Genomic DNA, 55616 nt, shown 5'->3' on the forward strand with positions numbered 1-55616 from the left:
GCGACCCGCAGCTTCTCCAGGGCCGTGCTCTGGCCTTCCGCGCGTTCCAACAGGACGTCCAGCCGCGCGGCGTCCAGGCGCCGGTCGGTGTCGGCCAGGGCGCGCAGGGTGCGCCAGCCCGCCGCCTTGCCCCGGACGCCCAGAAGCATGGCCTCCGTTTCCAGGACGTCGCTGAGCGGGGAGCGGGAGAACAGGAAGCCGTTGGTCTTCAGGCGGCCGACCTTCTCCGCGACCCAGCCCAGAGCGGCCTTGGTGTGGTCGACGGACACGCCCAGGTCGGCCATCACCTGCGCCAGCGTGTGCCGGTCCTCCTCCACCTGGTGGGCCAGGTCCGCCAGGACCGCCGTTTCTTCCTTGTCCCGCTCGGTGCCGGCGGCGCGCCGGAAGAGTTCCAGGCCACCGGTGGCTCCGGCGTAGTGGTCGTTGAGGTAGATGGCCAGTAGGTCGGGGCTGTGCGGACCACCGCCCGCGGGCCCGGCGGCGGGACCGGGGCCGGAGCGCATCTGGCCTTCCACCGTGGCCCCGAGCTCGGCCCAGCTGGCCTCGAACTTCTCCAGTCCCTCGCGCTCCAGGGTGTCGGTCACGTCCGCGAAGTCGACACCCGCGTCCTTCAGCGACGCCAGATGGGCTGCCGCGGCGGCGTAGTCCTCGGCGGTCGGGGCGTGGGTGGGCAGGGTGCCGTGGTCGGCGAAGGCCGTCAGTGTCGCGCCCGGCATGGTGTTGACCGTGCCCGCGATGACCAGGTCGCTGACGTACATCGTGTCCGGGTAGTCCGGGTTCTTCACGCCGGTGGACGCCCACAGCGGACGCTGGACGTTGGCCCCGGCCGCGGCCAGGCGCTGCCAGCGCGGCTCGGCCACCACCTGCTCGAACGCCTGGTACGCCAGCCGCGCGTTGGCGACCGCCGCCTTGCCCTTGAGCTTCCGGGCCTGCGGACTGTCCGCGGCATCGAGGCGGCGGTCGACCTCGGTGTCGACGCGTGAGACGAAGAACGAGGCCACCGAGTGGATCTCCGAGAGATCGAGCCCGGCATCCAGGGCCTGCTCCAGACCGGTCTGGTAGGCGTCCATCACCTCGCGGTACCGCTCCAGGGAGAAGATCAGCGTGACGTTGACGCTGATGCCCTCCGCGACGACGGCGGTGATCGCCTTCAGCCCCTTGCGGGTGGCCGGGATCTTGATGAACAGGTTGGGACGGTCGACCGCCGTCCACAGCTTGCGGGCCTGAGCGGCGGTGGCGTCGGCGTCCTGCGCCAGCCGCGGATCGACCTCGATGGAGACCCGCCCGTCGATGCCGCCGCTGCGCTCGTGGACCGGGCGCAGGACGTCGCAGCCGTCTCGCACGTCATCGGTGGTCAGGGCGAAGACCGCGTCGTCGACGCCGGCACCCGTGCCGCCGAGGCGGCGGAGCTGGTCGTCGTAACGGTCTCCCTTGGACAGCGCGGAGGCGAAGATCGTGGGGTTGGTGGTCACCCCCACCACGTGTTTGTCCGCGATCAGCCGCGCGAGCTCGCCGCCGGCGAGAAGCTCGCGGGAGAGGTCGTCGAGCCATACCGACACCCCCGCGGCAGACAGAGCGGCCAGTGGATCGGACACGGCGGAACCAGACATTGCTCATACCTCCAGATACGGTGCGGTGCCGCCCGCCGTCCATGACGCTCCTCGCCCGGTGACGCAGGCGTGGTGGTGGCACCGAAACCGTGCTTGTCCGGGCGGGTGCCCATCACAGCCGAGCCGAAGCGCTCACTGGTGCCGGATGGGGGAGCACCGGGGGAGCACCCCCCCGGGAGCGGCGCCCGGCCGACATCCGCCCGCGCTGCCGACAGGGCCGGCTCGCTCGGGTTACCGGACCGACCCGACCAGGGTTCTTTTTCCCATGTCTGATCGAGGCGAGCCAGGGAAGTCGGGTGCCAGAAGCATGCACATACGACGAAACCCGAGGTGAAACCATGGCGCAGGACCTGACTCCGAAGTACACGGTGCCCGGTGTAGAGCGTGAGGCGGCCGGCCGTTTGATCGGTGTGCTCCGGCTTCGCCTGCACGCGCTCAACGATCTGCACCTGACACTCAAGCACGTGCACTGGAACGTGGTGGGGCCGCACTTCATCGCCGTCCACGAGATGATCGACCCGCAGGTGGACCGAGTCCGGGACATGGCCGACGACGTCGCGGAGCGCATCGCCGCCCTCGGCGGCGTCGCACAGGGAACGCCGGGTGCCCTGGTCGCCGAGCGTACGTGGGACGACTACTCCATCGGCCGCGCCGACGCGATCGCCCACCTCGGCGCGCTGGACCTCGTGTACACCGGGGTGATCGAGGCCGTGCGCGCCGCGATCAAGGAAGCGGGGGACATCGACACCGCGACCGAAGACCTGCTGATCGAGCAGCTGCGCGACCTGGAACAGTTCCAGTGGTTCGTGCGAGCCCACCTGGAGAGCTCGGGCGGCTCCCTCGCGACGGGAGAGGCCCGTACGGAGGAAGAGGCCGCGACGAAGGGCGCCGAACTGGGCTGAGCGTTCCGCGAAGTCCCGGCAAGAGTCCATGCCGTGCGTGCCGCCTCCTGTGCCTGAACATTCAAGGAGGCGGCACCGGCCTGTGAGATCCCGCCGTCGCCCGCGGCTCGCGTACCGATACCGCGCTCCCGGCCCACCTGCTGTCCGCAGTCACGGCCACCGGCCGTGTGGTCAGCCAGCTGCGGGTGCCGGACAAGACCAACGAGATCTCCGCGTTCACCGCCCTGCTGGCCCCGTTCGACCTGACCGGCACGGTGGTGACCGCAGACGCCCTGCACCCAGCGCGAGCACGCGAAATGGCTGGTGGAAGTGGAGAAGGCGCACTACCTGCTGGTGGTCAAGGGCAACCAGCCGAACCTGCACGCAGCGGTCAGGGCCCTGCCGTGGCAGGAGGTGACCGCCCGTCGCTACGACCGTGGGCGCGGCCATGGGCGGAGCGAGACCCGCTCGGTGCGCACGCTCACCGTCATCGGCCTCGGTCTGGACTTTCCCCACGTGGTCCAGGCGGGGAAGATCCTGCGGCACCGCACCAACGTGAAGAGTGGCAAGGTCACCCGGAAGACCGTCTACGCGATCACTAATATGACGGCACGTGAGGCATCACCGCAGTTCATCGGCCGTATCGCCCGGTCGCAGTGGGATATTGAGGCCGTCCATCACGTGAGGGACACGACGTTCGCCGAGGACGCTTCCCAGATCCGGATCGGGGACGGCCCCGAGAACATGGCCACCCTGCACAACCCCACCATCAACAGGCTCCGCGAGAACGGTCACACCAGCATCGCCGCGGGCCTCCGCGAGATGTCCTACGAACCCTTCACCCGTCCCCTCGACCGCCTCGGGGTGGCCCCGTGACCGGCAACGGAATGGCCCAGGCTGCGCGTGCGGTTGAATGAGAGGGGTGAATGAGACTGCTGTTCTGCGACTTCGTCAGGCCGTTCGGCGTATTGAGGCCGCTACCCGGGAACGTGCCGCAACGGGGCGTGGCCCGGAGGAAGCCGATGACATGGTCGGTACGTTCGCCACGGACGGTGCCCTCGGCTTCGATCCGTTCCCGTTCCTTCGGGCTCTTCACGAGGCCGGTTCAGGTGCGGTGGTCGTCGGCCAGGTCGCCGGCATCATGCACGGCTCAGCAGAACTGACCGGCGACCTCGACCTGCTGTGGGACGGTACGCCCGCACAGGCGCACGCCCTGCGCGAAGCCCTGACCGCCACGTGCTGCGCGGACCTGCCCGACCTGAGGCGGCCTCAGGTGGACTACCAGGTCATGGGCGCCAGCGGCGACCTGTGCACGCCCGACCTGCCCTGGGGCGACATGGACGTCGCACCCTGCCTCGTCCGGGCGGTCAACGCCCACGATCCGGCGGGCTTCGCCATCCTCTACGCCGACCTAGACGACCTGATCCTCATGCGGCGTTCCCTCGGCCGCCCCAAGGACCACCGTCGCGCGGACGAACTTGAGGTCTTGCGCCCTTGAGTGCCACGCCGTGACCAGCACTTTCACCCACCCGGCAGGACTTTGGAACAGCCCTGGCCGCCCGGCAAGTGCTACACCCAAATCTTCCAGCCGATGACCACGGACACCTCGTACCAATGGGTCACTACCTACGTCAACGGCGGCGGCTCCATCATCGGCGCCAACCTGAACGTCGCCAAGGGTGCGGCATAGCCACCGTTGGATCGGCGTCCGACGCCTACGGCTGAACGTACTGAACCGGTGAAGTGAGGCCTGACCGCTTTGCGTCACCCCTTCGCCCTGTGGTTCCTCGCCCCATCAGGATCGGAGCCGCAGGGCGGCTGCGTCCAACCTCGAGCAGTCGGAAGGATCGGTCTTAGCCCCAGAGTCAGTCACGATCAGCTGCCTTGATCCTTTGGCCTGGTTTCGAAGCGACCTCGACCTCGTCGCGGGTGATCTCCCTGTAAAGACGCTTCCCGTGCGCGTCGGTGATGTCGATGACGATGCCGGTCCACTCGTCTGCGGGCTCCTCGGGTACAAAACCGAGTTGGTATTCGGCACCTTGGAGCAGTTCCTCCGTCACTCGAACCCCGGTCAGGTGCTCAGCAAGGGCGAAGGCGGCCGCCTTCGTGTCGACACGTTCGCTCAGTTCGCTCTCGTCGTGCGACAGTGCGAAGCCGACGTCCACCATCATTGAGTTGAGAGCATCGGGAGTGCTGCCGTCCCTAGCTGTGGGCCGCTCGAAGGTGGTCCGAAGGTCGCCGTCCTCATACCAGTGGAAAAAGTGCAAGGGCTTGCCGCCATTGCTGGAGTGCACCACAGCGCGGCCGCCGTCCGACAAGGCCTCCAGGAAGCGCGACTGCATCCCCATACCCCCGTCCGCGACGTGCAGGACAAGCGTCCAGCCACCGTCTTCGCCCGGCACGGTGAATGCTCCCGCGATGAAGGACCCGTCCAAGTAGTCCGCCGAATCACCCAGGTCGTCCTGGCACTTGATCAATGCGGCCATCCCGGCGCACACGCCATGGGGTTGGGCCCCCATCACCTGTAACACCTCCCTCGGGGCGACGCCTCGCAACAGGGTCAGGGTGTACCCGCTCTCCAGTGCGTAGGCGAACAGCGGAGAGGACCGTATCCAGGCATAGTCATGTGCGGTCACCGAAGCCATGCGGCACAGTCTGCCTGCTGCCAGTGACACGGCCGTGGAGCGAGCGGGTCTGCCGCACGGTCGGGTGGCATCTGAACTGGCTTGCCCTGAGGAGCGGGTGGGAAGAATGTCACTGTGTCGAAGCCTTGTCCGGAAGAGTTCCGCACGATGAAGAACGCCCTGGGCAGGACGATGACCACACTGCCTGAGCAACTCCGGCGGTCTCTCACCTGGGAAAGTGGCAAGGAATTGTCCGCGCACGCCGCATTCACGGCCGAGACCGGCATCTCTGTCTACTTCGCCGACACCCACAGCCCTTGGCAACGCGGGACGAACGAGAACACCAACGGCCCACTGCGCCAGTACTTCCCCAACGGCACCGACTTGCCCCGCTGGAACACCGAAGAGCTCCAGGCCGTCGCGGCGGTCTTCAACAATCGGCTCCGGAAAACCCTCTGGTGGCAAAGCCCGGCTGAGGTATTCACCAAGCAGCTACGATCGCTCCCACCAGCCAGCGTTGCGACGACCGATTGAATCCGTCCCAATTCCGCTCGCGGAAATTCGTCCGGGCACTCGACCGCCACCGGATGACCGGCGCGATAGGGAGAGTCGGGGCGGCCCGCGACAACGCGGCCATGGAGTTCCTCTTCAGCCTGCTGCAGAGGAACGTCCTCGACCGCCGGACCTGGACCACCCGCGTGGAACTGCGGATCGCGATCGTGACCAGGATCGAGAGGACCTACCACCGACACCGCAGACAAGCCGCACTCGGCCGGCTGACCCCCATCGAATTCGAAACCATAATGACCACACCGGCCCCCAGCCGCGTGACCGAACCTGTCACCCAACCCTGCATCAGACCCTATGCGCGGAACTTCGGGCGTGGAAGAACCAGGTTGCGAGGCGCTCGGAGCTGCGGTGGAATCGGGCGGCCTGTGCGGTGCGGTGCGGTCCGGGCGGGGGAGGGATTGGTTCATGGACAGCTTGACCGTGCTGGACAGCGTGCTGCAGCAAGCGCACGTGGTCCAGGTCAGCTCGGTGAGCGGGGTCGGGACGGTCAGAGGGATCCGGGTAGACCTCTCCGATTCGGCGGAGTCGGTCCAGTTCAGGACTGCCATGGCCGTGGAATCGCTGCCTGGGTTCCGCTGCATGTGCCTCGGGGACGTCCGCTTCGAGGTGTTCGACCGGGAGGGCGGACGGCTCGCAGTCGTCGTCCTCCACCACGGGGCGACACTGAGGTGGGGGCAGTGGGAGAGCGACGCCGTCCTCGTCGACGGCCGCATCGTCCGGGCCTGGCTGGACGGGCACGGCATGCCCGACCCCCTGCGGCGGTTCCAGGCCGACCGGCAGCGAGCGGAGGAAAGCGCCGAACAGGAGCGCAGTTGGTTGGCCGCGATGCCCGCCGGACTGGAGGAGACCGCCGACCGGATCCTCGATCTCTCCCGAACCGGCAGCCGTCCCTCCCCCGAATTGCTCACGGAACTCACAGACCGACTGCACCTGACGTTCCCCGACTCGGTGGAACGGGTGCTGGCCCTCCTCGACTGGTACGGATCCGGCAGCGGGCGTTACTCCGGCTACCCCGTCCACGAAAGCGTGCCTGGCGAACTGCTCGGCAGGGTGCCGGTCGCCGACATCCTCGCCGCCTTGGCCGATCCGCGGGCCGAGGAAACGCACGACGCCGGGGCCCTACGGCATCTGCTGGGCTGGAAGACCCGCCCGCGCCAGAAGCGGGACGTCGCCGGCCTGCCCGAACCACTGCGCGCCCGACTACTGGCGCTGGCCCGCCGTTCTGGAGACTCCGACAAGCAGCGCCGCGCCGAACAGCGGTTGGCACCCCCGCGGGCCTGAGAAGGCGGGTGGGGGCGGCTGCCCGACATGCGCCCCGCCACCTTCAGGATGGACTGGACTTGGGTCACAGGGACAGGGGCCCTGGGAACCGTGCTGGACTGCCGATCAGGGAAGTTTCGCGAGCTGGGCGTTGATGACGCCCATGGGCAGGTCCGCCTTCTCGCCGGGGAAGCCCTGGGCCATGAACCAGGCGATGACGGCCCCTTTGCGCACCACCAGGAAGTGGAACGGGGCGCGGAGGGTGCCTTCCGTGCCGTCGATCTTCTCGGTGATGCGGTACTCGACGGCCTGGTCACCCAGGTGCGGGTCCGGCAGAACCTTGGGGTGTTCGAACCCGTCGGTCATGTCGACGGGTCCTGCATACGCCGTGCACCGGGGCAGCGCCGCCTGCAGATCGGCGATGACCTTGGGCGCGTCGGCCGGCCGGTACGCGATCAGCGCCACCTCTACGTCGTCATGGCCGCTGAGGAGGTTGTCGGTGAGGGCGTACTGGCGGTAGGCGCTGTCACGCTCGGTGTTCTCGTAGATGTGCTGACAGCTCTCCGGCGAGATCCGCGGCAGGTTGCCCGCGGTCAGCCGGGGAGGCATCTCTTTCCCGTTCGTCGTGCGGCCCGCCATCGTTGCGATCTCGTCACCCGGGACCTCCTTCGGCCGGAACACGTAGGAGTCGAGCTCTCGTTGTGTCACCGGGTCGGAACCGCTGCCGCTCGCGGACCCGCTCCGGGCCGCGGGGGACTTCCCCGTGGCGCCGGCGTCGCTCCCGCATCCGGCCGCCGTACCCATCATCGCCACTGCGCAGACCGCAACCGCGGCACGCACCATCCAACCGTCCGGCATACCCCACCCCTGAGATCCACTCACTGCACTCGGCGCCCCACCCTGACAGCTGACCGCAGCAGCCAGCACGGCACCGAACACCCCAGCCATTCATAGATGATCCCACGTCCTACCAGGAAGAACGCCGTTGCCAGGACCGGCGCACACGCAGACTCACTGCCGCGTACGGTCACTCCGATGCCACCGCCGCGGTTGGACGCTGCCAACTGCCAAGCAGGGTCCGGGGGGACACATTCATGGGTCGGCGAAGCGTCGCCAGCGGGGGCCGAGGAAGTCGACGTTGACGGCGGTCTAGAGCCCGTTTCCCAAACCATCTATGAGACCGTCGTGCTCATGGCTGAGTCCTGGGCGATCGATGACGGAAGTGCGGTGGTCTCGCCCTAGATGGTTTTGGAGACTCTCCGGGCGAGAATCGGCGGAGCCGAGCTTGCCACCTGGCGGACCAGCTCGTCCGGCCGCAGGCTGGCCTTCGTGACCAACATCAAGCCCGTAATGCTGGTGCTGATGGATGGTGAAGGAGACCCCGGAGAGCCTGCCGTCGACCCTGGAGCTGGAGGATCGAGCGACGGCTTCCTTCTCTCCAAGGCCAGTACGATGAGTACCTGGACGAGTACACCGTGCCCCTTGGGGGAGCATTCAAGATCTTCCACCACATCGTCAGCCATGGGTCTTGGCCTCCGGATGCGCGTTGATCGCTGAGCGAGAACGGTGACGTGGTCGCGGTGCACCAGCGGTTGTACTGAGGTGCCGCCAGGCAGCGCGTGGCGGTGACGCCTGGTCAGGCTAGGAGGCGTTGCGGCAGGCGCGGCCTACAGGGCTTCCTCACTTCAATTCACCGCACGAGACGATCTCCTATCCTCTCCTCAGTCACACACCAGTTCGGTGCGGGCCGGAGGAGGGGCATCCATGGGGGAGACGACGGGCATGGAGCGTGTGTACCGGAGACGGCGCAGGCTGCCGAAGCGGTACTTTCTGGTGGCGGGCGCGGTGATGGGGGGAGCGTTCCTACGGCTCTATACGGACGACACAGGGCTGCGCGGATGGGGCACGCTCGGGTTCGGGCTGCTGTTCCTGGTGATCCTCGTCATGGTCCCGCTGAACCAGTTCCGGGCACACACCCGGATCACTGCTCAGGGTGTCACCGCGCAGTGGGCCCTGCGCGCGCGGACCTGGGCATGGCGGGAGGTGTACGGAATCCGGGTCGAGCGCGTCCCGGGCGGCGGCTCCGGGGTGACGTATCCGGACTGGGTCGTCTTCCTGTACGACTTCGACGGACGCCGGTTCCCGCTGCCGCAGCTCAACAACTGGCAGCTGGACGACCCGTACGCCGAGATCACCGACATCTGCCTGACCGCCGTCCCCTACCGCGGCGCCGACTGGGAGTTCCGCCCGGCCGTCGAGGAGCAGATCGTGCGGCGGATCGCCCGGCGCAAGACGTGGTCGGTGGTGGTGGGTGTGGCGGTGGCGGTGGCCATGGTGGCGGCCGTCATCGCCGTCGTCACCCTCTGAAAACACCGGGCGCCGCTCCTACCTGAGAATCATCGTCTCAGCCCGCGCCGGTGCCGCCGCGCCTGTCCTCGGGAGGGGTGTGCCAGGAAGGGGTAGGCCCGCCTGGGGCGAGGAGTTCGGCGTGCGTGCGGGCTTCGACCCAGCGGCCGCCGTCGCCGACCGGGATGTGGTCTCGCCGAAACGCCATCGATCACCCGCACCGACCCGCACCGAGGGCAACATTTCGTGACTGATCCGCCCCCTCCTTGCCCAGTTGCCCCAGGAGGAAGGCGTGATCGAAGCCCAAGCCGAACTCGCCGCGCGCACGTCGTACCTGTCCAGCCGTGCCACCCTGATCCGAAGCTGGCGCCGCAACCACGACGGCCCGTCTGTGAGACCGCGCTCCGCGTGGGCCGGTCCGCCCTGGGGTGTGGACGTAATCCTTGCCGTGATCGGGGGTAGGTGGTGTGGCACCTGATGGAAGGATCGTCATGACTACCTACGTGATCACTGTGCCCGGTACCTTCACCGCCGGTGTCGACGGGGCGGCACGCCAGCGGCTGGGGCGGGCGCTGCGGCCCGCGGATCCGCACGGCACCAGGATGGGCAGCGCCGAGGACCTGGACGTGCTCACCGTCAACGACGACGACACCTTCGCTCTGCGGCTCACCGTGGAAGCGGACAGCAATGCGGACGCGGAGCGTTCGGCGCGCCGGCTTGCGGATACCGCGCTGCGGGACGCCGGGATCGACGCGGAGAGGGTGCCGCTCGGCCCCGCGGTGATCACCGGCATCGACTCCGAGATCGCCTGACCTGCCAGAGGCTGTTCGGCCCGCCGCGCACCTCCCCGGTCGTCGGCGGGGCGCGCGCCCATGGCTACGGCCGCGGGCCGATCGGGGGGTGCGGAGTGTGAGTGATGCGCACAGGCGGCTTTCCGTTTCGAAGGTCGCGAAGAGGGTCGTGATCTTCGCGGCTGTGCGGGCGACGTGGTGAGCGCTGGGCGGATGCCGGTTTTCCCGTGTGACGAGCCGGGACCTGTCCGGCCGACTTCGAGTCGCTCTTCCTCTACGGCTTCGACCCTGAAAAGGCGGTATCGAGGGGGAGCATCTTTGGAGTTGGCGCTCCTCGTTAGGGTGACGGCATGTACACACGGGGACGTAGGCTCAGATTCACAGTTATGGCGGCCATGGTCGTCCTGGCCCTGACCGGCTTTTCGTCGGGCCACACCCACAGCCATAGAGGCCGCGGCGGTCACAGCAGCGACGGCGGTGGTTGCAGCAGCCCCCACCAGGACCACGACAGTTCCACGCCGGTCTCCACGTCGGACGGTGGTGGGACGCGTACCAGCGGGGCGTCCGGCGGTGGAACACGCCGTTCGCAGCCCACGCACCGCTCCACCTCGACGGCGTCCCCTTCCGCGTCCGCCGCGCCGCTGAAGAACGGCACTGCGGTGCTCGTGCGCTGTGCGAGCGTGGAGGACCCTTACGCCACCGTCGAGGTCAGGAATCCGAACGCGCGCGAAGCCGTCTTCACCGCGAAGGTCAGCTTCAAGGCCGGCAACGGCTTCACCCTCATCGACTCCACCCACCAGGTAACGGTGCCCGCGAAGAGCAGAAAGACGTTCCGGGTGGCCGTCGCCGGGGCGGGAGGAGCCCTGGACGAGGTCGACCACTGCGAGGTCGATCCGACCGCCACCGCCGACTGGTGACCGCCGGCCGGCGTACGCTCCGCGTCGGGCCCTCCACGCCGCCCACAGCCTCCCCCCTGTCAAGGATGGCCGGAGTGAAAGACGACTCGCCTCGACCGACCCCCGTCATCCTCGGCATCGACGACCTCCGCCCCCTGCCGAGAGCCACCCGGATCGCCCGCACAAGCGACGAGGGCATCCAACTCCTGCAAGAACACCACGACCGCTACATCGACGAACTGTGGCTCGACCACGACCTCGGCGGCGACGACAGCATCCTGCCCGTTGTCACTCTCATGGAGGAAGCCGCCTTCAACGGCCACCCCTTCCGCATCGGAACCGTCTTCGTCCACAGCGCCAACCCCATCGGCGCCGAGACCATCGTCCGGTCACTCACACGCTGGCAGTACCACGTCCGACGGACAACAGCCTAAGAACCCCGCACAGAGCCGGAATCCCGCTCCCGCCGCCCCGACCTCCCCCACACCCCCGGCGGCGCACACACGACCACAGACGACACCCGCGCGACGCCGTCCGCCCCAACACCGGTCTCCTGCCCACCCGTCGACTTGTAATCTTCCGCTTCGCGGGCATCCGACCTCCACACCAAGGAGGCCATCCATGACTGCCACGCCAGCCGAGAGACAAGCACCTACGCCACACAAGGCACAGCCCAAGAACGAGGAAGACGCCCACGAGAGGGTCAACCGACGCTGGGCGGAGATCCTGCAGGAGACACGCGTCGCCCAGACCGGCGTGCAGATCCTCTTCGGCTTCCTGCTCAGCGTCGCGTTCACCCCCCGCTTCGGTGACCTCGGCGCCTTCGACACCACCGTCTACGTGCTGACGGTGATCCTCGGAGCGGCCGCGACCGGCGCCCTCATCGCACCGGTCTCCCTGCACCGGCTGCTGACCGGCGAACAGATGAAGGACGACCTGGTGGCCGTCGCCGGACGTCTGATGGTGACCGGCCTCGTCCTCCTCGCACTCACCATCAGCGGCACCGTCCTGCTGATCCTCCACGTCGTACTGCCCAACCAGCTCGCCGAAATCCTCGCCGGCGGTGTCCTTCTCTGGTTCACCCTCTGCTGGTACGCACTGCCTCTCTGGCTGAAAAAGCGCACCGAGCGCCGACATCGGACATCCCTCTGACACGCACCCCCTCCCGCCCCACGACCCGCCGCCACACAGAACACGAACGCCCACCGCGCGACCGACATCCGCGTGCCCCCAACCCCTTCGAGCCAACCGCACCCGCGCGCACCGGGCGCCCCCTACGACACGGCTGCCGACCCGGCGAATCGATCAGCGCAGCAGATACACGACAACCCCGCCGAGCAGCAGGACAACGCACACAGCCGCATTCGTACGCCAGTAGGTGACACACAACGCAACGAACTCCCGGATAGCCGCACTCGGCCAGAAATAAGCGGCAGTGCGAGACCCCACAACATTGCCCCGCACACCCTCCCGACGCGCAGTCACCGCAGCGCGGAAGACGTGGTAATCGCTCGTGACGATCACACACCGGTACCCGGGGCACGCCTCCTCCATGATCTCCCTGCTGAACCGCAGGTTCTCCTCCGTGCTCGCCGAGCGGTCCTCACGCACGACAGACGCGGACGGAAACCCACGCTCGACCAGATACGCGGCCATGGCATGCGACTCAGGGAGTTCCTCGTCCGATCCCCGCCCTCCGGAAACGACAAGCACCGGACGACCACCACGCCCGCTGATCCCCTCGTACACGGCCCGCCCCCGCTCCAACCGGTGCGCCAGCAGCGGCGGCACCGTGGAACCACCCGTAAGACCCGACCCCAGCACCACCACGAAGTCAGCCTTACGGTTGAGCGGCAAACGCCCGTAGACAAAGGCGTACCCGAGGAAGCACAGGAACAAGAACCCGGCATACCCCGCGACGACGGACACCACCACGGCCGCGGACACCAGCGCGGGACCGCGCCCCACCACCGCCGCGCCGACGAGCGTGAGCACCGTCATCAGCCCCGCACCCGCGAGCAGCGACAGCAGATTCCCCAGGCCGAACCCTTCCCTGCGGACCATCCCGACACCGTTGACGAGCAGGAAGCAAGCCAGGACGACGACCCCCAGCGCCACCACGGCGGCCAGGACGACGAAGATGTTCCAGGCGAGTTCAGGACGTCGCCGCGCGAGGATCAACAGCGAACCGGCCAGAGCCAGCACAAGAGACAGGCCGAGCAAGACGGCGTTGCCGACCCTGCGCCGCTCGCGCACCACTCTTATGCAGAACAGAAGGAACACCGCAGCCGCCGGAACGTAGATCAGCATGCGTCCCATCGTATGCAGCACCCTGTACGGCACCGCAGGCCGAAAGCCCCGGCCGCCTCATGACGCCCGGCACACAGGTCGTCGGGACCGCTGACAGAGGGCTGTTCCCAGCGCCAGCGTCGGACGCGGCCCTGGCTGGACGAGCTGACGGAAGCGCAGCAGGCGCGGCTGGACGCGGCCCCCTGCGCCCAGCGGAGGAATCCGGTGGCAGCCTGGACCCGGACTGCCCACCGGCCGGCGGCACCACACGGGTGAGGCGGGTGGCCGCCGCGCACCCTGGAGGAGTTCTCTCGGTGGAAGGCACATCCCGACCGCCGTCCGGGCCGCTCGGCCCGTGCGCCGGCGCGGTCGGCCGACCGACGCGGAAGGGGTCGCAGGACGGCACCCGGCACTGGAGGCCGCCATGACCGCCACCCCGTCACCGGCCGTGTCACCGCCATGGCGGCGCAATCCGCGGCGTCGGCGCAGCAACGTCGTGAAGGCCGGATCGTGCTGGCCCGCTGGGCCCGCCTTGCCCCGGTTAGCCCTCAGCGCCGTCCGCCGCACCGCCGCACGGGCGGTGCCGAACGCATCGCGATGGTCCCGGCCGGCGCCGGCACCGGCCGAGACGGCACGTCGGTGACCGCCTCTCGCAGCCGGTCGGCGGCGGGACGGGCCTGGGCGCCGTCGTCACGGGGTCGCTGTTGCGCGGTGACGTCATCGGTCTGGTGGCGCATCGGACGATGACCTGGAGGGACGTCGCGCAGCTGCGACTCATCTCGCGCCACGCCGCCTGAACAGGGGCGGGCCAGGCCTTGAGGGGATTGTCAGGTCGAAGCTGCCAAGGTCGTTGATCGCGATCGCCTCGGCGCGGTCGCCCACATGGCACGGTGCTCGATCCCACTGCCGGGCGAGCGTCGTACCGTGCGACCGCACAAGGAGCCCCTCACCTTGCAGCAGCAGAACGATCTCACCGATCCCGACGTCGCGAGCACGACGACGTCGGTGACGAAGAAACTGCCCGAGGTCACCCTCGCCTTCTGGATCATGAAGATCGCGGCGACCACCCTGGGCGAGACGGCCGGCGACCTCTTCTCCCAGACCCTGAAGCTGGGTTACTTCCTCACCACGATCGCGCTGTTCCTGGTCTTCGTGGTGACCCTCGTCGTCCAGCTCAGGTCCCGCCGCTACAACCCCTTCTTCTATTGGACGGTCATTCTGTCGACCAGCATGGCCGGCACCACGATGTCCGACTTCATGAACCGAGACGCCAGCACCAGGTACCTGTCCGGCGGTGCCACCTCACTCGGGTGGGGGCCGCAGGGCCTCGGCCTCGGCTATCCGACGGGCGCGGCGATCCTCATCTCGATCCTGCTGGTCATCTTCGCCGTCTGGAAGCTGAGCGGGATGACTTTCCGGATCCGAGACATCGTCACCTTGCGCGGCGAGGCGCTGTTCTGGTCGGCGATCCTGGTCTCCAACACGCTCGGCACCTCCATGGGCGATTTCCTGTCCGACAGCTCCGGCCTCGGCTACGCGGGTGGCGCACTCCTGGTGACCGGGGCGCTCGCCGTACTGGTCGCCCTGATGAAGATGCCCGCGGTGCCGAACGTCCTGCTGTTCTGGATCGCGTTCGTCCTCACCCGCCCGCTCGGCGCGACAACCGGCGACTTCCTGACCAAGCCGGCCGCCAAAGGCGGCCTGGACCTCGGCACGGCCGGTTCCTCGGCTGTTCTGCTGGCTGTCCTGCTCGGTCTCATGGCCTGCGCGCACGTCCGGGAGGGCAGGACCCGCGGCGAGCGGGTGTAGCCGGCCGCTACAGGTCGGAGCGGCAGCCTGCCCCGCCGGATCGGCAACCCGTCCACGGCTCCCTGGTACGACATACACCCCCGTGGAACCTGTTCCCGTCCCGTACCTCGGCCGTCAGCGTCGCTCTCCTGCTGGATCGGTTCACCGGCCACGTGCACTGACAGCCCTTGACCGGGGTTTTCGATCAGGTCGAGGGCTCACGGCCTCTCGTCGGCAACCGTGCAGGTGAGCCTGTTCACGTCGGTTTCCAGGTCAGGCCGAGGGGTCCTGCATGGCGTCGATGAGCCGGTGGCGGGCCAGGGCGTAGGAGAAGTCCGGGACGGTCTGGGTGCCGTCACGCAGGTCGCGGGCCAGGTGCGCGTAGAGCGCGGCCACGTTCCGGGAAGGACCCGCGAGCTCCTCGGGGATGTCGGCGCGGTATGCGGCGGGTACCTCGATCGGGGAGACGGCGGCGTCGTCACCGAAGCCACCCTGCAGGGTGAGGTCGGCGATCTGCATGTTCCCCCATTCCGCGGTGAGAACGAGGTCGCCGTCGGTGCCATTGATCTCCCAGCGGAAGTTGTCACCACGCGAGGTGCCGCCGCGGTAGAAGACCGACGCGGCCGCCCCGCCCTCCAGTGTGCCGATCAGAGAGATCTGGTCGGCCGCGGTCACCGGCAGGATGCTGCCGTCCTCGGCCACGGTGACCTCCCGGCGCCCCACGACGAGGTTGGACGAGTGGTGGGTGAATTCCCCGAGGGTCGCGCTGAGCGCGTCAATGGCGTGCAGGGCGGCGGCGGTCAGGGGAGTGGCGCCCTGGTTCCTGTCGTACCAGTACGCGTGCGCCCGAGTGGTCTGCGGTCCCCAGACCATGCCCGAGCCGATCATGGCGGTGCCGATGACCCGGCCGATCCTGCCCTCGGCGATCAGCCGGCGGGCGTAGCGCAGCTCGGGGTGGTAGCGGCCCTGGAGGCCGATGACGGTGCGCACGCCGGCGGTCTCGGCGCGGCGGACCAGGTCGGCGGCCTCCGCCCCGTCCAGTGCGAGCGGCCACTCGCTGTACACGGTCTTGCCCGCGTCGATCGCGGCCGAGACCAGCTCCCGGTGGTGGGGCACCTTGACCGCCACGACCACGACGTCCACGCCTGGGCTGGCGATCAGCTCCGCGTGGTTGTCGTAGGCCGCTTCCACGCCGAAGGCGGCCGCGGCGGCGTCGGCGGACTCCTGGCGCGAAGTGCTGACCGCGCGCAGTTCGAAGTCCGGAAGCGCCTTGAGCGCGGGGACGTGGCTGATCGAGGCCCAGCCGTGCTGGCTCGCGCCGATGATGCCGATACCGATGGTAGTCATGTGTCTGCTCCTGCGGGGGCCGGTCGGCCGGGTGTGCGTGTGTCGGGGGCGGGCGGGCCGGGTTGGGCGAACGTCCCGGGCCAGGGGGGCCGCAGACCGGATCGTTGCTGTCAGCCTGGCCGCGTTCCCCAGTGGACACTATCTGGAACGAGGAGTCAATAAACGCCTGCCTTGGTACCCGGCGGGCGGTGAATCATTCGATGTGCGAGCCATGATCGCGCCCCGCAGTATTAATTGACTGATCATTCCTGATCCGGATACCCTGGTCGGCATGGCCAGGGTCAGAGAGTTCGACACCGACGCGGCGGTGCAGGCGGCAATGGACGCCTTTCGCGCCAAGGGCTACGAGGGCACGTCCGTGCAGGACCTGGTGGCGGCCACCGGCGTGGGGCGGGGGTCGCTCTATGCCGCCTTCGGCAGCAAGGAGGGGCTGTATCTCGCTGCCATGGACCGCTACCGCGAGCAGCACGCCGTGCCTCTGGTCGACATTCTGCGCGCCGGCGCCCCGGCTCGTGAACTGATCCGTGAGGTCCTTCTCGGCACCGTCGACACGATCGTGGAGGACGGCAGTCACAGGGCCTGCCTCATCGTGGGTGCCGCGATGGAGCGCATCGCCCATGACCCCAGGGTCGCCGCCCATGTACGCGTCACGACCACGTCAATCGAGGACGGGCTGTACGAGGTCATCGTGGCGGCCCGGGCGAAGGGTGAACTGCCCGCCGGTCGCAGCCCCCGCGACCTCGCGCGGTATCTCGTCGCGACCCTCCACGGCCTGAGGGTGCTGGGTGCCATCAACCCCGACCGGGCCTCGCTTGCAGCGGTCGCGGAGGTCGCCCTCGACGCGCTCGGCTGAAGCTGCCCGGTGAGCGGTGCACAGGTCCAGCGCGGTGAGGACGTCGTCGGCCGGCACTGCTCTCTGAGCGGAGGGCCGGCCCACGTTGACCGCGAAGAGGGCGCTGGGCGCGGCTGCACCCGTCTCGCCGTTCGGTGTTCCCCGCTGCCTTCCGGATGGCTGCGTGCTGGTTCTTCAGCCACACCCCGATGGGGAGCCGTGCCAGAGGGCCGTGGTGGTGGTGGGGGGCAGTGGGTGTCGGTGCAGGCGCGGGCGACCGCGAGGCGGGCTATTCACGCGGAGACCTGCACGGCCCACACCATGCTGAGTGTCTCCGACTACTCGCCGCGTGAGGCTTCCAGGGGTCCGGCCGCGTAATACCGGCGCTGATCGGCGACCCGCGCCCGCAGCGGATGTGCACCGGTCTCCCCAGTCCTCCGGCGACATGTACGTGTACGGCACCGGCAGTTTGGTGTTGCCGGTCTCGCGCGGCCAAGTGGCCACCTCGATGCGCGCGAGGGCGGCCGGTTCGCGTTCGTTGTTGAACCGCAGCGGGCCGGCCGCCGCCGCTGGGCCTCATCAACGACCATCAGGTCCCATACCCGCACTCGGCGTCGGTCGTGCAGGGCAGGCCATGGCTGTCGGCGCCGCGCAGGGAGCAGACGCCGATCATCGCGCCGTGACGGCCGTCCGCGCGCCATGCGGCCGCCATCGACACCAGCAGATCGAGCGTCGGCACCAGGACCAGGACCAGGACGCGGTGACCGGAGTGGGCTGGTCGAGCGCAGTCACGGCCTGGTTCGTCGCAGGGGTCTGCGCACGGGGCCAACACTCTGTGGACAGCCGGCCCGATAACCGCAGCCGCACTGGGACACAGGCACCACATGCCTTCGGCTCTCGTCTCCGAATCGAGCCTGGCAGGCGGCAGCCTGGGCGCAGGTACCGTGCTGGGTCCAGTGCTCGGTACGGCATGGGGGCGTCGTCTGGGCGGATTCCTGCGGACGCACCGCGAGGTGAGTACCACTTCTACCGCGAACCCCACCGCAGAGCAGGCGAGACAGGCACGCTCACAGATCGGCCGGACCCATGCCGACGGCGGCCGCCAAGCGTGCCGGCACCCCACCGAAGCGGCGTGCGCGCACCGGCACAGGACATCGCCCGTTCCTTCACCCCGGCCGCGCGCGGAGCCGCAAGCTCGGTGAACCGTTACCGGCCGACATCGCCGCCGCCCAGCGACGCCGGCACACCGAAGCGGGGCCCGCGAACAGGTGTCCGCGGACCCCGCTCCGTGTAAGCGCTCGGGTCAGATACGGCGGTGGTTCCGGTAGAAGTCGCCGATCTGCTCGTGGTAGTCGGCGTCGTCGGCGTGCTTGTCCTTGTCGAACTCGGGGGAGTCCTTGATCTGGTCCTTGGAGAGGTCGACGTAGATCCTCCGTTCGGCCTGGTCGACCGTCTTCACGGTGCCGGCCGGGAGGAGCACGTGCTTGCCGAAGATCCATACGCCGGTGTCGACGACGAGGTATGCGGAGTCGACGTCGTCCGAGTGCCTGTCGACCTTGCCGATGCTGCCGTCGGTGGCCTCGACCTTGTATCCGATCAGGTCGAGACCCGCTGCGAAGCCGACGGTCGGCTGGTAGCCCCAGAGGCTGTCACTCATGCTGTATCTCCCTCGTCGGAATTCATACCCCGCAGAGGTGTCGGGGCTTTGTAGCTGTCACCGAATTCGGTGACGATCTCTTAGGGATCCGGTTTCCCCGTACGGGGAATTCATGCCCTCGCCTGGAGGAACGTCAGGGCCTGGGAAGCCGTTCGGTCCTGCTTACAACGGCGAACACAATGAGGCGGATCGGCCCCGATGGCGTTGTCCGGTGCTGGAGTTGAGCGTTCGACTGGACGTGGGGACATCGGTGTGGATCGTGGCGGATGAACTCTGGGACCGTCTGGAGCCGTTGCTGCCGCAGCGTGAGCGCAGGTTCCGGTATCCCGGCCGCAAGGCATGGCCGGACCGCGAGGTATTCTGCGGGATCTTGTACGTGCCGCACACCGGGATCCACGGTCAGCGGACCGAGCGGCTTCGCTCGACCCTGGCCGCGATCGGTCTCGCCTCGCGGGCCGGGCCGGCGCCCGCCTGGCCCACGTCGTCGGCGTGCCGATCAGCCGCAGCACGGTCCTGCGGCTGATCGACGCACTTCCCGAGCCGGAGGTGCCCGCCCCACGAGTGGTCGGCGTCGATGAGTACGCCACCCGCAAAGGCCGGAACTACGGCATTACCCCCGTGGACGTCGAGACCCGTCGGCCGGTCGACCTGCTGCCTGACCGGGAGTCATCGAGCCTGGCCGCGTGGCTGGCCGAACGGCCAGGAATCGAGGTCGTATGCCGGGACCGCGCCCCGTTCTGGGCCGAGGGCGCCACCGCCGGCGCACCGCAAGGCGTGCAGGTCGCGGACCGGTGGCATCTCTGGCACAACCTCAGCGAGGCCGCTGAGCGGAGCATCGCCCAGCACCGTCAGTGCCTGAGCGTGTTGGTCCCCGAGGCGCCGGAAACGACCGAGGTGGAGCCCGACCCTGCAGAGGAGTCGTCCAATTCGCCATGGCCGACCGGGCACCGGTTCGCCGACCGAACCCGAACCGTTCACGCCACCGTCCATGCCCTGGTGGAGGCAGGACACAGCCGTCGCGCGATCCAGCGGCAACTCGGCATGACGAGCCGAATCGTCAAACGGTACGCGGACGCTGCCAAGCCGGAAGACCTCTGCTCCGGTCAGTGGCCGGCACGGACATCCGTCCTCGACGAGTACAAGACCTACCTCGACACCCGCCGGAACGACGGTTGCACCAACGCTTGGAAGCTGTGGAAGGAGATCGTCCCGCTCCGCTACCAGGGCAGCTAACAGCGCGTTCGCGCCTCCCTCTGCCAGAAGCGCACCTCGCCACGACCCGTGACAGCCCGGCCGCCCTCACCCCGGGCAGTCGCCGGATGGGTTCCGCGCCGCCCGGAGAACCTGTCCGATGCCGAGCAACTCCAACTGAAGAACGTCCGGGCCAACTGCCCCGAGATCGACGCCCTCACCAGGCACGTCCGATCCTTCGCGACCATGCTCACCGAACGCCGGGGCGAGCGACTACCGGACTGGCTCGAGCCCGTGAAACAGGATGGCCTCCCGAGTCTCCACACGCTTGCGGCAGGTATCGATCGCGACCGCGATGCAGTGATCGCCGGCCTCACCCTGACCTGGAACTCTGGAGTCGTCGAAGGCCATGTCAACCGGATCAAGATGCTCAAGCGTCAGATGTTCGGCCGCGCTGGCTTCACCCTGTTACGCAAACGTGTACTTCTGGCCTAAAACCAGCTGGTCTGCGACTACTTCAGGAGCCGGAAGCCGGGCTGCCGAGCCCACGCTCTGAGGAATTCCGCCGAACCGTAGGCGGCAGGCCACGGATCCGTCATCGTCGCGATGATGCCTGGAAGGTAGGTCACGATCGGGACTTGATCCTCAAGAAGTTCGGCATTGGCGATGCCGCCGATCACGTCCATGACAGCAGCGGTCAGCAGGGCCGTGACGACGTGGTCGACCGGCCTGTTGCAGAACGCTAGGACGTCGACGGCGTGCGTCGGGGTGAAGCCGATGAGGGGTTCCTGGTCGACTTCGTCGGCGTGCTCGGCCTCGAAGATGGCCTCGTCGCCGATGCCACGTCCGATGAGAGAGACCATGACAGGCCGGCGTCCGTCGACGCCCCCGGTGTCGGCGATGCCGAGGCTCTCTGCGTGAATGTTCAGGTCGTACTCGCCGACCCGCTTCTCCTCAAAGTGCGATGAGGAACGGACAAGGAGCTCCCGGAGCCGCTGGATGGATACGAGTGGGACGGGCTCCGCCAACTCAATCACCACCACCGGACCGCTCATGACGAGAGCCCAGCCAGCCTGGGCTCCCATCCCCAACCGGTTACTCAGCGTGCCCTCGCCACACAAACTGAGCCAGAACCAAAACCCATGTGAGCGGACGCAGAAGACGTCATGTGCGTCGGATGATCAGCACGGCCACGTCGTCGAGGTGGTCTACCGCGACCGCGGCGTCGAGAAGGCGATCGGCTGTTTCCTCGGCGTTCAGCCCACCGTGGATGGCTTGGGCGGCCAGCGTTCCGGCCCGCTCCAGTCCGGCGTCCAATGTCAGGCCCGGCCCTTCGACCACTCCGTCGGTGACCATTACCAGCGCGGCATCCCTGGTCAGCGTGAAGGTTTCTTCGGCGTAGTCGACGGCTGGCAAGACCCCCAGCACCGGTCCCCCCGGCATCTCACGGATGCTGTGACTGCCGTCGTCGCGCGCGTACAGCAAGGGCACGTGGCCGGCGCTAGCGCCGGTGACTCGTCCATTGTCCGGGGTGATGCGCAGCATGGTGCAGCTGGCGAATCGTGCCGCGCCCATCGAAACAAGCAGGTCGTTGGTGCGCGTCAGTACGGTTGCGGGATCCGTTTCGTGGGCAGCGATCGCGCGCATGGATGCGCGCACCTGTCCCATGGCTGCAGCAGCGTCCACATCGTGCCCTTGGACGTCACCGATCTCCAGAGCGATGGCCCCGTCGGACATGACGAAGGCGTCGTACCAGTCGCCGCCGATGTCGAGCCCGTCGCGGCTCGGTCGGTAACAGGCGGCGGCCTCCAGGCCCGGAAGGTGCTCGGGCAGCGTGGGGAGCATGGCCTGCTGGAGCGCCGCCGCCAGCTCGACTCGCGCCTCTTGCAACCTGACCCTCTTCAGTGCCTGACCTGCGAGGTCCGCAAGCGTGCCCATGAGGGCCCGCTCCTGCGGGGACGAGTGGTGTTCGCTGTCGTAGGTCACCAGCCAGGCTCCGAGGGGCTGATCTCCGCTCGGGCTGAGGGGGTTGATTGAGATGGCGTAGCCGGTGACGAGTTGGTCGAAGTACGGCACCATGGCCCCGTGCGGCCATCGGCGGATGTAGTCCTCCTGGTTTGGAATGAACTGCGGCTCACCAGTGCGGATTACGTGGGGCAGCGCGCTGGGGGCGTCCAGGGGGAGGCCGTGAAGGGCGGCCAATGGTATCGGGATGCCGGCATCGGAGGAAACGCGTAGCCGGCCGTTGCTGATGAGAGCCAGCGCGGCGCCGGTACCACCGAACGTCGCGGCGAGCCGGGTCAGAACGACCTGTTGTATTTCTTGCTCTGTGACTGCGGTCATCACAGCGGAGGAGAAGGCCGCGATCTCGTCGGCGCGCTGGCGTTCAGCAGTCAGCGCGACCAGCGCTCTCCGCCGTCGCGCCTGCCGTGTGGTGTCATCGCGGATCACTCCGAAGACCCGCTCTGGTCCGCCAGATCCCAGAATGATCCGACGAGCCCGGCACACCAGGAAATGCCAGCCATCTCCATCGGTGAGGAACCGCAACCCGAGCCACGGGGACCGGGCGGCCGTCAAATGCACCAGCCGCCGAAGAACACTGCGGTCATCAGGGTGGACTCGCCGAACCACCTCGGACAGGGGTATTGAGGCCTTCGGGAACAGCGCCGCCAAGGCGGGTGCGCCTCCCAGCCACTCCAGCGTGCGCTCCTGCGATGAATACATGCAGAGACCAAGGTTGGCGGCCTTGGCCGCCAGACGGAACGGGATCAACAGCCCGCCCCGGTCGTTGCTTGCGTTCAGAGAGTGCACCCACACCAGCGCCCCGCCACCTACCGGGTCATTCACTCGTCGCGCCTCGACAAGGCAGACGACGGATGCTGAAGCTGGCCCTGGGAACTCCAGCACTCGCATCGCAACCGTGTTTGTCGTGGCGGCGTGGGAAACGAGACTCTCGACCGCAGTCAGCTGACTCGCGGGCAATAGATCTCCAAACCTATGACCCACACACTGCTCCACTGGCCTGCCCAGTACCCTGGCCATCGGCACGTTGAGGCGGCGCATGGCTCCGTCCAGGGCCAGAAGAGCCGACGGTGTGGCCATCTGAAGAATTTCGTCCGAGGCGTCCATTCGCCCCTCACTACCCATCTTCGAGGTATGACTCTGAATGAGACGTTCCTCCCAGCAGAGTCGATCACGCGTGTCTCGGGTCGGCGGAGAGCTGCACGTCATCGCGGTTCATGAAGGATAGTCGCCGGCAGCGAGGTCGTCGATCAGGCTTGGAGGGGTGGGTTGCCAGCCAAATCGTTCCCGGGTCAGGGCACTCGACGATGGCATGTCAAGGGCGAATACGTGACCGATGACGCCAAAGCGCTCAGGTGGCACCGACTCGACCGGCACCCCAAGGACACCGGCAATGGTCTCGGCGAGCGACCTCATAGTGTCGCCCTCGTCGGCTACCGGGTGAAGGACCGTGCCCGGCGTAGCGTCTTCGAGTGCGATGCGGAACAGCACGGCGGCGTCACGCCGGTTAACCGCCGGCCATCGCTGGGCGCCGTCTCCTACGTACGCCGACACGCCTGTTTTCTGCGCGGCGGCAATGAGCACCGAACAGAAGCCGTACTGCACACCACGCTGGTGCACGGAGCGTGGCAGCCGTACTACGGAGGACCGGACACCCTGGGCTGCCAGCGCCAGCACCGCGTCGGCGGTGCGACCGCGGCCACCGACAGGACCGACCGTGGTGTTGGGGTCCTCTTCAGTGGAGATGTGGCCTGGCATCATCGGCGTGAGGCCGGCATGCACGAACGGCTTGCCACTGCCTGCGAGCGCCGCCCCGAGCGTCTGGACGGCCCGCCCTTCCTCATCGATGCCCTGCTCCAAGTTGTTCCAGTCGTTGCTGAAGGCGAGGTTGATGACACCATCGGCCTGCGTGGCGCCGGTGCGGAGGCTGTCCAGGTCGGTGAGGTCGCCGTGGAGCGGTGTCCCACCAGCCGCGGCAACGTCCGCGGCTGCGGCGTCGGAACGGACGAGGCCAAGGACTTCGTGACCTGCAGCGATGAGTTCGGGCACTACGACTGAGCCGATGCTGCCGCTGGCCCCGGTGACGAACACGCGCATGGAAGGCTCCAGATGACTGCTGCGAACGCTGGGTCGCAGGAGAGGAATTGACGGTCGAGGCGCCCGGGCTGGCGGCGCTCGCCTTCGAAATTCCCCGAGGAACGGACTGCATATTCTCTCCCCTGCTCAGCATCCTACCAATGTGCACATTCCGTAATTTTGCGTTGCCCGTTGTGCAGTGCTGCTCCGATGAGCGCAGGCCCGCACCGCATACGGCCTTAGCTTCGGGAGTTCTGGAAGGGCGGGTAGACTCGGGCTGAGATGAGGTCAGTGGTGACCAATCATCGTTCACCTGCTGACACCTGGCGACTTTTGCCTTTTATGCAAGGCGTCCGACCCGGGGCATGCATTGCCGCGGATCGAGAATCCATCCCCAAAGGGAAATCGAGCTTACGCAGATGGGGCAGGGAAGATGAATGACTTCAAGCCATCTTCCGAGGATCTGGAAATCCTTGATCAGCTGAACAACGACTACGTCCTGTCGGATCAGCACAACGATGTCAAGCGGTTCAGTGAGTTTCTCGCCGAGGACTTTATCGTGCAGACTCCAGGCGTCACACGGAACCGTGCCGAGTTCCTGGAATACATCGCTAAGCCGCGCCCTTTCAAGGACCTTTCGGTAGATAACGTCAAGATCCGAATCCTCGGTGACGTTGCGCTCATACATGGCCGCAGCAAGTACACCGTGCTCGCTGATGGATCCGAGCAGGAGGCCCTCTACACGGACGCGTATCAGAAGCGTGGGGGGACCTGGGTCTGCGTCTCAGCGTGCGCGATAGCGCCGGGCACCTGATCTGCATGCGGGTGGCTGTGCGCGTGCGGGTGCAGTGAGGGCGCCGCGCAAGAGGAACCCGCTGCTCGTGGGCCCGGGAGACCTGGTGGCGAGCCTCTTCCTGTGCGGCCAGGCCGGTACGGACGACGACACCCCTAACCCATCTCGGGTTGCGTGAGATGTCGTCCACACCTTCACCGCATGCGGATGATTGTCTTTCCGCCGACCTTCTGGGACGGGTTGAAGGCGGCGACGGCGTCGTCGAGGCTCGCTACCTGGCCGATGTGTGTCCGCAGTTGTCCCGCCCGCACCCGCCGGGCGATCTCGCCCAGCTGAGCGCGGTCCGGGACGACTACGAAGTCGACCGCCAGGCCGTCGGCCGGCCGCACCTCCGGTGGGCCGGTGACGGTGACGAACGTTCCTCCACCTCGCACCAGCCGGGCCGATCGGGCACCGACGTCGCCGCCGAATACGTCGAAGACGAAGTCGACTCCGCCGACGTCTTCCAGCGTGTCGTTGTCCAGGTCCACGAACTCGTGCGCCCCGAAGTCGAGTGCGCTCTGGTGGTGGGCGGCGCGTCCGGTGCCGATGACGTAGGCACCGGCCTCTCGCGCGAGCTGGGCCGCCATCGATCCGACGGCTCCGGCGGCGCCGTGCACGAGCACGCTCTGCCCCACCGAGAGGTGCCCGTGCTCGAACAGGCCCTGCCAGGCTGTCAGGCCCGTCATCGCGACGCTCGCGCCGACCGTGAAGTCGATGTCCCCGGGCAGCGGCGCGAGGTTGCGCGCCTCGACGACGACGTACTGCGCCAGGGTGCCGTCACGGGTCCAGTCCGTGAGACCGAACACGCGCTGCCCGATCGACAGCCCTGCCGTGCCATAGCTGAGCGCGGTGACCACGCCTGCCACCTCGTGTCCGGGGATCGATGGCGTCCGATCCCGGCCGAGGCGATCGACCCAGGTCGAGGGCCACTCCAGTTCGTCCCCGGTGAAACCCGACGCGTGCACTTCGACGACGACGTCGCCGTAGTTCGCGCCGTCCAGGCCGGCGAGGCGCGCCGTATCCGGCCCGGGCCATTCCGTCAGCGTCATCCCCGCGGTTCCGGCGGCGGGGTCCGTGACCACGATCGCTTTCATCTGTGGTTCCTCCTTCTCCACAAGCTCTGTTCGCCCCCGCCGCCTGCTGCAGACAGTGGTGGGGAGGCCGCTCGCCTCGCGGGTCCCATGCCGTCTCGCCGCTCGCGCCCCGAGCGCACTGCGGCCCGGCACCGGGATCGGCCGGTGCCGGGCCGCGTCAGGCCGGAATGAGCACGATCTTCCTGCCTCCGGCCCGTCCGGCAACCACCCGGGTGAACGCGGCCGGTCCCTCGCTGAGCGGCAGGGGTTCCGGTGCGAGTTCCAGGGTTCCCGCCGCGGCTTGCTCGGCCAGCTGGGCGAGCTGCGCGCCGTTGGGCTCGATGTAGAGGTCCCAACTCGTGATGCCTCGCTCCTCCGGCGGCGCGTCGGAGGTCAGGGAGCACAGCCGGCCGCCGTCACGCACCAGGGGCAGGGCCTCGGCCGCCGTGCCGGCGGCGATGATGAGGGCGGCGTCGAACCCGCCGCGTACCTCGGTCGACCAGTGCGGGTCGTGGTAGTCGACGACGTCCTTCGCTCCCAGCCCGAGCAGGCGCTCGGCGGCGGCGGGAGACGCGGTCGCGGTCACCTCGATGCCCTGGGCCGCGGCGAGCTGGACGGCCAGGGCGCCGGTGCCCCCGCCTCCGTTGGTGATCAGGAGCCGCTGCCCTCGGCCGAGGTCGAGCTTCTCCAGAGCCTGTAGCGCGGTGAGCCCGTTGACCGGAAGCGCCGCGGCGTGTGCGGCGTCCAGGTCTGGTGGGCAGGCCGCCGCGTGATCCGCGTTGACCAGGACCCGCTCGGCCCAGAAGCCGCTCCCTCCGGGTAGCGGGGCTTCATGCGCGAGGACCCGGTCGCCCACCGCGAACTGGCTGACACCCGCGCCGACGGCCAGCACCCTGCCTGCGCCCTCCACTCCCAGCGCCGCCGGGAGGCGTAGCCCCACGTCCCAGCGAGCGTCGATTTCCAGTTCGTCCCACGGTCCGACCCCGGCGGCCTCGACCGCGACCAGGATCTGGCCGGGCTCGGGAGATGACGGTTCGGGCAGTTCCAGCAGGGCGACTTCCGTCTCCGCCTCGGACACACCGCATGCCTTCATAGTGGATCGTCGTCCTTTCACTCGGTCCAGCCGGCCAGGGGCACAGGCCGGAAACCCAAATCCGGCGGCGGTGTCGAAGGGGGACATTCCGCACGCCTTCACGGTAGATCTTCGTCTTCGTGCTCGGTTCGACCGACCTGTTCCAGATCCGTGGCTGCCCGAGGGTGGCCCGACGCTCGTCGCCGCCTACCAGGGGCCGGCCCCGTGCCAAGGTTCGACGGCCCCGCCGGGGGCCACGGCCGGTCAGACGAACGTGAACAGCTGGTCGGTTTCGAAGCGGGAGATGGGGCTGTTGTAGACCTTCGCGGGGTCGGGGTAGCCGAGGGCCAGCAGCACCGTTGTGGTGTGTCCGGTTTCGCGGATCTTGAACGCCTTGTCGACGCTGGTGGGGTCGAATCCTTCGAGAGGCATGGCTTCGACGCCGAGCTCAGCGGCCGCCATCATGGTCAGACCCATCGCGAGGTAGGTCTGCTTTTCCATCCAGTGGTTCAGGTCCTTGTAGCCGAAGTTGCGCAGGTTGAGGAAGTCGCGCGTCATGGATTCCCACCGCGCCTGCTTCGCCGGGTCAGGGAACCGGCCGTCGGACCGCTCCTTGTCGAACACGGCCTGGAGGTGGCCCTCGGGAAGGTCCGCCCTGGTGGTGAGGATGACGGTGTGCGAGGCGTGGAGGATCTTCTCGCTGTTGTCCTGGAACCGTTCGCCGAGGTTGGCCGCCAGCCGCTCCTTGCCTTCGGTGGTGGCGAGAACGTAGAAGTGGTTGGGCTGCACGTTCGTCGACGACGGCGTCGAGCGCAGGAACCCGAGCAGTTCCTGGAGTGTCTCCTCGGGGATCGTCTTGCTGGGGTCGAAGTACCTGGTGAGGTGCTTGTTCATGAGCTTGCCGAGGTCCATGTCATCCTGCCTTTGTGTTGTGTGATCGCGAGATGAAGAGTCTGTGATTCGTGCTGGTCCGGTCAGTTCTTGCTGCGGGCGAGCAGTTCGCTGACGCGGGCGAATTTCATGCCTGCCGTCGCCGAGGCGAGGTCGCCTGCGAGGAGCGCCTTCGTGGCTTCCTCGGCGGCCCCCATCGCGTGGGTGTAGAGCAGGGGCCCCAAGCTGATGCGCTTGACCCCCACCTGCTGCAGTTCAGCGACGGTGAGCACCTTGTCCGACGGAGACACCAGGACATTGACCGGTGTCGGGGCGACCGCGGTGACAATCGCGACGAGTGCGTCGAGGTCGGGTGGGAACGGTGCGTAGACCACATCTGCGCCCACCTCGGCGAAGGCCGTCAGGCGCCGGATGGTGTCATCGAGATCGGGTCGCCCCTGGATGAAGTTGTCGGTGCGGCCGGTGACGACGATGCGTCCCTTTGACGCGGCGACGGCGCTGCGGACCCGACGGACCGCTTCATCGAAGTCACGGATGGGCATCGCGGGATCGCCCGAGGTGTCCTCCACTCCGATGCCGGCCAGGCCGGACTCCACTGCGGCCTCGACGGTAACGGCGACGTCTTCGGGCGTGTCGCCGTATCCGTCCTCGAAGTCCCCGTTGACGGGCAGTCCTGTGAGACTGCCGAGCAGCCGCGCATGCTCAAGGTGCTCATCGCGGGTGACTTCGTGCCGTCCGTCGAGGCGGCCGAGCGTGGCGGCGATCGCCGCGGACGAGGTCGCGATCGCCTCGAAGCCGGCATCGGCCAGCATCAGCGCCGAGAGGCCGTCCCAGGCGTTGGGCATGACGAGGCCACCGTCGCGGGTGTGCAGCGCCATGAACTGCTCGTAGAGTTCGGAGCCCGGCATGTCGAGCCTTCCTGAATGATCGTTGACTCAGTGGGGGTGCCGGCGGCCGCACGGCGCTTTCTGACGCCGCGTCGGCCTCGACAGGCGAGATGCAGCGGGCCATGGACGACTTCCGCGCAGGGCCGGCGGTTCAGGGCGCGGGTTCACTGACGCACGGTCGTACCGGCGATTCGGCGGCGGGGATGTCGAGGTCCGTCTGGTTGACGTTGTTGATGAAGTTGGTGAGCAGGAACTGCACCGCCACCGCGACGATGGCCAGGATCTGAGCGTCGGTGTATCCGGCGCCCCGTACCTCCGCGAGGTCGGCGTCGTTGACCTGTCCACGGCTCTCGACCACCTGCTGAGCGAAGCGGGCGGCCGCAGCACGCTTGGGATCGACCGAACTTCCGACGCGGCCCAGCTCGATGTCGTCGCGGGACATGCCGCCGAATTCGGTGGCGACGTAGGTGTGCATCGCAAGGCAGTAGGTGCAGTCGTTGGCCTGCGAAACGGCCAGGGCGATGCTGTGCCGCGTCCTCGCGTCGAGCACCCGGCTCAAAGTGCCCTGCAGAGTCGTGACGGCCTCGAGAACCGCCGGGTTCGACGAGAGGGTCTTGAACATGTTCGGGACGAAGCCCAGCTGCGCACCAATGGTGCCGAGTATCTGCTGCGCGCCGGCAGACACATCCTCTGAAGCGGGAACGTTCAGTCGTGACACGGTGAATCGAGCTCCGATCGGGGTGTGAACAGTCGTCGAGCCCAAGCCGGGCTCGCTGTGCTTCGGAGCTCCACCGCAGGCTCTTCCGGCGCCCGCCACGACCTCGACGGTCGCGTCGCTGGCGCCCGGTGGCCTCCATTGAGGGCGGTGACTCCTCCGGTGCCGAGTTCCGGATCTCTCCATCGCCTCGAGCACCTCACAGAAAGGACTATACAGACCAGAATCCGGTGCGCAACCCCTCCCTCGGCAGGGAAACGTCCGCTAGGCCACCTCGGCGCGGCCCGAGCTAGGGCCAGACTTATAAGTGCGCAGGTCAAGTCCATGGGTGAGACCCCATGGCGAGCGACCCCGCTGGTCGGAGCGCGAGGGACCGGAGCGGCCTCGCGCCAGCCTTGTCTAGCCCGCATTCATTTCATAGGTGGACTATTTAGTCCACCTTGCGGTAAGACTCAGTAGGAACGACGACAAGGCCTGCTGACTCCGCTTGCACCTCGATCCGCCTCCGTCCCCAAGGAGGTACGACCCCGGGCGCCGGGGTGCCGCAGCGGGCGGACACGGACCTGGGCGATGCCGGCCAGGTCCGGCCCTTGCCCACAGGCTGCGCCGCGATCGCCACCCGCGTGAAGAATCACAAGGGGTCATCTCCCACCGATCAGCCTTCGTGGTCGTATTGGTGTCACAACTGATCCACCTGGAGAACGAGGGCGCCACGCTTGCCATGCACCGAACGGCCGAGCAGTACGAGTGAGTAACGTGCCTGAAGGAGACACCGTGTCCGCAACCAGCGATGTTCGCCGCACGCCCCGCGGCCTGGAGACCCGCTCGCGCATCGTCGATTCGGCAGCCAAGCTGTTCTACGTGAAGGGCGTCACCGCCACCACGCTCGATGACGTCCGGCTGGCCAGCGGAACGAGCAAGTCGCAGCTTTACAACCACTTCGAGGACAAGCGCGCGCTGATCCACGCCGTGATCGACGTGCAGTCGACGTTCGTCCTCGCCCGCGAGGAACAGCGCTTGCGCGGCGTGCGGACCCTCGCCGGTCTGCGCCGCTGGCGCGACGCCCTGGTCCAGGCGAACTCACTGCAGGACGGCTCGTACGGGTGCGCGCTGGGAGCGATGTCGATCGAGCTGTCCGACAACGACGAGAAGTCCCGGCAAGCGCTGAACGCATCACTCGACGCCTGGCGACGGATGCTCGTCGAGACGCTGACCCGGCTCCGCGCCCTCGGCGTACTCTCCGAGAACGCCGACCCACAGCGCCTGGGCACCGGTCTGCTCGCGGCCCTGCAGGGAGGTTACGTGCTCGCCCAGAACGCTCACAGCTCCGAGCCGATGGCCGTCGCCCTGGACATGGCGCTGGACCACGTCGCGTCCTTCGCCCGCACCTGAATCCGCTGCGCGGTTCCAGGCGTGCGCCTGTCTCCGCCGCCACACGCTTCGAGCGGCTGGTCCCGGCACGGCCTTGCCCGGCGCACGGACACATCGAGTCCCATGCGAGTCACCTCTCAGAAAAAGGGACCTTGAGGTCCCTTTTCGATCCTGCTAGCGTACGCGGCGGTAATCTGGCCCATGTGGCGGAACAGACGCGCGACAGAAACGACTCCCGGCTGACCGAGCGCGGGCGGGCAACTCGGGAGCGCATTCTGAGGGCTGCCGCCGACATGATGTACGTCAGGGGCGTGTCTGCCACGACCCTCGACGAGGTCAGGGCGGCCAGCGGAACGAGCAAATCCCAGCTCTACCGCCACTACCCCGACAAGGATGCACTGGTGCGGGACGTCGTCGCATTGCAGGCCACCGAACTGCTCAAACGCCAGCAGCAGCTACTCCAGCGGCTCAACTCCCTCCGCGGGCTGGAGCGCTGGCGGGACGTGCTGGTCGAACACAACGCGCTCCGGAACGGGGCGTACGGCTGCCCGCTCGGATCCCTCGCCGGCGAGCTGGCCGACCAGGACGAAGAGGCGCGCGACGCGGTCGCCCGCCACTTCGGCACCTGGGAGGGACTGCTCGTGGCCGGGCTCGAGCGAATGAAGGACTCGGGAGTCCTCAGGGTCGACGCAGACGCCGAAGAGCTGGCCACCGGCCTGATGGCCGCCCTGCAGGGGGGCTACCTCCTCGCCCAGACGGTCCGGGACGTCAAGCCCATGCGGATCGCCCTGGACATGGCGATCGGCCACGTCAAGGCCTACGCCGCGCCCACCGAGGGCGCTTCGCCTACGGAAGACCCTTCAGCGCGCTGAGTCGCCCACGGTTGGTGGGGCACCGAGGAGTCCCGGCGGCGCACCACGGACGGTCGTGTCGCCGTCTCCTGTGCCGGCACCTCCGCCGCGTCCCGGCAGCCACGGGTGTCCGGACGGGGTCAGGCCACGTCCGCCCGCACAGGCCGACACGGTCCGTTCTGCGCCCGTGCGCAGCTCAGCTTTCAGTCGAAGGCGGAGTACCAGTCGACACTAAGGGACTATTTAGTCCCGAAAATCGGTGGACTTGCGGTACCTTTGGAGAGGGCGGCCTTCTGCGTCCACGCACGTCGAATCGCTGCGTGAGCGGAGCGACTGCTCCGTAAACCCGGTCGGCGGGAGCTGCCTGCGGCAGAGCCGACGGGACGTTGTGGACCTGAACAGATTCCAGGAAACCGGATGCCGTCACCGCGGCCGCCGTGCGTGCACCGCTGTTCGTGCGGCGACGAGGAAGACGCCACCTTGGCCCGGCCGGTCGGGGTGCCCGACGAACGAGGAGTTGACCACCATGGACGGACAGGAGCTGCAGGATTTGGCGGGCGCCAGCACCGCTGACCTGCCCGGCGCCGACCTGGAGCACCGCATCGGCCCCGACTGGGACCTCTACAAGGTCGGCGGCAAGGTATTCATGCTCATGACCGACATGCCAGGGCATCCTGTCGTGATCCTGAAGGCCGACCCGGACGACGCCGCGGCCCTGCGGGAGCGGCACAAGGACATCACCCCCGGCTATCACATGAACAAGAGGCACTGGATCACGGTGGAGGGCGGGGGCACCGTGGACGAAGAGCTGGTGAGGGAGCTCGTGACCGACTCCTACCGTCTCGTGGTCCGCGGCCTTCCCAGGTCCGAGCAACCCGTGGATCCGCAGACCTTCGGCCGCCGGGCCTGACCGTCATCATGCCCGTCGAGTCTCCTGATGCCCGCAGTAGCGCCGCCCCAGCGCGGCTGCGACAGGCCATCGAATGATGTGATCCGAGCCGAGGGGAGTATGCGCCGCGCGCTTGCCGTCGCCGTGCGCGAGGCTGTCCGCAGCGGCCGCCTGACGCCGGGACGCGGCTGCCTTCCTTCTGTCGGCTCGCCGACGACCTCGGGCTTGCCCGCAACACCGTGGCCAACGCCTATGGCGACCTCGTCGCCGAGGGATGGCTCACCACCCGCGGAGGCTCGGGCACACTCGTGACAGACTCGATGATCACTCGGCCGGCCCCGGGCCGATCAACTGCCGAACTCTCCGGTGACACGTGCTACGACCTGATCCCGGGCAGCCCCGACCTCACCGCGTTTCCTCGTGCAGCCTGGCTAAATGCGGAACAGACGGAACACTGCGGCCGCCGGAACGTAGATCAGCATGCGCAACATCGTATGCAGCACCGAGCACGGCACCGCATGCCGAAAGCCCGGCCGTCATGAGGGACTGTCGAACGAGTGGGTCTGTTCCGTAGTCGGTGGTGACAGAAGGTGTGGTCAGCCCAGGAGGATGCGGTGGCGGAGGAGGGGAAAGCTCGCGCGGCCGGACATCTGGCGCTTGATCAGCTTCGTTTTGTTGTTGACGGCTTCGGTGCCGCCGTTGTGGTGCGCCAGGGTGAGGGCGGCGTCGGCTGCGGTAGCGCTTGACGGTGTTGAGAGCCAGCTTCAGGCGGCGCGCGCACTACAGAAGTCCGACTCCGCGCTCGCGCAGTGCGTGGACCTGGTGCCAGCGCTCGCGGGTGGTGGCGGCCTGTCTCCCTTCAGCCGGGGGCGGGCCCGATTTCGCCCAGCAGGTGCTGTGCGCGGCGACTTCTTTGCGTACGGCCTCGGCGAGGTTGTGCCACAGGTGCCGGCGGTCGCTGATCTGGACCGCGTCGGGCAGGGCTCGGCGGACCGCCTCGGCGTAGGTGGCCGATCGTCCCGGCACACCGCCTCGATGCCCGGATGCCCGCGCAGCCAGGCTTCCAAAGTGGCGGCCTCGCGGCCGGGCAGTACCTCGATCCGCTCACCGGTCTCGGCGTTGATGATGATCTTGGCGTAGCTGTGCCGGCGCCGCAGGGCGAGGTCATCGACCCCGATCACCCGCGGGATCCGCACTTCCGGCACGGGCACCCGCCGCAGCAGCCGCAGAGCGGAGGCGTACGAGACGGACACAGCCAGGGATTGATCCGGCAGGCAAGAACGGTGGCAACTCCCGCAACGGCAAACGCTCCAAGACCGTGCTGACCGCCGTGGGCCCGGTGGAGATAACCGTGGCCTACGACCGCGACGGTTCTTTCGAACCGAAGGTCGTCAAGAAGCGGCGGAAGCGCCTGACCGGCGTCGACGAGATGGTCATCTCTCTCGCCGCGAAGGGCCTGACCACGGGCGAGGTCCAGGCCCACCTGGCCGAGGTCTATGGCGCCGAAGTCTCCCGCCAGACCATCTCCACCATCACCGACAAGGTCTTGGAGGGCATGGCCGAATGGCAGAGCTGCCCCCCGATGCCGTCTACCCGGTGGTCTTCATCGACGCCATCCACGTGAAAATCCGCGACGGCGCCGTCGCCAACCGGCCCGTCTATGTCGCCCTGGCCGTCACGGTCGAGGGCCGGCGGGAAGTCCTCGGACTGTGGGCCGGTGACGGCGGCGAGGGCGCCAAGCGCTGGCTGCACATCCTCACCGAGGTCAAGAACCGCGGCGTCAGCGACGTGCTCATGCTGGTCTGCGACGGGCTCAAGGCCTGCCCCGAAGCGGTGGAGACCGTCTGGCCCCGGACGATCATGCAGACCTGTGTCGCGCATCTGCTGCGGAACTCCTTCCGCTATGCCGCCCGCCAGGACTGGGACAAGATTGCCCGGCTTCTCAGGCCCGTCTATACGGCGCCGACCGAGGAGGCCGCCCTGGACCGGTTCGCGGAGTTCGCCGATGCCTGGCCGGAAGTATCCGGCGATCGTGAAGCTGTGGGAGAACGCCTGGGTGGGGGTGCCCCCGGACGGAGTCTGGGGGAGAGTTCGCCCCGTTCCTGCGGTTCGACACCGAGATCCGCCGCATCGTCTGTACGACGAACGCGATCGAGTCGATGAATGCGCGGATCCGACGGGCGGTCAAGGCTCGCGGGCACTTCTCCAACGAGCAGGCCGCCCTGAAGTGCGTCTCCATGGCGGTCATGTCCCTCGATCCCACCGGCAAGGGCCGGGCCCGCTGGACCATGCGCTGGAAGACCGCGCTGAACTCCTTCGACATCACCTTCGACGGCCGCCTATCGGCTGCCCGTCAGTAACCTCAACTGCACCGATAACACCGCTCGTTTGACAGACCCGCGGGGAGGCAGCTTTTGGCTTCGGTGCTGCGTTGGCAGGCGTCCCACCTCGTGCCCGGTTGGCGGCCTTTCTGCCTGCCTGCTGGCGGTGAGTGCGTCCTCTACGGATGTGGCCTGGCGGTGCTTGCGGCAGTCGGAATGTCAGGTACATGTGCTGCTGGTGGTTGAACGCCGGAACGCCTGTGAAAAACGTGTATGCAACCTGAAGGTATGCTGTGGGCGAGATCGGCTGGCGGGGGGCCCGCCCGAACCTGGAGCGCGGTATGAATATTTCCTTCCTTATCCATGATGTTTTCGGATTGGGTGGGACGAATCGAACAACGATCAACTTGGCAGGCGCGCTAGCCGAACGCCATCAAGTGGAGATTGTGTCCGTGTTCCAGTCCACTGATACGCCGCTGTTCGCGATTGATCCGCGAGTCAAGGTGACCGCCCTGATCGACACGCGCGAGGTACCCGGGGCGCTTCGAAGTGAGCCAGCGCGGGTTTTCCCTGCAGGCGAGACCCGTTATCACCAATACAGCACGGTGACCGACGAGCGGGCCGCCGAGTACTTTCGTCGCAACAAGCCGGACGTGCTCATCGGGACGCGCCCGGGCCTGAACGTGTACGTCGCGCGCTTCGCCAGCAAGGGCACCCTGGCCATCGGGCAGGAGCACATCACCCTGGAGTCACATCCGGAGCCACTGCTGCCGGAGCTAAAGGCGAGCTACACAGGCCTGGATGCCTTTATCACAGTGTCCGAGGCTGACGCGGAGAACTACCGAGAGCACATGGCGGTTCCCGGGCTGCGCATTGTTTCCATACCTAACAGTGTGCCTGAGCCGTCGCTGCCTGCCGCGGACCCGAACGCCAAGACGATTGTCGCCGCAGGGCGTCTAGCAGCCATTAAGCGGTACGACTTGCTGGTTCAGGCCTTCGGCAAGGTCGCCGCAAATCACCCGGACTGGCAATTGCGGATCTACGGCGCCGGCGGCCAGAGAGGCAAGCTGCGCACGCTGATCAACGACCTCGACCTGTACAACCAGGTCCACCTGATGGGCCTCGCCTCTCCCATCGAGGCTGAATGGGTCAAGGGCTCCATCGCCGCGGTGACCTCTGAGAGTGAATCCTTCGGCATGACCATCGTCGAAGCGATGCGCTGCGGGCTCCCGGTCGTCAGCACCGACTGCCCGCTCGGCCCCCGCGAGATCATCCGCGACGGTGAGGACGGCCTGCTAGTCACACCCGGGGATGTCGACTCCATTGCCGACGGCCTGTTGCAGCTGATCGGTGACAACGAGACACGGGCAGCTATGGGTGCCGCAGCACGCCGTAACGCAGAACGATTCGATCCCGCAGCAATCGCCGTGCGGTACGAGGAGCTGTTCCGCGACCTTAGGCGGTCGTCATTGCGGGGCCGGCTGCTGGATCTCCGTGGTCGCCGACGGGACAGGGCTCGCATGGCCCCGCAGTCGTCGCACCATGACATTGCGCACATGAAGGGCACCGTTCATGCCGGTGCGGATGGCTCACTCCGTGTCGTGCTGGCGGCGGACGCTCCGGTGAAGGAGGGAGAGCTTCTGCTGGTCCGCCGAGGTGAGGAGCGCACTACTGTTCGTGTGCCGCTAGCTCGCGACACCGACGATCGCGTCTGGGCCCCCGTCGAGCGTGCGCTGGGACTGGGAAACGCTGTATGGGACCTGTGGATCGACCCAGCGAAGGGGCCGCGTAAGCGCCTGCGCAGCGATCTGCTTGATCTGCGCGGGCTGACAACCTTCCGTCCGAATGTGAATCACTCTCCGGTACGTGCGGTACTTCCATACAAGACGGTGGACGGGTACGTCGCGTTGACCTCCCGTGCAGCCGACGTCCATGCCGAAGTCCAGCGGATCGACGTCTACACCGAGACCGAAGAGATCGACGTGGCAGTGCAGATGTTCGGGACCGAGGCACAGGTTGAAAGCTTCACGCTGAAGCGCCGCGCCAGCGGGGACGAACTGGAGCTGGCCTGGCACTGTGATGCGGATGAACTGGCGCACGCGCGCATCTCTTCCGCGGCAATTTCCAGCCTGCACTTTGAAGAGCAGGACCTGTGGGATCTGTGGGTTCACGTGGCAGGCAGAGAAGAGTCGGTACGTGTGGCCGGCTGGTTCGGCGACGTCAAGGACCGCAAGAACGTGCACGTCTATCCGGTCACTGTGTTCGAGGACGCGCCTCGTGGGCGGACGCGGGTTCGGCCCTACTACACCGTCGACAACGAGCTCTCCGTCAACGCGCTCGACATGCCGTAGGGGGCCGCAGGTCGCCTCCCCGTCCGCCACGGACTGCTCGGCGTTGCCCTGCTGGCTCCTGGTGCGGACGGCCAGGTCCTCCTCGCCTGTGCCAGAGGACCTGGCCGTGTCTGTCGCACGGCAGGAGGCGGGTGGCCTGCCCGATGATCCAGATCTGCCGGGAGATCTGCTTCCCCGAGCAGTGGCAGCACCTTGCCAGCGGCGGAGCACAGGCGTTTATTTACCTCACCCACGCCGCAAATACAGTCGAGCCAGCCGGGGTTTGGAGAAGCCACCTCATCAGCCGCGCAGCGGAGAACCAGCGGTTCGTCCTGGCGGCGAACGCCGCGGACCCTCACCAGCACTGCCCCAGCATGATCATCTCGCCGCGAGGAGACGTACTCGCGGAGGTGACCTCCGGCGACACCGCCGTCGTCAGATCCACCATCGATTGTGAACAGTCCGGCAATTGGTACCTCGGCCAGTGGCGGCAAGACCTGCTGAGGCTGTCCTACGAAGGGCAGGGCAGATCGACGTAAATGGCGCTAAGCGCGGCTACTCACAGGCAGGCATTCGGAGGGTTCCAATGCCCGAGCCCACCATTAGCCGCGAGCCAGGGTGAGGTCGTCGAACAGGTCCTCGCCCACCACGCTCGTCGAGAACGCGAGCGAATGCGCCCGCCGGCGCCGGGGCCCGGCTACAACTCCGCCAGTCTCGACTTGCTCTTCGGGCAGGCGAGATGACGACCACGGCCACGATGTCAGCCGCGGCGACGTCGCAGGACAAGGTCGTCGCGTTTCACGGGGCAGCATGCAGGGCTCTCCAGGACGCCTTCCCGCCGCGGATGACGCCGGACACCTGGGTGGTCACCGCCGAGTCTCGCGACCAGGCGGTCGTCCGGCTCCGCGAACTCTCGGCCGGGTCGTCGAAACACACCCGCTACATCCGGGTGCGCGGAGCCGACTTGCTCATGCGATGGCTGGAGGCCTTCCCCGGGGAGACTTGGCAGCAGCGCCGGCGAAGCAGTAGGGCGGACGATCCCCCGCGGAGCTGGAGCGACCTTCCCACGTCCTGGCACGCCGGCCGCGGGGTCGGCACCTCGTCCTTCCTCTCCTCGGGCACTCTGCAGATTCCGGGATGAAACAACGGGAGAAAACGACCTCTGAGCGAGAGAGCATGCCGCATCTATCCGGACACCTCACTCCGTCCGTCCACTGTCCTGCCGGACACCCGAAGAGGAGGCCGGACACCGCGGACCGCCAGGGAGCGCGCGACCCGGGCCCGGCCCTTCGTTCCGCACCGATCCGGTGGCCGCCGAACGGCTGCTGTCACCCGTGACGTAGCCCTGGCCGCGCCGTACGGCGAGGGAACCCAGTTCATGTGGTACACGGGAGTCGCCATGCTCCTGAAGCGCCCCGGTGAGCCGGCGCCGCGCGGCTCCCTCGTGTCCGGGCGGACGCGCGGTGAACCAGGGGTGTCCGCCGTACAACCAACAGGCGGCCTCGCGTGTCTTCTGCACGCCCGGACGAAGATCCGGCTGATCGTGTGGGAGAGAGATGCACATCCGTACGGCCGCGGCCGCCGCCGCGGGCACCCTTGCGGTGCTGGCCCTGTCCGCCCCCGCCGCGCAGGCGGACACCCACAAGGGTGACACCGTCTTCACGTCGGTGACCTTCAGCAAGTCCACCCTTTATCTCGGCGCCAGCACGGCGCACGGCCTGACGGTCACGGCGACCGCCAAGGACAACTCCGGTATCAAGGACATCTACGGCGGCAAGCTGGTCAGCCCCGCCGGCCGCATCGCCTTCGCCAGGAGCGCCGACTGCACCAGGCCCTCCTCGACGACGATGAAGTGCGTCTTCAAGTACCTCCTGGACCCGGACGGCGCCGACTACGAGAACCTCGAGAACGCCGACGCGGGCACCTGGCACCTCGACGCCGAGGCCGCGGCCAAGGACGGCGACTACTACGGGCTGACCACCAGCAAGACGATGAAGGTCAAGCGCTACGCCCGGCTCACCGCCACCCAGGCGGGCCCCGAGCCCGTCGCCAAGGGGCACGCGCTCACCGTGACCGGGACCCTGACCCGCGCCGACTGGACCGGCGGCGGCTACGACGGCTTCGGCGCCCAGCACGTCGCCCTCCAGTTCAAGAAGGCCGGCTCCTCGACGTACGGCACCGTCAAGACGGTGACCACGGACGGAAGCGGGAAGCTGCGGACGACCGTCACCGCGCACTCGGCCGGCACCTGGCGCTGGCGGTTCGCCGGCACCGGCACCACCGGTGCGGCCAACGCGACCGGGGACGGCGTCGCCGTGAAGTAGTCGCCCTGAAACGGCGGCTCCGGGCAATCCCGGCGGACCGGCTCCCAGGCCTTCGGGAGCCGGTCCATGCCGGTCCGTGTCGGTCAGGGCAGGTACGCCGGCAACACCGCCGGCACGCTGATCCGCCGCGGCTTTCCCGTGCCGTCCGCCGGGGTCTCGTACAGGTCCGCCCCGTAGTCGCCCGGCAGGGCGTAGACGACCGTGTGCGCGTCCTTCCGGAGCGCCTGGTCGTCGACGCTGCGCGGCTCCGCCAGCGGGGTCTCGCGCATGGTCCGGAGGTCCAGGACGTACAGGTGCCAGGGGGCGTCCTTCGGGAGGCCCTTGACGCGCTTTTTGTAGGCGACTCGGGTGCCGTCGGGGGACAGGGAGGGGCATTCCACGTTCGGGTGGAGGGCGGTGACCGTGCGGCTGCGCAGGTCGCCGCGGACCAGGTACGTCGACCCCTTCGTCGCCAGGGTGGCGTAGACGGCGACCGGTAGGTGGCCCCTCCGATCCGTAGTTGGCCCCAAGGCCTCGGCGAACGCCCTGGACGCCCTGCGAGACGGCCGCCAAACCTACCCGGACGATCTTCGAGTGTCAGCGGACGTGAGCCTCCTGGCTTCTTGCACAATCCCCTCATGGAGCCGCTGCCTGTCCCCTGCCCCGCCCACCTCATCCCCGTCGCCAGTGGCACCGGGGCCTTCCACAAGGCATACAGGCAGGCCATGGCGCACAGCGCCGTGTTCATCGCCATCGAATCCGAGGGTCCACGGTGGACCGTGAAGGCAGACACACTCACCGCCGGCTCCGGACATGCTGTCGACGACACCGTGAACGATGCCATCCGGGCCGCGATCGTCCGCCTGGTCCACAACCACGAGGCCGGGACGGACGCCTACACAGGGCCGATCTACTTCATGATGCACGACGTGCCGAGCGAGGAACGGGCCCGTGAACTCGCGGCCGCGCTCCACGCCGCCCTGTATGGCGATCTGGAACCTCTCAACCGCGCCGTCCCTCCTCCGTCCTGACCTGAACGGCCAGACCAGGACTCGCTGGGGCCACCAATTGATCCTCACGCGGGCCGACTGCAGATCCTCGCAACCCGCCGACCTCATCGACGCCCGAGAGCACGGGTGTCCCTTCTCAAATGATCTGACCCCACGCCGTGCTCGTGACCTGCGGCGACCAGATCAGCTGCAACTGGCAGCAGCTAGGGATCTCAACCTGTTTGGCCCGGCGTGTGCGGATGTCGCACGTCGTCCCAGATGATCTGGTCGTCCTGGTGCCCCTCCCGCGACGGTCGTCTCGCGGGACGCAGGTCTCCGGTAATCTCCGGCTCTCCGTGACCTTCGCGGAGAGCTGGAGAGAGGCGGACGCATGTCCTCAGTCGAGGAACCGGGGACCGACGGCGTCGTGGATGTGGCGTCCGGGTTGGTCATCGCCGAGAGCTACTCGTTCAGCCTGGTCGACACCGCGGTTCCCGTGCAGGCGAACGCGACGGACCGGCAGCCGGTGCCCGGCAGCCTGGTCACCGTCACCGTCGGCGCCGGTTCCGTACTCGCCACGTTCGCCAGCGCGGTGGAGACCCACGAGCCATACGTGGACCTGGAGTGCTGGACGGCCGAACCGCTGCACGGACCGGGCGATGACCCCTGGGAGGTCAACGCCCGCGAGACCCTCGTCGTGCCTGCCGGTCACCTCGCTCTCATGTCGGGCGTGTCCGGCCAGGAAGCGCCGTTCACGCTTACTGTCCCCCCGGGCCCCTACCAGATGGCCGTGTGGTGCAGAGGCCGCGCGGACGCCCGCGCCGCTAGAGGGAGCTTTCCTTACGGTGTCGAGCACTGGCTGGTTCGCCTCTGGCCGGACACCGGACACCGGGCGGACCAGATCATCTGAGGCAACGAGCGACTCGGACCAGATCAACTGAGACAGGGACCAGATCGACAGAGACCGCACAACGGGGCCATCTATCGATCGAAGTCACAGCGTTTGACCTGTGACAGCGAAGTCGGGATGGGTGCCACCGAGGATGGGGAATGTGCCCGCTCCGACAGCGAACTTGGCACGTCGCCGGTCACCGGTACAGGGGCTTCGGGTGAGGCAGGGCACAGAGTCCGCCGCACCCGGAGTTGTTCGGCTCTCAGCGTTCGCAGCACGACGCTCCTGAACTTCAGCGCTTTTCGGCCTGCAGGCGGCCGACGTAAGCGTCGGCCTGCGAGCGGCGCTCCATTCCCAGCTTGGAGAACAGGCTGGACACGTGATTCCTGACGATCCTCTCGGCGAGGTGCAGTCGCTCGCCGATGACCCGGTTGGTCAGGCCCTCGCCGATCAGGTCCAGGACTTTCTGTTCCTGCTCTGTGAAGCTCGCCGGGCGGTCGGTCCCTTGGGCGTCCTTGCCATCACGTAGGCGCGCCAGCACGCGAGCGGTGGCGGTCGGGTCGAGCAGTGACTTACCGGCTGCCACATCGCGGACTGCCGAAAGCAGTTCGTCGCCGCGGATCGCCTTGAGTACGTACCCCGCGGCGCCGGCCATGATGGCGTCGAAGACGGCCTCGTCATCCGCGAACGAGGTGAGCATGAGAGCTTGGATGTCTTCGTTCTGTGAGCGGATCTCGCGGCAGACCTCGACGCCGCTGCCGTCCGACAGGCGCACGTCCAGCACGGCCACGTCAGGGCGGGTCGCGGGAATCCTCACCAAAGCGCCTGCGGGGGTGCCCGCTTCCCCGACGATCTCGATATCCTCCGGGGCCGGGAGCAGCTCGTGAACGCCCCGCCGCACGACCTCGTGGTCATCCAGCAAGAACACCGTGATCTTTCCGTCTTCGCTCATGTCGGCAGTCGCCCTAAGGGCTGTCCCGCAAAATGATCTGGTCGGTCTGGCCGCGTTCGTCTAATGGACGGCGTGCTCGCTCACCCGGCGAGTGCGAGGTTGTGCAGGCGGGCGATGCCGAGCATGGCTTGGTGGACGCCATCGCCTTTTAGGCGGCAGTCGCGGAGGATCTTCCAGCTCTTCATGCGGGCGAAGGTGTGCTCGACGCGGGCACGGACCTTGCGACGGGAGGCGTTGTGCTCCTCTTTCCATGCCAGCAGTTCCGCCCGGCCTTTCTCGCGGCGATGGGGGATGACCAGGCCGGTACCCCGGTAGCCGCCGTCCGCGATCACCGTCGCCCTTCCAACAGCGTCCTTCGCGCCGGACAGCTCCCATGCCTTGCAGTCATTGCGGTTGCCGGCGACTGGTCGGCCGATCACGACAATGAGCCGGGTGTCGGCGTCGATGACGACCTGGTGGTTGGTGGAGTACCTGTAGTTCTTGGACTGCTCGGCGATGGTGTGGTCGCGGGTGGGGACCAGGGTTCCGTCCACGATCAGCACGGTGCCCTTGCGGAACTGCTTGCGTTGCTGGAGCGCGAGCGAGGGCCCGAGACGGTCGATGATGCGGTCGGCAGCAGACTTCGAGACTCCGAACAGCGGGGCGAGCTGCCGCAAGGTCAGGTTCGTCCGCCAGTAAGCGGCGACCAGCAAAACCCGGTCCTCCAACGGCAGGCTCCACGGTCGTCCTCTACGGACCGCATCCGCTCCTTCACGGCGCAGCGCGGTGATCAGTTTGACGAACTGACGCGGGTTCAGCCCAGTGAACGGGGCTATCCAGGAAGGGTTCGACGCTGTGATCACACCAGACACAGCAAGATCATTTCACGCCCTGCACTCGTGCCGGCCGCGGTAGTTAGGAGGAGGAGTACCTCTGCGGCTCAATAGCCTTGAGCAGGCACTCGCGGTCGGCCGCGCTGATCAGTCCGTCTGGAAGAGTCTTGTCCTCCAACAACGCCTGCAGCGCAGGAGCGTGTGTGGCGAAGGCGGCCCTGCACCATGCGCGTTCCGGGTGATCGCATTCGTTGCCGAGCAGCAGGACCTGGCGTTCGTTGTCCGCGTCGACAGGTTGAGACAGCTCTGCGGCAACGACCAAGAGGTCGACCATGCCGGAGCGCACCACGATGTCAGGAAGTGCTGCCAGGCGGATCAGGAAGGGCAGGGCGGCCGACATCGCCGGGCTCACGTGAAAGACGCCGTTCATCAGCACGTTGTCCAGCACGCGCAGGGCCTCGGGGCCGGCTACCTGATCGAGGAGACCACGGAGCAGCACCGGGAGCTCAGCAGGGCACCCGGGGATCTGCGACCAAGCGACATCGGTGCAGCCCAAAAGAGCGGGGTGGGCGTATTCAGCTTGCTCTGCCTGCGGGTACTCGCGGAGGAACCAAGCAACGGCAGCCTCCTTGGCCGCCGCATCCACTACGCACATCCTCTGCCCCTGCCCCGAGCTCGCACGACATCGCCCCGAAGGGCGTCCGGATGAGACTCTCGCCCCTGGCGAGCGTCGAAGGCAAACGCCGCGGTCAACAGCTGATGCCCCCTGCCCTGGGGGTAGTGGCGTGACAGCCTGCACCACATTCCGGGACAGCCCTTAGCCAGCCTTCGATGAATCCAGGGGAGTCGCCCTGGCCGGCCCGCTCCGATGCGACATGCGGAGATGAGCAGCGCTGACCCGCCACCTTCCCTGTTCGCTGTCGGAACTGGCGTACCTCCCAACATCGGTGACAACCGTCCCGACTTCGCTGTCACCGGTCGGCGTTGATCAGGATGCGGTCATGGCGGAGGGGTTTTCCAGGGTCGGCGTCACACACGGGCCGAAACGTGGACCTGTAGAAGGTGAATGGCGGGGTGGGCCCGGCCCATCTCCGGGTGCGCCCTGTGGCGAGCATCGCAGGCCGGCCCGAGGAGACCCTTGACCAGGCCGGAGAGGCCCCTTCCGTGGGCTCCTTCCGTCACTCCCTCCGCGCCGTGTCGCCAAGGGTCGGGTGTTCTTGCAGGTCAGACCGGGCGGGCAGGGGTCGTCGCAGGTCCGACAACCCTCATGTAGATGTAGCCAGGCAGCCTCAGCACGGGAGGACTTCGGCCGGACCTTGACGCCGGGAGCTTCTGCAAGCGCTCGGGATCTTCCTGAGGGCTACGTTCGACCAGTTGTGGAAGCTGACCTGGTCGGACAACCAGCACGACAAGCTCGTGCGGGACAACCTCCTGGATCTGGAGGACCACCAGCTGGTGCGGATCGGGTTGGTACGAGAGGACCAGCGGCAGGTGTGGGTGCTGACCAGGCGTGGACAGGGCGAGGCGAAGAAGCTGCTGGAGCCGAAGGGCATACGGGTCTCGGCGCTGCGTGAGAAGAAGTACGACCCGGTCACGGGGAAGGTGCTCGGGGTGAGCTACGACGGCCACGCCGCGGCCGTCACCTCGACGGTCGCTGGTTCCGGCTGGGCCGCACTGAGGGCCAGGAGCATGCGCTGTACGCCGCGGCGGAGAAGGACACCCTGCGCCAGCAGCTGGCCGGCTGGCTCGCCGCGGCGGGCATCCCGGTCCTGGTGGTCCGCGGTTTCGGCTCGCAGTCGTACGCCGACGTCGTCCATGACCGCGTCACCGCCGACCCGCGCGTCGCCGTGCTCCTGGTGGTCGGGGACTTCGACTGCTCGGGCGAGGACATCGAGCGGGACTGGGTGGCACGGACGGGCTGCTGGAGCCGCACGGAGCGGGTGCTGCTGACCTATGAGCAGGTCCGGCACTGCGAGCTGCCCGCGACCGAGGGCAAGAGCGGCGACCTGCGCTGGCCTGGACTTCGCCCGCCGCTACGGCTTCGGCCCGGCCCGCCCGGTGCGGTGGGAGGTGGAGGTGCTGGAGCCGGCCGAACTCCAGCGCCTGGTCCTGGCCGCGGTCGACCCGTAGGTCGACCGCGGCGTCCTCGCCCGGCAGGTCGCCCGCGAGGACGCCCAGCGCCGCGCGCTGGCCGCCTTCCTGGGTGGCTGGGACACGGCGGCCGGGGGAGCACCGGCGTAGGCCGCCCTGCCATGGTCGGGTCCGTGGTCGGGGCGACCGCAGACCCGACCACGGACCCGACCGCGCTGGTCTGCACCCGATCCGTCGCGCCAGGGGCGTGCGTGTCCGAAGTGGCCTGCCATTCGATCAAGCGATCTAATGGCGGCATGGAGGCGACCGCCTTCCCCGGCGGCCTGGTGCAGACGCAAGCCGACTGGAACGCCGCCTCTGGAACGCCACCTACGACGCGCTAGCCGCACCCCGCCCCCGCGACACCACCGTTCTGCGTCGCCGCCTGCTGCTCCTGTCCGTACGGCTGTGGTGGCGCCCCTATGGGGAGACCGCCCCCTCGGTGCCGGCGGCACGCTCCGAGCTGCGCCAGCCCGCCCGCCTCCACGGAGCCGTCCGGGCCGCGTGACCGGCCGCCCCGGTCGACCAGGAGCACGTGGGGTTGCGCCAGGGATTGCGCCTGTCTGTTGCGCTGGGTGTTGCGCCAAGGGTTGCGGTAGGTGTTGCGCGGCCCGCAGGAACGCCCCCGCGTCCGTGCAGGTCACCGCATGGTTTTCCCGTGGTCGGGGCGCTGACATCCCCTCAGCAGCCACGATCCCGCACAGAAAAAGAAAGACGGAAGGAAAGGAAAGGGTGGGTGGCAGCATCGGGGATCGGGGGCGCGCTCAGCCGGTTGCGCGGCGGCCGGGCCCGCCGCGCTGGACCCGCCGTCGGCCCGGCGGCGGGCCGGACGGAATTCGCCGGCACCCGGTGCTGTCCTCCGGGCACTGAGCCCCGCCAAGGGGTGAGGCGGGAAGCTCCCGCCAGACGGAGGTACTGCTGTGACGGTTCGCTTCATGGGTGGCCCCTTCGCCGGGATGGAGCTGGAGACCACCGACGCCTCCTGGCCCGGCGGCTGGTTCGCGGTCGGCGACACCGCCGGTCTGTACGTCCCGGTGCACCGCGACACTGCGACCGGTGTCGTCCTGGCGGAGGTCCGGGTCACCATCCCGCGCCGCTGGTAGCGGCCCACCAGCGCCATGACGTGGGAGCCCCCGGGCCCTGACACCGGGCCCGGGGTCGGTCAGAGCCGGGGCGGTCGGTAGTCGTCGCCCTCGGCCACCGTGTGGTCGCCGCACAGCCACGCCGACCACACCCGGTCCAGGGGTACGTGGCGGCCGGCCTCGAGCTCGTAGAATTCCGCGTCGATGGAGGACTTCGGCAGCTTGTCGGCGGCGGCCAGGTCCTCATCGGAGGCGTCGTTGACGTACGGCTCGGCTGCCGTCTCCGGGAGCTTGTCCGCGAACGCCTGCGCCTCTTCCGCCTTCTGGTGGAACGTCATGACCGTACGCAGGTTGTACGCGGCGGCGTGCTCCAGGAGCGCGGTCTGCAGGAGTGCGAGGCGCCGGCCCCGCCGGGCCTCCTCCGACTCCCCGGTCACGGGGGAGGGGTCGCGGATCTCCAGGACGTCGATCTCGAACCCGGCGAGGATCTCCCGCTCGATCGCCTCGGAGAGATGGAGCTCGGCGAGCCACGCGCCGTACGTCCCGTTCGGCTCATCGGCCATGGTCGCGATCTCCGCCTCCTGGCCGTCCGCGCCCTTCTGCGGGCGGGCCGCGGCGAGGATGCGCGGCGTGGCGGTCAGGTAGAGCCGGAAGCCGGCCGGGATGCGGGTGTTGTCGTGGATCGCTGCCCATGGACGGCCGAGATCACCGGCGGTTCCGTGGGCCTCGTCCGTTTTACCGATCGTTGAGGCGTGCGGGACGAGGCTAGGCTGGTTTTCTTCGCGGTGGACATGTGTGTGGCGTTGGCGCGGGTGGTGCGGTCGTTAGTCGTCGTCGATGTCGTCGAAGATGCTTCGCGCGGGAGGTTCGTTTGCGGGTGCGGAGCGACCACGCCCTCGTACACGTCGAAGAACAGCACCAGCACCAGCCGCGGCCGCCGCCGTGCCGCCTCCGCCGGCTCCGCCAACTCCTCCAGGAACACCGGGGTGGAAACCCCCACCGGATCCATGACGAGCCGTACGGCGTCGTGGGTTCACAGCCGGGCGCCCGAAGCGGCCCGCAGCCGGTCCGCGCCCTGGGCGCCCTGGGCGACCTGGTGCGGATCGACGGCGCCGGCCAGAGCCCCGACGACCGGGACCATCCCCGAGCCGGCCAGACCCGCCTGCGCGGCGACCGACGCCGGGAGCGAAGCCGCGGCCGGCTGCGCGCCGGCGTCCTCCGCGGCCGTCTGATTCTCCCGGGCCGACCGCACCTCGCGCCCGCGCGGGCGCAACATTGCCGGCAGCTGGTCGAACCGACGCAGCCCAGACCCCGAAGGCCAAGCCGGCCGCCGATCCCGTCCATCGCCTCCACGGCACTGTGCACATTCGCGTCGACACATACCGCAACTGCGCCCCGTTCACGGGTGACCGCCTCTCACCGCCGCAGCAGCGACGTCTCGCCCACGTGGGCGTTGTCCCGCACACGGAACAAAGAACGGGAAGTCGTCGTCCAACGGATCCCGGGCAGGGTTCCCCCGGGAACGCGTTCAGCTCGCCGCGCCGACCCACGAAGCCGACCCGGCGGCGCCGCCGGATCAACTCCTGCCGTGACGGCCGCTGTTCTGGCTTCCCGCACCCTGGCCATCAGCATGGCAAGAGGTGCCCCTCGGCCGTGAGGCCGAATGGCAGACGCTTTCGGCAGCGGGGGCCCGCCGCGCCTGACGGTGAGCCGGGTGCCGGCGCCAGGGCGCCCGCGCCGGGCAGGAGAAGTCTCCCCGAGGGCCGCTCACCCGCCACAGCGTGAGGAAGACACCGGGCGGGCAGGCCACGGCCCCCGCAACTCCCGGCGCCGGATCGCCCTCGGCATCGGAGCGGCTCAGGCGCCGGGTGGGCGGAAGGCGACCTGACGGCGGGTGGCCTCGTCGATCTCCTCGACGGTCAGGAGCGGGGTGGCCCGGGTGCGCAGCGCCCCGCTGGCCTTGACGCCGAGGCTGACCGCAGCCATGGCGACCGGGTCGGGGAAATCGAGGATGGCTACGAAGTCGTCCTCACCGAACGCGAAGTACAACGCCTCGACGGTGCCGCCGAGACCGGCCACGACGTGCTCGACGGCAGCCCGGCGACCGCTCGCCCCTTCGTCGAGCACACCTCTCGTGCCCTCGGGCGTATACGTGGCCTGGACGAGGAATTTAGGCATGGGGCGCTCCCTGGACGCGGCGTGTCCGATGTGCACGGAGGACCTTCCCGCTGCCGCACCCCCGGCAAATCACCGGACCGCCGGATTCACCCCTGAGGCCGGTCGGCCTGCACCCGCACGCCTCGGCACGGGCGCCCCGCTCACCCGGAGAGCGCCCAGCCTCCTGAGGCACAGACGCCCGGAACCGCCAGCGCGGCGAAGCCGGGCGAACGCAGGCCGGTCCTGGGACCGACGTGGTGCAGCAGCGCCGGTGCACGGCGGGGGACGCGGACCCACCCGTAGCCGGCGGGCCCAGCTCGTCCTCCACCCGGGCGAACGGGCGGCCCGCAGCACGGGCCGCACTCGCCTCCGTCCTCCCACGCCCCCCGGCCGGGCCCTTCCGCCGGCCCCGCCCCGCCCCGCCGAAGTCGCCGCACCACAGCTCAGGCAGGCCGGCCACCGGGCCGATCCACCATTTCACCTCGGCCATCCAGGCGATCGCCCAGCACAGGGCGTAACCGAAGGGGAGCAACGCCGGACCGTCGTACGGGTTGAGCCACACCCGCAGCAGGAGTCCCGGACGGACGGCGGCCCGGATCGTCGTGTACCCCTCGGGGCGCCGCTGGGGCCGGGCCGCGTCCGGGTCGAGCCGGCCGCCGACGTCCAGGAACGACAGAGAGCGGCTCAGGGGCACTGCCCAGCTCAGCGGGCGGATGCGGCACCGTGAATAAAATCCGCGCCGGACAGGCATAGCAGGGCGGCTGCGCACACGTCAGCACAGGTACAGGGCCCGGACACCAGGTGGGCCCGGGCGAAGAGAAGGTGACGATGGATGCGGAACTGGGCGAGAGTTTCCGGGAGTTCGTGGACGGCCGGTCCTCGGCACTGCTGCGGACGGCCGTGCTGCTGACCGGCGGCGACCGGCACGCGGCCGAGGACCTGCTGCAGAACGCCCTGATCAAGGCGGTGGGCCGCTGGCACCGCATCGACGAGCCCGAGGCCTACGTACGGCAGATCCTCTACCGGCAGCAGATCGGCCGCTGGCGCCTGAAGTGGCGGCGCCGCGAACTCAGCGTCGCCGAACCCCCGGAGAGCCCGCCCGGCCCCGACACCGCGTCCGCCGCCGAACTCCGCCTCGTCCTGCGCACGGCCCTGTCCCGGCTCACCGCCCGCCAGCGGACCGTACTGGTGCTGCGCTACTTCGAAGACCTGCCGGAGGCCGACGTGGCGCGCCTGCTCGGCATCTCCGTCGGCACCGTACGGTCCACCACCCACCGCTCGCTGGCCCGGCTGCGCGCCCTCGCACCCGAACTGGCCGCCCTCGACCCGGAGCCCGGCCGCGCGCAGCCGCCGTCCCGTGACTACTCGCCCGTGGAGGTGCGGCCGTGAACATCGAGGAACTCATGCGCCAGGCGCTGCGCGAACAAGCCGCCGCGCAGCCGCCGGCGGGAGCGGGCCTCGCCGACCGGGTACTGGCCGTCCGCCGGCGTCGCCGTACCCGCAGACTCGCCTCGACGGCCGCAGCGACGGCCGCCGTGGTCGCCGTCGCGGTCGCGGTGCCGCTGCTGGACGCCGGGAAGAGCGACGTGCGCCCGTCCGGGGTCGTGCAGCGGAACGGGATCACCGCACACCCGGACCAGTCGCCGCCGCGCCAACTCGTCGCGGCCGGGCAGACGGTGCTCGCCGCGTACTACACCTCGCGGACCGTGCCCCTGACGGACGACAGCGGGATCGGCGTCCGCACGTACCGGCTGCTCGACCCGCGGACCGGCACCTACGTCAAGGACACCCGGTGGGCCTTCGCCGCCGTCGCGCCGGGCCTGCGGACAGCCGCCGTGCTGGAGCAGACCCTGCCCGTCCGCCGGATCGGCCTGCTCGACCTCGCGACGAGGAAGGTCGAGCGGTGGATCCCGGTCAAGCACGGGGTCGGCGGACTCGCCTTCTCGTACGACGGGACCAGGCTGCTGGCGACGACGTACGACGCGAACCCCGACACGCGGGGCAGGGTCGAGAACGTCAAGGGCGGCCTGGGCTGGGGACCCGCGTCCACCCCGTCCAGCCGGACCGGTTTCTACGACATCGACGTGGCCTCCGGCAAGGGCACCTGGACCGGTGTCGAGGCCGGCAGCGACACCTTCGCACGCGCGGACTTCTCCTACAGCCGCACCGGCGGTCAGGTCTACGCACAGGTCATCGGAGACCGGGACGGGATACAGCAGTTCTACAGCCTCGACGGCGAGAAGATCGCCGCACCGGCGGACGAGCGGTACCTGCGAGCGGACGTCGGCGCCCGCCTGTCCCCGAACGGCCGGTACGCCGCGCTCGGTCTGACCAAGGAGATCGCCCCCGGGAAGTCGTACTCCTCGATCCGCGACCCCCGCACCGGCAAAGAGGTCACGAAGGTCCGCGGCGCCGAGCTGCTGGCCTGGGCCGACGACCGGCGGCTCATCGCCTGGGAGCGAGCCGGCGGCCTGGACGAGCCGTACCGGCCCCGGCTGGTACTGGTGACCATCGGCAGAGACGGGACCGTGCCGCTGAGCGGCGTCCAGAAGGAGACATACGTCGACATCAATGCGTGGCAGCCCGTCTTCGCCCGCCGCTGACCAGCCGGCCACCCACACCTCCCACACCGCCTGTCGATTATTCGTCTAAGGGTTGTCCCGCTTTTTGTGCGTCCGCGTCCATCGTGTGGTGGTGCGGACCCTGACCGAGCGGCCGACTGGCCAGATCGGGCTCTAGGAATCCGGTTGGGCCCGCCCGCGGACGATGCGTATCCTGGCGGACCATGTGCTACCGGGCGTTCAACGGCGCCTTCAGGCACTACGTATGCATCGCGTGCCGGCTCTCCTTCAAAGGCAGCACATGGCCGATCCGGAAGCGAATCTGTCCTGGCTGTCGTGAACCGCTCGTCTTCGCCGGCCACGACTTTGCTGCGCCCCGGCGACGCGACACGAAGGCATGGTCAGTCGTTGCGACTGTGCTCGCGGAAGGGCTGACCTATGATCACCGCCCCGGCTGCGGCTGCTCGCGGCTCCCCTCTTTCCGACCCCGGACCCGAGCTCAGGTGCGTGTCCGGCGCCGCGCAGCCGAGCGGCTGGACCTGCCTCTTTCGGTGACTCTCGCTCGCCGCGACGCCTTCACCTCGGAGAGCCGCGAGGAGCAACCGCCCTCTTCGTCGACCGCGAAGCGCGATACGACCTGAGCGCAGCGTCGACGCGGCATGCCGCGCCGGCCATGTGAGCGGTCAGGGCGTGGTTCGCCTTGAGAAGATCCCGCTGTGGCTGGAGTGATCACGGCAGCGGACCCGTCCTGGATACCCCCGTTCACCGGGCTGCGCCCGCGCGACTTGCGAAAGCCGGTCACGCTGTTACGCCGAGAAGGCGCCGATCGAACTCGCCGCGGGCGTCCCTGGTCACTGCCGCTGGAAGAGCGGGTGCTCCTGGTCACCGCGTACTGGCTGAGCTTGATCCACTTTGGCGGACGTCCGAGATCAGGGGTTCAGCCGCGGTGACCGCTCGGTCGGTCAGATCGCCAAGGACTTCGATCTGACCGGGACCGCGGTGCGCGACTGGGTGAAGCAGGCCGAGGTCGACGCGGGCGACCGGGACGGCCTGACCAGCAGCGAACGCGAGGAGCTGGCCGCACTGCGGCGGGACAACCGCCGCCTGCGCGAGGACGTCGACATCCTCAAGCGGGCCACGGCTTTCTTCGCGAAGGAGACCCGGTGACGGTGCACCCGCTCATCGAGGCGGAGAAGCGCGCAGGTCACAGCATCAAGCGAGCGTGTGAGCTGCTGAAGGTCTCCCGGACCGCCTTCTACGCCCGCCGCACCGGCAAGCCCGGCCCTCGGGCGGTCCGTGACGCCGAGCTGGCGCAACAGATCGCTGACGTCCATACGAGATCGCGTGGAACCTACGGCGCCCCGCGCGTCCACGCCGCGCTCAAGCGGGCAGGCGCCCGATGCGGGCGTCGACGCGTCGCCCGGTTGATGCGGGCGGCTGGACTGCAGGGCCGGCATCGCAGGCGACGGCACTTGACCACGGTCCCCGATCCGCGGGCTGCCCTGCGGCCCGATCTCATCGTCCGGGACTTCCAGCCCGACGCCGGCTCGCTGGACACCCGCTGGTGCGGCGACATCACCTACATCGCCACGGAGGGGGGCTGGCTCTACCTGGCCACCGTCATCGACACAGCCTCGCGTCGCGTGGTCGGCTGGGCAACGGCTGATCACCTGCGGACCGGCCTGGTCGCCGATGCCCTCACGGCCGCCTACCGACAGCGTCGCCCCACCGGTTTGGTGATCTTCCACTCGGATCGCGGATGCCAGTACACCAGCCAGCAATTCGCCGTTCTGGCAGACCAGTTGGGGGTTCATCTGTCGGTCGGCCGCACCGGACAGTGCTGGGACAACGCACTCGCCGAGTCGTTCTTCTCGACCATCGAGCGCGAGTTGCTCCACACCACCACCTGGCCCCACCGGGCCGCCGCCCGCACCGCGATCTTCGACTTCATCGAGAGCCGGTACAACTTGCACCGACTGCACAGCAGCCTCGGCTACCGCAGTCTCGCCGAACACGAGACCGCACTCGCAGCCTGACCACCACACCGAGGGTGTCCGTCAAAGCGGAACAAGCTCAACCAGCCTGCCGCAGCCGGCATGGGTGGCAGAACGATGAATGTGTCGCCGCCTTCCCAGGCACTGACAAGGACTGTTTCAGTGTCGACTTGAAGGCTGACTTCGACCGCGTCCTCGTAATGCCCAAGAAGTGGATCCGGCTCCCGGGTGTGGAGCGATACCGTCAGGTCGGTGACGCCACGGTTGATGCCGGTAACGAGGTAGGCCCCACCACGTACGGTTCGCAGGATGCCTGTGTGGGATTCTCCGGGCGCTTTCGGTTCAGGGTGCACGGTGCGGTGAAGGTTGCGGTCGAGCACGTAGAACTGCGCATAGTTCACGGGGAATGTGCCCGCGTGGATATAAGTGTTCTCGGGACCTTCGGACACGACAGTCTTGATTTTTCCGACCACGCGACTTCCTCCGTATGGGTAGTGCGCACCTGGCCCCGCGCCAGGAATCGGTGGCTGCGGAGCCAGGCATGCACGGCTGGCTAACTCGGCGCACCACGCTTCCCGCGCCGGTCCGGTGAGCGTGGCCGGTCTACAGCCGGCCACGCTCGCCGCCGCCACCCACCCGTCTTCAGGGCGGGGGTCCTGGCGCGGCGCCACAGTGCCACACAGCACCCCGGGGCCGCCCTCCGGCACCGGAGCGCCGGACGGGTCCCGGTCAGGTCTCGTTAGAGGGGATGGGCCGCCGGACTTCCTGATTCCGGGAGACGCTGCCGCGGTGAACGACAGAGGCAGGCGATACGCGAAGTGGGCTGGAGATGTACTCGCGGCTGTGGGTTTGGTCGTGTTCGAAGCGGTCGCGCTGCTCGGGGTGGTCCTCGGGTCGCTGCCCTTCGTGCTGGGGGGAGCGGTGGGCGCGTGGATCACGCCCGTGGGCTTGGCGAGCCTCACCGTGTGCGCCGGGATTTTCACAGCGGTGGCGTGGAGTATGACCATGCGTGTTACGGCGACGGTGCAAGGCCTGCTCGCCAGCGGCTGTCTTGTCACGCTACTGATCGGTCTCGCCGGCGGTTTCACATGACGAACCGGTTAACCGTCTGCTCGCGTGCGGGTGGTGCAAAGGCAACCAGAAGAGGGAGAAGTGCCCGCTGGCTGCGGACGGCACCTGCCTGCTGGTCAACCTGACGGCAGAGGACCCTGCCCAGCACCTGTTCATGAGGCTCACCAGCTGCGTCTGTGACTTCCACACCGACAAGAGACGCACGAGCATTGAAGTTTTCGGGCTCGTCCAGGGCCGCGAGCGCGTGCCTTCAAGACCGCCTGCGTTTTCCTGGAGGGCTGGTACCAGCGCAGCCTGGACGGCGACCCGATCTCCTCCCATAGCTTCCAGGCGTTGGTGAAACCCTCACTTCACCGGTCGTCCAGGTAGGGCTTGTAGTCATCGAGGACCGAGGGCCGGTTCTGCCACTGGCCGGTGAACAGCTCCTCCGGCGCTGCGGCGTCGGCGAACTGCTTGACCGTGCGGTAGGTCATGCCGAGCTGCCGCTGGACCGAGCGCCGGCTGTGTCCTGCCTTCAGCAGGGCGTGGACCGCGTTGTGCCGGGCCCGGGTCCGTTCGGCGAACCGGTGTCCTCGCGGCCAGGGCGAAGCGGACGGGTCCGCGGCCGGGACCGGCGCGGGTCCGGGTTGAGGTGCTGCGGGTGTCAGGACGCGCAGGCAGCGGCGGTGCTGGGCGACGCTCCGTTCGGCGGCCTCGCTCAGGTTGTGCCAGAGGTGTCACCGGTCCGCGACCTGGACCGCCTGGGGCGCTCCGGCCGTGGCGCCCTCAGCGAAAAAGGTGCGCGGTCCCGGCAGACGACCTCGATGCCGGGCCGCTGGGCGAGCCAAGCGGCCCGGCTCGATGCCTCTCGGTCCGGGAGTAGATCGATCGGACGGCGGGTTTCGACGTCCACCAGGACGGTGCCGTAGTGGCGGCCCTTGCGGGTGGCGTACTCGTCGACGCCGACCACCCGCGGCGCGGGCACCTCCGGCTCGGGCAGCGCGTCGACCAGACGCAAGACGGTGCTCCGGCTCACGGACACGCCGAGGACGGCAGCCAGCCGGGCTCCGGCCCGGCCGGCCAGGGCGAGGCCGACTGCGGCCAGGGTCGAACGCAGCCGCACGGTGCGCTGGCCGTACCTGCGGGTCAGGCCGGATATCTGCTCCACGAAGGTCCGGCGCAGGCAGCGGTGTTCCGGCACCGGAACCGCCGGACCCGGAGCTGAAGGGCGACGTTCCGTCCGGCGCTTGGTACGTCGGCGGGAAACCGCAGGTAGGCG

The 55616-nt window shown here is 68.4% G+C and carries 52 protein-coding genes and 11 pseudogenes (1 of these 63 cut by a window edge); 34 read left to right on the top strand and 29 right to left on the bottom strand.

The window, feature by feature from the left end; genetic code table 11:
* Window positions 1-497: 497 nt before the first annotated feature.
* Window positions 498-1595, bottom strand: a pseudogene (tal, locus tag ACIRQ9_RS31675) (transaldolase); the annotation flags it as partial.
* Between the two features lie 353 nt (window positions 1596-1948).
* Here tal and dps point away from each other — a divergent pair.
* From dps to ACIRQ9_RS31690, 3 genes are all read left to right on the top strand, one after another.
* Window positions 1949-2512, top strand: coding sequence for a DNA starvation/stationary phase protection protein Dps (gene dps / locus ACIRQ9_RS31680; protein ID WP_404181154.1), 564 nt, complete (start codon window positions 1949-1951; stop codon window positions 2510-2512).
* A gap of 303 nt (window positions 2513-2815) precedes the next feature.
* Complete coding sequence (locus ACIRQ9_RS31685; protein ID WP_404181157.1) at window positions 2816-3367, top strand: ISAs1 family transposase; 552 nt, start codon at window positions 2816-2818, stop codon at window positions 3365-3367.
* 151 nt (window positions 3368-3518) lie between these two features.
* Window positions 3519-3989 carry a hypothetical protein gene (locus tag ACIRQ9_RS31690; RefSeq protein WP_404181160.1) on the top strand — a complete coding sequence of 157 codons (471 nt, stop codon included), beginning with the start codon at window positions 3519-3521 and terminating at the stop codon, window positions 3987-3989.
* A gap of 367 nt (window positions 3990-4356) precedes the next feature.
* On the opposite strand, the gene ACIRQ9_RS31695 is transcribed toward ACIRQ9_RS31690, so the two are convergent.
* Window positions 4357-5136, bottom strand: coding sequence for a DUF6461 domain-containing protein (locus ACIRQ9_RS31695; RefSeq protein ID WP_404181163.1), 780 nt, complete (start codon window positions 5134-5136; stop codon window positions 4357-4359).
* A 144-nt stretch (window positions 5137-5280) separates the two neighbouring features.
* On the opposite strand from ACIRQ9_RS31695, the pseudogene ACIRQ9_RS31700 reads away from it, so the two are divergent.
* The 3 genes and pseudogenes from ACIRQ9_RS31700 to ACIRQ9_RS31710 form a co-directional block, all read left to right on the top strand.
* Window positions 5281-5649 (top strand): annotated as a pseudogene (locus tag ACIRQ9_RS31700) (IS30 family transposase); the annotation flags it as partial.
* A gap of 5 nt (window positions 5650-5654) precedes the next feature.
* A pseudogene (locus tag ACIRQ9_RS31705) lies at window positions 5655-5927 on the top strand (IS3 family transposase); the annotation flags it as partial.
* A gap of 163 nt (window positions 5928-6090) precedes the next feature.
* Window positions 6091-6966 carry a hypothetical protein gene (locus ACIRQ9_RS31710; RefSeq protein ID WP_404181166.1) on the top strand — a complete coding sequence of 292 codons (876 nt, stop codon included), beginning with the start codon at window positions 6091-6093 and terminating at the stop codon, window positions 6964-6966.
* Between the two features lie 105 nt (window positions 6967-7071).
* Here ACIRQ9_RS31710 and ACIRQ9_RS31715 read toward each other — a convergent pair whose 3' ends face one another.
* Window positions 7072-7653: a hypothetical protein gene (locus tag ACIRQ9_RS31715; protein ID WP_404181169.1), complete on the bottom strand. Its 582-nt coding sequence runs from the start codon at window positions 7651-7653 to the stop codon at window positions 7072-7074.
* A gap of 1056 nt (window positions 7654-8709) precedes the next feature.
* Here ACIRQ9_RS31715 and ACIRQ9_RS31720 point away from each other — a divergent pair.
* Together ACIRQ9_RS31720 and ACIRQ9_RS31725 are read left to right on the top strand one after the other, a co-directional pair.
* Window positions 8710-9312, top strand: a complete 603-nt coding sequence (locus ACIRQ9_RS31720) for a PH domain-containing protein (protein ID WP_404181173.1) — start codon at window positions 8710-8712, stop codon at window positions 9310-9312.
* A gap of 470 nt (window positions 9313-9782) precedes the next feature.
* Window positions 9783-10103, top strand: a complete 321-nt coding sequence (locus ACIRQ9_RS31725) for a hypothetical protein (protein WP_404181176.1) — start codon at window positions 9783-9785, stop codon at window positions 10101-10103.
* A 439-nt stretch (window positions 10104-10542) separates the two neighbouring features.
* On the opposite strand, the gene ACIRQ9_RS31730 is transcribed toward ACIRQ9_RS31725, so the two are convergent.
* The gene (locus ACIRQ9_RS31730) at window positions 10543-10737 is read right to left on the bottom strand and encodes a hypothetical protein (protein WP_404181179.1); all 195 of its coding nucleotides are present in this window, start codon (window positions 10735-10737) and stop codon (window positions 10543-10545) included.
* A 25-nt stretch (window positions 10738-10762) separates the two neighbouring features.
* Here ACIRQ9_RS31730 and ACIRQ9_RS31735 point away from each other — a divergent pair, with 25 nt between their 5' ends.
* The 3 genes from ACIRQ9_RS31735 (at window position 10763) to ACIRQ9_RS31745 (ending at window position 12130) form a co-directional block, all read left to right on the top strand.
* Window positions 10763-10999 (top strand): hypothetical protein, encoded by a 237-nt coding sequence (locus ACIRQ9_RS31735; RefSeq protein WP_404181181.1) that lies wholly within the window; start codon window positions 10763-10765, stop codon window positions 10997-10999.
* 74 nt (window positions 11000-11073) lie between these two features.
* Complete coding sequence (locus tag ACIRQ9_RS31740) at window positions 11074-11412, top strand: cyclic-phosphate processing receiver domain-containing protein (RefSeq protein WP_404181184.1); 339 nt, start codon at window positions 11074-11076, stop codon at window positions 11410-11412.
* Between the two features lie 187 nt (window positions 11413-11599).
* Window positions 11600-12130 (top strand): DUF6328 family protein, encoded by a 531-nt coding sequence (locus ACIRQ9_RS31745; RefSeq protein ID WP_404181187.1) that lies wholly within the window; start codon window positions 11600-11602, stop codon window positions 12128-12130.
* A gap of 153 nt (window positions 12131-12283) precedes the next feature.
* On the opposite strand, the gene ACIRQ9_RS31750 is transcribed toward ACIRQ9_RS31745, so the two are convergent.
* On the bottom strand, window positions 12284-13288 hold the full coding sequence (locus tag ACIRQ9_RS31750; protein ID WP_404181190.1) for a YdcF family protein: 1005 nt from the start codon (window positions 13286-13288) through the stop codon (window positions 12284-12286).
* 930 nt (window positions 13289-14218) lie between these two features.
* Between ACIRQ9_RS31750 and ACIRQ9_RS31755 the strand changes: the two genes are divergently transcribed.
* Complete coding sequence (locus tag ACIRQ9_RS31755) at window positions 14219-15076, top strand: hypothetical protein (RefSeq protein ID WP_404181193.1); 858 nt, start codon at window positions 14219-14221, stop codon at window positions 15074-15076.
* Window positions 15077-15328: 252 nt separating this feature from the next.
* Here ACIRQ9_RS31755 and ACIRQ9_RS31760 read toward each other — a convergent pair whose 3' ends face one another.
* On the bottom strand, window positions 15329-16402 hold the full coding sequence (locus ACIRQ9_RS31760; RefSeq protein WP_404181196.1) for a Gfo/Idh/MocA family protein: 1074 nt from the start codon (window positions 16400-16402) through the stop codon (window positions 15329-15331).
* Between the two features lie 271 nt (window positions 16403-16673).
* Between ACIRQ9_RS31760 and ACIRQ9_RS31765 the strand changes: the two genes are divergently transcribed.
* Window positions 16674-17255: a TetR/AcrR family transcriptional regulator gene (locus ACIRQ9_RS31765; RefSeq protein ID WP_404181199.1), complete on the top strand. Its 582-nt coding sequence runs from the start codon at window positions 16674-16676 to the stop codon at window positions 17253-17255.
* A gap of 568 nt (window positions 17256-17823) precedes the next feature.
* Here the strand turns inward: ACIRQ9_RS31765 and ACIRQ9_RS31770 are convergent.
* Together ACIRQ9_RS31770 and ACIRQ9_RS31775 are read right to left on the bottom strand one after the other, a co-directional pair.
* Entirely contained in the window at window positions 17824-17973 is a 150-nt protein-coding gene (locus ACIRQ9_RS31770; protein ID WP_404181202.1) for a hypothetical protein, read from the bottom strand.
* A gap of 564 nt (window positions 17974-18537) precedes the next feature.
* Window positions 18538-18891 carry a PRC-barrel domain-containing protein gene (locus ACIRQ9_RS31775; protein ID WP_404181205.1) on the bottom strand — a complete coding sequence of 118 codons (354 nt, stop codon included), beginning with the start codon at window positions 18889-18891 and terminating at the stop codon, window positions 18538-18540.
* 211 nt (window positions 18892-19102) lie between these two features.
* Between ACIRQ9_RS31775 and ACIRQ9_RS31780 the strand changes: the two are divergent.
* Window positions 19103-19285 (top strand): annotated as a pseudogene (locus ACIRQ9_RS31780) (transposase); the annotation flags it as partial.
* Window positions 19231-20568 (top strand): annotated as a pseudogene (locus ACIRQ9_RS31785) (ISL3 family transposase); the annotation flags it as partial. The pseudogenes ACIRQ9_RS31780 and ACIRQ9_RS31785, both read left to right, overlap by 55 nt.
* 26 nt (window positions 20569-20594) lie before the next feature.
* Here ACIRQ9_RS31785 and ACIRQ9_RS31790 read toward each other — a convergent pair.
* The 3 genes from ACIRQ9_RS31790 to ACIRQ9_RS31800 all read right to left on the bottom strand — a co-directional run bounded on the left by ACIRQ9_RS31790 (window position 20595) and on the right by ACIRQ9_RS31800 (window position 24201).
* Window positions 20595-21137 carry a DUF6368 family protein gene (locus tag ACIRQ9_RS31790; RefSeq protein ID WP_404181208.1) on the bottom strand — a complete coding sequence of 181 codons (543 nt, stop codon included), beginning with the start codon at window positions 21135-21137 and terminating at the stop codon, window positions 20595-20597.
* Between the two features lie 109 nt (window positions 21138-21246).
* Entirely contained in the window at window positions 21247-23211 is a 1965-nt protein-coding gene (locus tag ACIRQ9_RS31795; RefSeq protein ID WP_404181211.1) for a SpoIIE family protein phosphatase, read from the bottom strand.
* 108 nt (window positions 23212-23319) lie between these two features.
* Window positions 23320-24201, bottom strand: a complete 882-nt coding sequence (locus ACIRQ9_RS31800; RefSeq protein WP_404181214.1) for an SDR family oxidoreductase — start codon at window positions 24199-24201, stop codon at window positions 23320-23322.
* 412 nt (window positions 24202-24613) lie between these two features.
* On the opposite strand from ACIRQ9_RS31800, the gene ACIRQ9_RS31805 reads away from it, so the two are divergent.
* Window positions 24614-24994 (top strand): nuclear transport factor 2 family protein, encoded by a 381-nt coding sequence (locus ACIRQ9_RS31805; RefSeq protein ID WP_404181217.1) that lies wholly within the window; start codon window positions 24614-24616, stop codon window positions 24992-24994.
* Window positions 24995-25167: 173 nt separating this feature from the next.
* On the opposite strand, the gene ACIRQ9_RS31810 is transcribed toward ACIRQ9_RS31805, so the two are convergent.
* The 5 genes from ACIRQ9_RS31810 to ACIRQ9_RS31830 all read right to left on the bottom strand — a co-directional run bounded on the left by ACIRQ9_RS31810 (window position 25168) and on the right by ACIRQ9_RS31830 (window position 29656).
* The gene (locus ACIRQ9_RS31810) at window positions 25168-26109 is read right to left on the bottom strand and encodes an NADP-dependent oxidoreductase (RefSeq protein WP_404181220.1); all 942 of its coding nucleotides are present in this window, start codon (window positions 26107-26109) and stop codon (window positions 25168-25170) included.
* Window positions 26110-26266: 157 nt separating this feature from the next.
* Entirely contained in the window at window positions 26267-27166 is a 900-nt protein-coding gene (locus tag ACIRQ9_RS31815) for an NADP-dependent oxidoreductase (RefSeq protein ID WP_404181223.1), read from the bottom strand.
* A 258-nt stretch (window positions 27167-27424) separates the two neighbouring features.
* Window positions 27425-28072, bottom strand: coding sequence for a nitroreductase family protein (locus ACIRQ9_RS31820; protein WP_404181226.1), 648 nt, complete (start codon window positions 28070-28072; stop codon window positions 27425-27427).
* Window positions 28073-28134: 62 nt separating this feature from the next.
* Window positions 28135-28959, bottom strand: coding sequence for an isocitrate lyase/phosphoenolpyruvate mutase family protein (locus tag ACIRQ9_RS31825; RefSeq protein ID WP_404181229.1), 825 nt, complete (start codon window positions 28957-28959; stop codon window positions 28135-28137).
* Window positions 28960-29089: 130 nt separating this feature from the next.
* A complete protein-coding gene (locus tag ACIRQ9_RS31830; RefSeq protein WP_404181232.1) occupies window positions 29090-29656 on the bottom strand; it encodes a carboxymuconolactone decarboxylase family protein in 567 nt (188 codons plus the stop codon).
* 771 nt (window positions 29657-30427) lie between these two features.
* Between ACIRQ9_RS31830 and ACIRQ9_RS31835 the strand changes: the two genes are divergently transcribed.
* From ACIRQ9_RS31835 to ACIRQ9_RS31850, 4 genes are all read left to right on the top strand, one after another.
* Window positions 30428-31045 (top strand): TetR/AcrR family transcriptional regulator, encoded by a 618-nt coding sequence (locus ACIRQ9_RS31835; protein WP_404181235.1) that lies wholly within the window; start codon window positions 30428-30430, stop codon window positions 31043-31045.
* Window positions 31046-31227: 182 nt separating this feature from the next.
* Window positions 31228-31896 carry a TetR/AcrR family transcriptional regulator gene (locus tag ACIRQ9_RS31840; protein ID WP_404181239.1) on the top strand — a complete coding sequence of 223 codons (669 nt, stop codon included), beginning with the start codon at window positions 31228-31230 and terminating at the stop codon, window positions 31894-31896.
* 505 nt (window positions 31897-32401) lie between these two features.
* A complete protein-coding gene (locus tag ACIRQ9_RS31845; RefSeq protein WP_404181242.1) occupies window positions 32402-32785 on the top strand; it encodes an MmcQ/YjbR family DNA-binding protein in 384 nt (127 codons plus the stop codon).
* Between the two features lie 167 nt (window positions 32786-32952).
* Window positions 32953-33306, top strand: a complete 354-nt coding sequence (locus ACIRQ9_RS31850; RefSeq protein WP_404181342.1) for a GntR family transcriptional regulator — start codon at window positions 32953-32955, stop codon at window positions 33304-33306.
* Window positions 33307-33445: 139 nt separating this feature from the next.
* Here ACIRQ9_RS31850 and ACIRQ9_RS31855 read toward each other — a convergent pair.
* Window positions 33446-34029: pseudogene (locus ACIRQ9_RS31855) on the bottom strand (transposase); the annotation flags it as partial.
* On the opposite strand from ACIRQ9_RS31855, the pseudogene ACIRQ9_RS31860 reads away from it, so the two are divergent.
* The 4 genes and pseudogenes from ACIRQ9_RS31860 to ACIRQ9_RS31875 form a co-directional block, all read left to right on the top strand.
* Window positions 34029-35124: pseudogene (locus ACIRQ9_RS31860) on the top strand (IS256 family transposase); the annotation flags it as partial. The pseudogenes ACIRQ9_RS31855 and ACIRQ9_RS31860 sit on opposite strands and share 1 nt — an antisense overlap.
* Before the next feature lie 254 nt (window positions 35125-35378).
* Entirely contained in the window at window positions 35379-37436 is a 2058-nt protein-coding gene (locus ACIRQ9_RS31865; RefSeq protein WP_404181245.1) for a glycosyltransferase family 4 protein, read from the top strand.
* Between the two features lie 143 nt (window positions 37437-37579).
* Window positions 37580-37954, top strand: a complete 375-nt coding sequence (locus tag ACIRQ9_RS31870; protein ID WP_404181248.1) for a carbon-nitrogen hydrolase family protein — start codon at window positions 37580-37582, stop codon at window positions 37952-37954.
* 1017 nt (window positions 37955-38971) lie between these two features.
* Window positions 38972-39739 carry a calcium-binding protein gene (locus tag ACIRQ9_RS31875; protein WP_404181251.1) on the top strand — a complete coding sequence of 256 codons (768 nt, stop codon included), beginning with the start codon at window positions 38972-38974 and terminating at the stop codon, window positions 39737-39739.
* 83 nt (window positions 39740-39822) lie between these two features.
* Here ACIRQ9_RS31875 and ACIRQ9_RS31880 read toward each other — a convergent pair.
* Window positions 39823-40203: pseudogene (locus ACIRQ9_RS31880) on the bottom strand (TolB-like translocation protein); the annotation flags it as partial.
* A 153-nt stretch (window positions 40204-40356) separates the two neighbouring features.
* Between ACIRQ9_RS31880 and ACIRQ9_RS31885 the strand changes: the two are divergent.
* Together ACIRQ9_RS31885 and ACIRQ9_RS31890 are read left to right on the top strand one after the other, a co-directional pair.
* Window positions 40357-40749 (top strand): hypothetical protein, encoded by a 393-nt coding sequence (locus ACIRQ9_RS31885; RefSeq protein WP_404181253.1) that lies wholly within the window; start codon window positions 40357-40359, stop codon window positions 40747-40749.
* A 349-nt stretch (window positions 40750-41098) separates the two neighbouring features.
* On the top strand, window positions 41099-41617 hold the full coding sequence (locus ACIRQ9_RS31890; protein WP_404181256.1) for a hypothetical protein: 519 nt from the start codon (window positions 41099-41101) through the stop codon (window positions 41615-41617).
* A 274-nt stretch (window positions 41618-41891) separates the two neighbouring features.
* Here the strand turns inward: ACIRQ9_RS31890 and ACIRQ9_RS31895 are convergent, their stop codons facing one another.
* The 3 genes from ACIRQ9_RS31895 to ACIRQ9_RS31905 form a co-directional block, all read right to left on the bottom strand.
* Window positions 41892-42551, bottom strand: coding sequence for a response regulator (locus ACIRQ9_RS31895; RefSeq protein ID WP_404181259.1), 660 nt, complete (start codon window positions 42549-42551; stop codon window positions 41892-41894).
* A gap of 80 nt (window positions 42552-42631) precedes the next feature.
* Window positions 42632-43402 carry a transposase gene (locus tag ACIRQ9_RS31900; RefSeq protein ID WP_404181262.1) on the bottom strand — a complete coding sequence of 257 codons (771 nt, stop codon included), beginning with the start codon at window positions 43400-43402 and terminating at the stop codon, window positions 42632-42634.
* Window positions 43403-43445: 43 nt separating this feature from the next.
* Window positions 43446-44018: a hypothetical protein gene (locus tag ACIRQ9_RS31905; RefSeq protein WP_404181265.1), complete on the bottom strand. Its 573-nt coding sequence runs from the start codon at window positions 44016-44018 to the stop codon at window positions 43446-43448.
* 1298 nt (window positions 44019-45316) lie between these two features.
* On the opposite strand from ACIRQ9_RS31905, the gene ACIRQ9_RS31910 reads away from it, so the two are divergent.
* Together ACIRQ9_RS31910 and ACIRQ9_RS31915 are read left to right on the top strand one after the other, a co-directional pair.
* Entirely contained in the window at window positions 45317-45493 is a 177-nt protein-coding gene (locus ACIRQ9_RS31910; protein WP_404181266.1) for a hypothetical protein, read from the top strand.
* 935 nt (window positions 45494-46428) lie between these two features.
* Window positions 46429-46596 (top strand): hypothetical protein, encoded by a 168-nt coding sequence (locus ACIRQ9_RS31915; RefSeq protein WP_404181269.1) that lies wholly within the window; start codon window positions 46429-46431, stop codon window positions 46594-46596.
* Window positions 46597-46685: 89 nt separating this feature from the next.
* On the opposite strand, the pseudogene ACIRQ9_RS31920 reads toward ACIRQ9_RS31915, so the two are convergent.
* The 4 genes and pseudogenes from ACIRQ9_RS31920 to ACIRQ9_RS31935 all read right to left on the bottom strand — a co-directional run.
* Window positions 46686-47306, bottom strand: a pseudogene (locus tag ACIRQ9_RS31920) (helicase); the annotation flags it as partial.
* A 302-nt stretch (window positions 47307-47608) separates the two neighbouring features.
* A complete protein-coding gene (locus ACIRQ9_RS31925) occupies window positions 47609-47851 on the bottom strand; it encodes a hypothetical protein (protein ID WP_404181272.1) in 243 nt (80 codons plus the stop codon).
* A 581-nt stretch (window positions 47852-48432) separates the two neighbouring features.
* Entirely contained in the window at window positions 48433-48753 is a 321-nt protein-coding gene (locus ACIRQ9_RS31930) for a GYD domain-containing protein (RefSeq protein WP_404181275.1), read from the bottom strand.
* Window positions 48754-48893: 140 nt separating this feature from the next.
* Window positions 48894-49420, bottom strand: a pseudogene (locus ACIRQ9_RS31935) (hypothetical protein).
* A 140-nt stretch (window positions 49421-49560) separates the two neighbouring features.
* Between ACIRQ9_RS31935 and ACIRQ9_RS31940 the strand changes: the two are divergent.
* The 5 genes and pseudogenes from ACIRQ9_RS31940 to ACIRQ9_RS31960 all read left to right on the top strand — a co-directional run bounded on the left by ACIRQ9_RS31940 (window position 49561) and on the right by ACIRQ9_RS31960 (window position 53329).
* The gene (locus tag ACIRQ9_RS31940; protein WP_404181278.1) at window positions 49561-50121 is read left to right on the top strand and encodes a SigE family RNA polymerase sigma factor; all 561 of its coding nucleotides are present in this window, start codon (window positions 49561-49563) and stop codon (window positions 50119-50121) included.
* Window positions 50118-51335 carry a WD40 repeat domain-containing protein gene (locus ACIRQ9_RS31945; RefSeq protein WP_404181281.1) on the top strand — a complete coding sequence of 406 codons (1218 nt, stop codon included), beginning with the start codon at window positions 50118-50120 and terminating at the stop codon, window positions 51333-51335. The genes ACIRQ9_RS31940 and ACIRQ9_RS31945 overlap by 4 nt, the downstream gene beginning before the upstream one ends.
* 674 nt (window positions 51336-52009) lie before the next feature.
* Window positions 52010-52189: pseudogene (locus tag ACIRQ9_RS31950) on the top strand (IS5/IS1182 family transposase); the annotation flags it as partial.
* 16 nt (window positions 52190-52205) lie between these two features.
* Window positions 52206-52460 carry a transposase gene (locus ACIRQ9_RS31955; protein WP_404181284.1) on the top strand — a complete coding sequence of 85 codons (255 nt, stop codon included), beginning with the start codon at window positions 52206-52208 and terminating at the stop codon, window positions 52458-52460.
* Window positions 52457-53329, top strand: a complete 873-nt coding sequence (locus tag ACIRQ9_RS31960) for an IS3 family transposase (protein WP_404181287.1) — start codon at window positions 52457-52459, stop codon at window positions 53327-53329. Before ACIRQ9_RS31955 ends, ACIRQ9_RS31960 begins: the two co-directional genes overlap by 4 nt.
* Here ACIRQ9_RS31960 and ACIRQ9_RS31965 read toward each other — a convergent pair.
* On the bottom strand, window positions 53287-53760 hold the full coding sequence (locus ACIRQ9_RS31965) for a hypothetical protein (protein WP_404181290.1): 474 nt from the start codon (window positions 53758-53760) through the stop codon (window positions 53287-53289). The genes ACIRQ9_RS31960 and ACIRQ9_RS31965 overlap by 43 nt on opposite strands.
* Before the next feature lie 370 nt (window positions 53761-54130).
* Here ACIRQ9_RS31965 and ACIRQ9_RS31970 point away from each other — a divergent pair, with 370 nt between their 5' ends.
* Window positions 54131-54379 carry a hypothetical protein gene (locus ACIRQ9_RS31970; RefSeq protein ID WP_404181293.1) on the top strand — a complete coding sequence of 83 codons (249 nt, stop codon included), beginning with the start codon at window positions 54131-54133 and terminating at the stop codon, window positions 54377-54379.
* A gap of 329 nt (window positions 54380-54708) precedes the next feature.
* Here the strand turns inward: ACIRQ9_RS31970 and ACIRQ9_RS31975 are convergent, their stop codons facing one another.
* The 3 genes from ACIRQ9_RS31975 to ACIRQ9_RS31985 all read right to left on the bottom strand — a co-directional run.
* Window positions 54709-54831, bottom strand: coding sequence for a hypothetical protein (locus ACIRQ9_RS31975; protein ID WP_404181295.1), 123 nt, complete (start codon window positions 54829-54831; stop codon window positions 54709-54711).
* Window positions 54832-55055: 224 nt separating this feature from the next.
* The gene (locus ACIRQ9_RS31980) at window positions 55056-55538 is read right to left on the bottom strand and encodes a transposase (RefSeq protein WP_404181298.1); all 483 of its coding nucleotides are present in this window, start codon (window positions 55536-55538) and stop codon (window positions 55056-55058) included.
* Window positions 55484-55616: the final stretch of a transposase family protein gene (locus ACIRQ9_RS31985; protein ID WP_404181301.1), read on the bottom strand. 167 nt of this gene lie beyond the right edge of the window; 133 of the gene's 300 nt are visible here — the last part of the coding sequence; its start codon lies off the right edge, out of view — the gene reads right to left on this strand; its stop codon occupies window positions 55484-55486. Before ACIRQ9_RS31985 ends, ACIRQ9_RS31980 begins: the two co-directional genes overlap by 55 nt.

This window comes from Streptomyces sp. NPDC101237 (genome assembly GCF_044767465.1).
GTDB classification, from domain to species: Bacteria; Actinomycetota; Actinomycetes; order Streptomycetales; family Streptomycetaceae; genus Streptomyces; species Streptomyces gramineus.

Coding starts and splice junctions, on each gene's coding strand:
- ACIRQ9_RS31750 (WP_404181190.1), bottom strand. CDS start 13,288: ATGCTGATCTACGTTCCGGCGGCTGCGGTGTTCCTTCTGTTCTGCATA.
- ACIRQ9_RS31760 (WP_404181196.1), bottom strand. CDS start 16,402: ATGACTACCATCGGTATCGGCATCATCGGCGCGAGCCAGCACGGCTGG.
- dps (WP_404181154.1), top strand. CDS start 1,949: ATGGCGCAGGACCTGACTCCGAAGTACACGGTGCCCGGTGTAGAGCGT.
- ACIRQ9_RS31910 (WP_404181266.1), top strand. CDS start 45,317: ATGAGCAGGTCCGGCACTGCGAGCTGCCCGCGACCGAGGGCAAGAGCG.
- ACIRQ9_RS31870 (WP_404181248.1), top strand. CDS start 37,580: ATGATCCAGATCTGCCGGGAGATCTGCTTCCCCGAGCAGTGGCAGCAC.
- ACIRQ9_RS31975 (WP_404181295.1), bottom strand. CDS start 54,831: ATGACCTACCGCACGGTCAAGCAGTTCGCCGACGCCGCAGCGCCGGAG.
- ACIRQ9_RS31775 (WP_404181205.1), bottom strand. CDS start 18,891: ATGAGTGACAGCCTCTGGGGCTACCAGCCGACCGTCGGCTTCGCAGCG.
- ACIRQ9_RS31930 (WP_404181275.1), bottom strand. CDS start 48,753: ATGCCTAAATTCCTCGTCCAGGCCACGTATACGCCCGAGGGCACGAGA.
- ACIRQ9_RS31940 (WP_404181278.1), top strand. CDS start 49,561: ATGGATGCGGAACTGGGCGAGAGTTTCCGGGAGTTCGTGGACGGCCGG.
- ACIRQ9_RS31885 (WP_404181253.1), top strand. CDS start 40,357: ATGGAGCCGCTGCCTGTCCCCTGCCCCGCCCACCTCATCCCCGTCGCC.
- ACIRQ9_RS31925 (WP_404181272.1), bottom strand. CDS start 47,851: ATGTTGCGCCCGCGCGGGCGCGAGGTGCGGTCGGCCCGGGAGAATCAG.
- ACIRQ9_RS31745 (WP_404181187.1), top strand. CDS start 11,600: ATGACTGCCACGCCAGCCGAGAGACAAGCACCTACGCCACACAAGGCA.
- ACIRQ9_RS31790 (WP_404181208.1), bottom strand. CDS start 21,137: ATGAGCGGTCCGGTGGTGGTGATTGAGTTGGCGGAGCCCGTCCCACTC.
- ACIRQ9_RS31810 (WP_404181220.1), bottom strand. CDS start 26,109: ATGAAAGCGATCGTGGTCACGGACCCCGCCGCCGGAACCGCGGGGATG.
- ACIRQ9_RS31795 (WP_404181211.1), bottom strand. CDS start 23,211: ATGGACGCCTCGGACGAAATTCTTCAGATGGCCACACCGTCGGCTCTT.
- ACIRQ9_RS31915 (WP_404181269.1), top strand. CDS start 46,429: ATGGGTGGCCCCTTCGCCGGGATGGAGCTGGAGACCACCGACGCCTCC.
- ACIRQ9_RS31800 (WP_404181214.1), bottom strand. CDS start 24,201: ATGCGCGTGTTCGTCACCGGGGCCAGCGGCAGCATCGGCTCAGTCGTA.
- ACIRQ9_RS31875 (WP_404181251.1), top strand. CDS start 38,972: ATGCACATCCGTACGGCCGCGGCCGCCGCCGCGGGCACCCTTGCGGTG.
- ACIRQ9_RS31765 (WP_404181199.1), top strand. CDS start 16,674: ATGGCCAGGGTCAGAGAGTTCGACACCGACGCGGCGGTGCAGGCGGCA.
- ACIRQ9_RS31905 (WP_404181265.1), bottom strand. CDS start 44,018: ATGTGCGTAGTGGATGCGGCGGCCAAGGAGGCTGCCGTTGCTTGGTTC.
- ACIRQ9_RS31890 (WP_404181256.1), top strand. CDS start 41,099: ATGTCCTCAGTCGAGGAACCGGGGACCGACGGCGTCGTGGATGTGGCG.
- ACIRQ9_RS31690 (WP_404181160.1), top strand. CDS start 3,519: ATGGTCGGTACGTTCGCCACGGACGGTGCCCTCGGCTTCGATCCGTTC.
- ACIRQ9_RS31725 (WP_404181176.1), top strand. CDS start 9,783: ATGACTACCTACGTGATCACTGTGCCCGGTACCTTCACCGCCGGTGTC.
- ACIRQ9_RS31895 (WP_404181259.1), bottom strand. CDS start 42,551: ATGAGCGAAGACGGAAAGATCACGGTGTTCTTGCTGGATGACCACGAG.
- ACIRQ9_RS31825 (WP_404181229.1), bottom strand. CDS start 28,959: ATGCCGGGCTCCGAACTCTACGAGCAGTTCATGGCGCTGCACACCCGC.
- ACIRQ9_RS31805 (WP_404181217.1), top strand. CDS start 24,614: ATGAATGACTTCAAGCCATCTTCCGAGGATCTGGAAATCCTTGATCAG.
- ACIRQ9_RS31845 (WP_404181242.1), top strand. CDS start 32,402: ATGGACGGACAGGAGCTGCAGGATTTGGCGGGCGCCAGCACCGCTGAC.
- ACIRQ9_RS31710 (WP_404181166.1), top strand. CDS start 6,091: ATGGACAGCTTGACCGTGCTGGACAGCGTGCTGCAGCAAGCGCACGTG.
- ACIRQ9_RS31820 (WP_404181226.1), bottom strand. CDS start 28,072: ATGGACCTCGGCAAGCTCATGAACAAGCACCTCACCAGGTACTTCGAC.
- ACIRQ9_RS31720 (WP_404181173.1), top strand. CDS start 8,710: ATGGGGGAGACGACGGGCATGGAGCGTGTGTACCGGAGACGGCGCAGG.
- ACIRQ9_RS31695 (WP_404181163.1), bottom strand. CDS start 5,136: ATGGCTTCGGTGACCGCACATGACTATGCCTGGATACGGTCCTCTCCG.